The following is a 41,862-nucleotide window of genomic DNA, read 5'->3' as shown; positions in this document are numbered from 1 at the left end:
AACTGGTTATTCAATGGGAACGGAAAATTAAAAACAAAGGTAATGCTGTTTGTCTGGTTTAGCTGCGTAGCAGCTTAACTTTTAAAAACCCAACCATCCAATTAAAACCGGCCCCTATTTTTCCCTTATCAATAATCATTTCCCCCCTCTCCATCAACAAAGACAGAAAGGGGAGAGATTTAATTATCCAAAAACCCCAAACCCCTTAACTATCAATAGGAGCCTGGGGAGGCTGACGCTTAACCGGCTTTGGCACAGGAGCCTTTGGCGCACCTCCAGTAGCCTCCGGCGGTGCCGCTGGCTTACGCGGCGGGCCACCCGGTCTTTTATTAAACGGAGGACGACCACCACCACCACCGCCCACGCCAGGTTTACGAGGCTTAAACGACTTCCTCGGCTTCCCAGGAATCAAACCAATATCATCCCCCTCCTGAATCACCAGCGCCTCACCTTGCCGCTGTACCAGCAAATCCCAAAAATGGCCCACCGCCTTAGTCGGCACCTTACCGCTCAGTTTCAACTTAAAGTATTTTGGCTTATCCGTCGGTTTACGCGGCGCTTGGCGAATCTTCACCACCAAACACTCCTGCTCAACCGACTGAAAAATCACCTCACCTCGAATCGAAAAATAACCATCAATCACCCTCTCCTCTTCTTCAGGATTAGGAATAGCATCTTCAGGCGTTTTCGCTAAAGTTTTTGGCTCCCACACCCCAAGAATTTGAGTGTGCAAATTCCCATCATTTTGACGAGTGCGAGGATAAACCACCCACAAATGATCCTCCTCCAAATTCAAATGCTTTTTCACCAAACTCATAACTCTGCCCAACAGAACCGCATCAATAACAGTCCCATCTGTCGTTAACAAAATCCCCTGAGTAAACTGACTTGCCGAAGCAATATAACGACCCTTCACCAAACCAATCGCCCGATATTGCATTGGTTCACTTGGCGGCGGAATAGGCAAACCTCGACTTGTAGGCACATAAGTCGCGGCATCGCTACCCTCCTCAGACTCAACAGGGGCAGCGGCTACCTCATTTTGATTGCTTTCCGGCTCGGTTTTTTCCGACACAGAAGCCGAAACCGTTTCAGCCACAGTCTCCGGCGGCACCGTCACCGCCTCACTACTTGGGCTGTTAGACTCAACAGAAGCGCTCTCAGGCGGCGTAGTCATTGATGGCGTTGCCGATGGCGTTGTGGCCCGCTTTTTTTTCGGCTGTTTTGGCTCAGGTGCAGCAGAATCAGAAGATTGAGGGACAGAATCAGGAAACATACTCATAAAACCTCTGGCGGAGACACATTCCCGATATAAATTCAGTCGGGATCTGCACGTTTTCTTTCCCAGTAGCCAAAGCCAAAAAAGCTTGAAACTTTTTGTTATTACAAAAGCCAAAGAACATTTTCACTTTGACCACTGGGCTTATATCAAGTTCGTTAGAACACCTATATTATCTGCTTTTTGTGAATGATTTATAGTAATTTTTGGAATTAATAATAAATTTTTATAAATAATTCAAAAATCACAATGAATCACCCCAAAGCGGTCATTGACATGACACGATCAGCAGGATCATTTAAGTCTTCAACGCAACAAGATAGGCGATGCTTGCTGTTGACTTTTTTTGTTTGCGTAGCGTCCCATAGGGAAGTGATGAGCTAACGATGTCATCAAAAATCAAACAATAGCAGCCCATAGCAAACTCCAATTTTAAGACACACAGTTACAGAGCATCAGTCAGCTTATTTTACTCAATGCAAGGAACCCCAACCACTATCAGCACGGTTTGTTGCAAATCACCCTGCCGGTAGCCCCTGTTTTCGGCCCTACACTCGGAGAATCACATCCCCCATTATCTCCCTTAACAAGCGGGATCTGCCGCGTTATTAAAGGCGGCTGGGGAATCGTCGGGGTCTAAAAACACCCCCTAGCTGCAATGTGCATTTCCCTACGCCACCCTCCGCCAACAGCCCAGATCAACCTGGCCAAAATACGGCCAAATTCCCTACAACACCCTACGCCCATAGGCATCGCGGCTGAAAACATTAGCGTTTTCACTCTGACTTTAGCGGAACTGCAGGCTGTTTGGAAGCCAAATTGACTTACAAATCATTTTTAAACGGTTCCAAAAAGGTTTGAACCCTGCCATCGGGCCTCAACACTAGCCGAATTCGTGGCGGTTCACCTCCTGTTACCGGCGAGACAAACGGCTCATTTGCCAAAGGCATCCCTGTAATATCAATCATCCGCCCCGATGTTAGCCCTCTAGGCAAAACTTGCCGAATTGACCCATCTGCATTCAAAGCCAAAGTGTACTCTAAAGGCTGCGTCAAACTCGCCGGCGGCTTCCAGCGTTCTTGAAAATAATCTCTCGCCTGGTCTATTTGCACGTTAATATCCGACACAGCAGCGGTTTCTGGCTGACCGGCCTGATTGTTTTCAGGCGTTGGCGTGGCTGCTGGGGCGGGTGTGCTCGCCACCGCACCGTTTTCGGGCAAATCCACCATCGGCAGTTCTGGGGGCAATTCTCCGGTTTTCGCAGTTGTCGGTGCCGGTGTTGGCGTGGCGCCTGGTGCCGGTGAACTGGCTGCCGGCCCCGACGCTGGCCCACTCGCCGTTTTGGGTTGAGGTGTAGATTTGGCCTGCCCATTCCCACTCACCTCTGGCTGAGTTGTTCGAGAAGTCGCCACATCCCCAGTCTGTGGAACACCCGGCGCTGTATTGGTTGCCGGTGGCGGGATATCAGGAATAGTCACCACTGGCGGTGCCGATGGAATTGATGGCAGCGTGTTATTTGGCGGTGGGGGAATCTGCATCGCGGCACCCCCACCGGCAGCCTGTGAATTTTGAGCAACCAGCGGCGGTTGTCCGGGTAACGTTGTCGGTAAAGGCTGCATCGGGTTGCCGTTCATCGGTGGCAATTTTGGCAATTTTTCTGGCGGCGCTTGTACTGCTGGTGGCGGTGGTGGTGGCGGTGGCTGGGGTGCCGGTGCAATAACTATTTGTTGAGGTTGGCTATTGTTTCTCCCCCCCAGTGTCGGCTGGGGTGTGTTTACCGATTGCCTCGCCGCCGTTTGCACGCTGGGGTTGCGATTAAAATTTGCCGTCACTGCTGCCGTCACACCGGCAGTAATCACCACCACAGCAGCAGTTTTTGCCCATTCTGGCCACTTAAACACCCTCGCCGGTGTTTGCAGGTTCGGTAAGGCCATCACAGCCGCGCTGTATTCTTCCAGAGCACTTGCTAAATCAAACAGTTGCAACGTTCCCAAATTCACCACCGGCCCCGATTGCCCGTTTGCCAGCGACCCTAAAAATAAGTCGTGTGATAGAGCACCTTTGGGTTGTAAATAAATCCCCTCAGCCCCAAATTCTCTGGGCTTCTCCACTGTGTCAACCGCCCTCAGCGATAGCGGTGATTTCTCTGGGAAACTATCTTGTTGCCACATTAAAGCCGGCTCAGGGCTGGCCGGTCGCATCCGGGGTAAGGCTTCTACCGTCTCGTTGTCTGCTTGGTGTTCCGCAGTGTTTCCAGTACCATATTCTTTGTCATTTGTCAAGAAATAAAAAGACTCAGAGGGAGATTGTTGGAGAAAAGACTGAACATAATTAGTAACAGCCTCGTACAAAGCCTCTAATTGAATGCGATCTCCGTTAACAGAAACCCGCATATCTTCGGGAAGCTGAGGTGCATCAAAGTGCAATTCAAACTGCAAATTTTTTAAAAGAGGCTGCTGTGCCCACTGCGACAAAGGCGAAGTGTTTGCCGTAATTTCTAACGTACAAGTGGGAGGCGTAAATTTTTGCCGAATCATGGGATTTTAGATTTAAGGGTAGCCCGATTTAAGGGTAGCGAGAGGGTAACATTTCAGCCTAAAACATTGCCGGTAAGAATAAAGTGCCCTTAAGTGGTTGTGCTGCGGCTGCGGTCAAGCAAAGCCAGCCAAAGCCTGCGTTCGCCTCCCTGGCCAGTATAAAACAGCAAATCAATTAAAAGCTTAAGTGCCAAGTTCATCAGGAGTTGACTGGAGAGATTTTCGTCATCTTCCATCCGCTCTTGATAAGTATTACAAAATTTATCGATATAATCCCCAAGCAAACCGGAGTGATGAGGAGGCCGGTTCGCTTGAGTAAGTTGTTCCAAAAGTGCGACGGCGCGACGAATTAATTCTTGGTGTTGTTTGGCTAAATAACAGCTAATTAAAACTAAACCGCGAGCTTCTTCAACGTCGAGTTTTTTGCGTCCCCCACTGCCTTTACGGATGGGGTTAGATTGGCGCAGTCGCCAGAGGGAAACTCTATCGGCGACCATTGTTTCAATGTTTAATTCTACCGCAGCCCGGAGCATGGCTTCTGAACCAATGCCGGCCAGACTTTCGAGTGCAAGCAAAACTAAATCTAATTGCGTTTTTATATTATCCAGTTGGGCCGGTTGGGGGCCGGTTGGGGGAATTAAATTCTCCCATTCGGGTTTTGAGGCGGTCGTTTTAAGAGTTTGGTGCATGGCTTTTAGCAGAAGATCAGCGATCTAGGCAGGCGTGGGGGGGTAATCAAGCTTTTAAGAAGTGCTGGATGTTAACTAGGGGCCGGTTGGTTATGTAGAAGAACCAGCCCCTACTTTAGAATTACAAGCACGATTCCCCCATATTAAATACCAATTACAAAACTTCTTAGGGAATTTTCCGTAAGTTTTGCTGTCTACCCGTACAGACATTCCGGCGGAACGTCTCTACCATATCCCCCGAAAGACGTTCCAGCGGAACGTCTCTACCACCATCATTTGGGGATTTACTTCAAAAAAGCAACCGTGACACCGGCACCCCCCTCGGAGTTGGCAGCAAGTTCATAACGGCTGACTTGCGGGTGATGTTGTAAAAACTCATGGACTCCCTGACGTAGTTTGCCGGTTCCCTTGCCATGTACGATCCAGAGAGCGCCGCTGGTGGGGACGGCCTCAACAATGGCTCGTTCAAGTTGGCTTTCGGCATCGCTAACACGACTACCCCGGATATCGACGGTGTTTTTAGAAGTGCGAACGGTGGGCAACTGGACGGGTATTTTGTCTGGGGTTGGGCCGGTTTTTTCAGCAGATGGGTGCGGTTTGGTTTTGACCGGCATTTCTGCTTTCTCCCCATCGAGGGATTCAACATCGGCTAAAGAGACGCTCATTTTCATAATCCCAAAGCGGACGGTTAAATTTCCGCTCTCATCGGGGGCACTGAGGACTTCTGCGGTTTGTCCAAGGCGGGGAATGCGGAGCCGGTCGCCGACTTTTGGCATAAAGCCTGGTTTGGGGCGTGGCGGAGCCTTGCGAGAGGGCAAATACTGCTCGGCTACTTGATCAATGTTGGCGGTGGCTTGTTGAGCGTCTTGGCCGGTGGGGGTGCCTTGTTGTAGCCGGCGGATAACGCGGGCGATTTCGGCTTTAGCGGTAGAAATTGCTTCTGTGACAGCGATTTCTTGCGAGAGTTTAAGTTGTTGTTCGCGTTGTTGCAGTTCGGAGGATTTTTGAGATAGTTCTTTATGGAGCAGCTCGGTTTGTTTGAGAAGATCGGCGGCTTCTTTGGCTTTGGTTTCTTGGTTGCGGCGTGATTGTTCTAAACCGGCAATAACCGAATTGATTTCTTCGCCGCTGCTGGCTCCGACGCGACTTTGAGCGGTCTGGACAATATCTTCTTTTAAACCGAGCCGTCGAGCAATAGTTAAAGCATTGGAGCGGCCAGGAATGCCCCAGAGTAACCGATAGGTAGGAGAAAGGCTTATATCATCAAATTCGACGGAGGCGTTTTCAAAGCGTTCGTCTTGATATTTCAAGGCTTTGAGTTCACCAAAGTGGGTAGTGGCGATACTCAGGCCAATATGGGAGGCGAGATATTCGAGTAAGGCGATGGCGAGGGCGCTGCCTTCGGAGGGGTCTGTACCGGCGCCTACTTCGTCTAGTAAGACTAAGGAGTTTTCTGTGGCTGCATCGAGGATGCGGCTGATCCGGCGGATATGCCCTGAGAAGGTGGACAAACTTTGCTCGATTGATTGTTCGTCACCAATATCGGCTAAAACGTTGTCAAACCAAGGTAACTCTACGGGTTCGCTCGCGGGTATGAATAGGCCGACTTTGGCCATGAGGACGGCGAGGCCGAGGGTTTTGAGGGTGACGGTTTTGCCGCCGGTATTGGGGCCGGTGATGGCGACAACACGAATTTGCGGCTGAATGATGATATCCACCGGCACCACTGATGGCCCTTGTTCGTGTTGTTGTTGCCAGACAAGCAGCGGATGGCGTAGTTTTCGCAGCGTAATGCGCTCGTGAATTTTAGATTTAGGTTTTGAGTTTTCGGTTGGCGGATTAATTGTTGTGTCTGATTGTTTTGCCCATTCGATAAAGTGGGGTGGGTTGGCTTGTAACCAGAAACTATAGCGAGCTTTGGCGGTGGCGAGGTCGATGTCGGTGGCGATGCTGAGGAGTTTTTCGAGGTCGGGTTTGACTTCTCCTACGCTGTGGCTGAGGTTGCGGCGGACGGCTTCTTCTTCGGCTTGTTCTTGTTTTTCTAGTTGGCGCAGGTGGTTGTTTTGCTCAATAATGGCGTGGGGTTCAATGTAGAGGGTGGCGCCGGAGGCGGAGGTATCGTGTACGATGCCTCGGATGCTGTCTTTATGGCTGGCTTTTACGGGAATGACAAAGCGATCTCCCCGTTGGGTGATGAGTTGTTCTTGGACGGCGTTTGATTGCCTTTGCAAGATTCCTTGTAGGGTTTGATAAATTTTGTCGCGTGCAGAGCGGAGTTTGTTACGAATTTCTCCGAGTTTGGGGCTGGCTCGGTCGGTGACTTTGCCTCTTTCGTCGATGCAGCGGTGAATTTCTTGTTCGATTTCTGGATAGGTTCTGGCTTCTTGCACTATGCTGGCTAACACCGGCACGTCTGCTGAATAGTTGTCGATGGTGCGCCGCAACCGTCTTACTCCGGCTAGGGTTGTGGCTATTTCTAAGAGTTCTTCTCCCAATAGCACTCCTTGTATTTCTGCCCGTGCTATCGATTCTCCTATATCATAAATTCCATCAAATGTCAACCCTGATGGCAGCCGATTTTCCAGTTCGTAGGTTTCTTTGGTTTGAGCGAGCAGGTGCTGGGTTTGCTCTGGGGTGTTGGGGATGATAAGTTGAGTGGCTGCCTTTGCTCCGAGTTTTGTGGCGGCAAAGGTGGCTAGGTGTTGGCACAGGCGCGGCCATTCGAGGAGGTCTAGGGTTTCGGTTTGAATCAAAGCTTGAAAGCTGAATTTCGACTAAGGGTATATATTAAGCAATTTTAAGCTTTGATTGCCTCGGCGTGGGGTTTACTGAAAAGATTTTTGGGGATGCCGGTTTTTGTCGTTAAACAGTTGGCTTTTTATTTTTTGCGTTTGTTTTGCTATAACGGGACTTGCTCTTCGGTAAGATTTTTCTTTTTCCTAGCGGTTAAGAGCGTTTGCTTTTGTCTGGGTTGGTGTTTGGAGGTTTTTTTCTCTAAAAATAATAAATGCTTCTCTACAAGAATTTGCGACTGAGTTTTATTTCCCTCAGCCGCGTTGCTTGTTATTCTCGATTTTAAGCATTTGATGTTTGTACGGATTGAGGAGATTTTTTGGTATCGTTTAAAGTCAGCAAAAGTAGGGGAATGCTAATTAAGAAAAGGCCGATGGTTAAACTTACTGTTTTGATTGCTTCGATTTCGCTGCTGATATTTGTTGTGGTTTTCATAATGGCTCCTTTGTTTTTAACTGCAAGGTTTTTGCAGGTGATCAGACAGTTGCAAGCCCCAAAGATGTTGTACTTAATAGGTCCGTGAATAAAAAAGGGGATTTACCGATTTTTTCTGTTTCTCAGAAAAGGTTTTCTACTACCGACGGTTTTACAGTTTGGCCCCGCCTGTGCTTCAGTTAACTGGAGACGCTAGGCTGCCGGCTGAGGCGTTTTTTTCGATACTGCTTGAGCAAAAAGTTGATTTTTAGATTGGATGAAAGCTTTTTTTTAGCTCTCGCTTATCTTTCTTTACTCTACAATAAGTTTTGATGAGGTGGCATCCGAGAAATTACTGATTATTCGCCAATTCGTTTAATGCTACGTTTACGGGGTAAAAAATAAACAAGGCACAGAAAGATAGAGATGCTCTGATTATAAATAGGTGAGGGGCGTTTCTTGTGTTTCCCACTTGGCAGGCTTCTATCGAGAGAGCGCATTCATAAATCTAAGGTTTTCGGACAATTGCAAATAGTAATGCTGGAGAAATGTTGTATGAGTAAAAGTCGGGGAATGAAGAATTACCATACCCTGATAGCTGGGAAGTGTCAAAGTGGGAGTCTTTTTCTTTTTGGTTTGGGGGGGAATGAGCCAAAACTGCCGGCGATCCAGGCCGTTTCTTCGCCTGGATCGACTGCCGGCTCTAAATAGGTTTTAACGAGGGTTTCAAGCTGGCTAAGCCGGTCTAAATCAAAGTTTTTGAAAAAATCGTCTAAAGCTTGCTGGTCTTGCTTGGTTAGGGGCACCCGGTCGGATTCATCAATTGTCGTAAAGCTTAGCATAGCGCACCTGTCTGAATGGCAATGTTGGCTAATTACACTGTAGGCTTATGGGCATTGTTAACGCCTCAGTTGATTTACTCATTTTTAAAATATTAGTTTGGTAAAGTTGCTACGGATGACGGGGCCAATCTGGAAGCAGGCCGGTCGGTGTCGAGCGGCGCGAAAGTTAGGTGCCCCGCCATTAAAAAATAGGTTTTTGTGAATGTTTTTTAGTTTTTAGGGTATCTGAGCGGGCCAGCTTTGCTTGGGGATGGGATGGCCAGAAGCTCTATATTTAAAAATGCGTCGCCACTCACCGTTAAGGAGAATATAAAAACTTTAAAAAAGCGGTGAGGGTGACGCAGGTGGGAATTAGTTATAACGGTAATTGGTTTTTTTAAGGCTCAGGCTTTGACGGCGGTACTAGCCGGTTCATAAAGGTATTCAAACCAATTTCCATCGGGATCTCTTCCGTAAAAAGATGCGGTTCCGTCTCGGTGATCGTGTATGGGGCGGACATCTAAACCGGCTTCGACGGCTTGCTGATAGGCGGTTTCGATTTCTGTGCGGTTGTTAAAGACAAAGCCAAAATGGGGCCCGGCGTGTTTGTAACTGGGGCTCAGCAGTGCTAGTCCATCTTCGCCTGCTTTGAGATAAGCCCAGTCTGCATCTTTCCAGGCGACTTGCATTCCCAAGTTTTGATAAAATTCTACTGCTTTGTCGATGTCTTGTACGCTGATCGCTACATGACCGATGCGTTTTAGTTTCATAAGGCCGGTTGTGTTTTTTTAGGGGTTGTTCTTTGTTTATTTTATCGCAGTTATTTGTCGGCTTATCTGAGGTGGGGAAAGGTTTTTGTTGGGGTTTGTGGTGCTGGTGTTTTTTTGTTGGTTTTTTTTAGAGAGATTAATGTTTCTGGGCCTAAATGATGCTGGGCAAAGTTATGATTTGTTAGGGTTGAAAGGTGGTAGGGTAGGGCCGGTTGAATGGCTGGTTTTTTGGCAAGAGAATTTGAGATTTAAGGCGGATTTTGGCAAAGGTATCATGGGCTGGGGTTTGCTGGGGAAAAGGTATTTTAAGTGTGTGTGTTTTTGAGGGAGAGATTTTGAGGAGAAACCTGGAAACTTGATCACCCTATTAAGCAGGAGGGGGAGTAAGAAAGTGTAGCGGCTGTGTGTGCTGGGTTTAAGTGATGATGAGGAAGAGGTGGGATGGGGTTTTTATAAATAAGCTCAAACTACAGCAAAAAAGTCCAAAATATGATAGCCTAGCCAGAATATAGTTTTGGGAACGCTTACCAGAGTGGACATTTCAATTGGGCGGGGCAAAACGGCTCGCAGGGCATACGGAATTGACGAAATCGCGCTAGTCCCAGGGACTAGAACACTCGATCCGAGTTTAGCGGACACACGCTGGAGTATTGGCGGTATTGAGAGAGAAATCCCCATTATCGCTAGTGCTATGGATGGGGTGGTGGATGTTCAGATGGCAGTCAGACTGTCTGAGTTAGGGGCTATGGGGGTGCTGAATTTAGAAGGCATTCAAACCCGTTACGAAAATCCCGATCCGGTTTTAGATCGTATTGCTTCGGTGGGCAAAGATGAGTTTGTGACGCTGATGCAAGAACTGTACTCGGTGCCGGTGAAGCCGGAACTGATCGAACAGCGTATCAAGGAAATTAAGAGTAAAGGCGGAATCGCTGCGGTTAGTGCGACGCCGGCCGGTGCCAGTAGATACGGCGAGAGTGTGGCGAAAGCGGGCGCTGATTTGTTTTTTATCCAAGCGACTGTGGTTTCTACAGCACACTTGTCTCCAGAAACAATTACGCCCCTAGATTTAGCTGAATTTTGTGCACGGATGCCAATTCCGGTGATTTTAGGCAATTGCGTGACTTATGAAGTGGCGCTTAACCTGATTAAGGCTGGGGCGGCTGGGATTTTGGTGGGCATTGGCCCTGGTGCTGCTTGCACTTCACGCGGTGTGTTGGGTGTGGGTGTACCCCAAGCAACGGCTGTTGCTGATTGTGCGGCTGCACGGGATGATTATTTCCGTTCGTCGGGGATCTATGTTCCGATTATTGCGGATGGTGGGTTAATTACGGGCGGTGATATCTGTAAGTGTATTGCCTGTGGTGCAGATGGGGTGATGATTGGTTCGCCGTTTGCGCGGGCTAAAGAGGCTCCTGGTCGTGGTTATCACTGGGGGATGGCAACGCCTAGCCCGGTTTTGCCACGCGGAACTCGGATTCGGGTGGGTTCTACCGGCTCTCTGGAGCAGATTTTACGCGGGCCGGCTCAGCTTGATGATGGCACTCATAATTTGTTGGGTGCTTTGCAGACAAGTATGGGAACCCTTGGGGCTAAGAATATCAAAGAAATGCAGCAAGTTGAGGTGGTGATTGCTCCGTCGCTGCTGACTGAAGGTAAGGTGTACCAAAAAGCTCAACAGTTGGGGATGGGTAAGTAAATGCACTTACCATAAAAATAATTAAAAAATTCCCTGATTGTGACGGAATCGGCCAAATGAGCCGTTAGAATAGAATTGAAGCGGAGACAAATGTTTCCGTTCACTCCTCACACCACACTCCGCCCGGACTGCTGTTCGGGCGGTTCCTTAATTTAAATAGGCGATTTAACATTCTCGTCATCAGCCTGTACCCGTGTTGTGGCGCTGGATGATGGTAGAATGACAAACTTAAAGACACCATTGATAGGTAAGGATTCTTAGGAATGTCATCAGCAGCACCAGTTACAGATTCAACGTTTAAGCAAGAAGTCCTAGATAGCGAACTTCCTGTTTTAGTAGATTTTTGGGCTCCTTGGTGTGGGCCTTGCAGAATGGTCGCGCCGGTTGTGGATGAAATTGCCCAGCAATACGGCGGCCAGGTAAAAGTGGTTAAGGTGAATACAGATGAAAATCCGGGTGTTGCGAGCCAGTATGGCATCCGCAGTATCCCCACTTTGATGATTTTCAAGGGGGGTCAGCGGGTTGATATGGTGGTGGGTGCGGTTCCTAAAACTACTTTGGCACAGACTCTGGAAAAATATCTCTAAGGGTTTGAGCGCAAAAACACTCTGTTTATTTTCACAAATTTTTTTTGATTGCCTCGCTTTAGCACCGGCTTTGTGAGGCTTTTTCGTTTCTGATTTTTTTGGCGTTGGAATTGGGTTTGTGTGTTTGGTTGAACTCAGTGGTTTCTTTGGGCAAACTAAGGATAAGACCGCGATATAAGGCGAGTCTCGATACAATGAAATTACTGATCAAGATTCAAAATTTATGGCTATTTCTACTTCTCCTTATATTGATTCTGGCGATTCCCTCCATGCGAAAGTTCTAAATTTAATCGAACGGCTACCTAATGATCAGTACGCTAAGTGGATAGAGCGTTCTCTTAGTACGATTGTTCGTTTGGCTGGTAAGGAAGTTGACCGTTTAGACTGGAAAATTTTGTCGGCTTCTCTGCAAGATATGGAGCGAGCTTTTCAGATTTTTTATCCCTACCGCCACGTCCGTAAAGTTACAGTTTTTGGCTCGGCGCGGGTGTCGGAAGATTCGCCGGAATACAAAACCGCTGTAGAGTTTGCTCGCTATGTGACGCGCGAGGGATTTATGGTGATGACCGGCGGCGGTGGCGGGATCATGCAGGCGGGAAATGAGGGGGCCGGTGCTGACTGCTCGTTTGGTTTAAATATTTATTTGCCGTTTGAGCAAGGGGCGAATCCTTATATTACTGATGATTCTAAGTTGATTGAGTTTAAATATTTTTTTACTCGCAAGTTGTTTTTTTTGCGGGAAAGTGATGCGGTGGCTTTGTTTCCGGGGGGGTTTGGCACGCAGGATGAGGCGTTTGAGTGTATTACTTTGAGTCAAACAGGCCGGTTTGGGCCGGTGCCGGTGATTTTGATTGATCCTCCGGGGGGGGACTATTGGCAAGATTGGAATGCGTTTGTGAATAAGCAGCTTGTCCGTCGTGGGTTGGTTTCGCCGGCAGACACGAGTATATACACAATTACGGATAATTTAGATGTAGCTTGTGAGGCAATTAAAAATTTTTACAAAGTATATCATTCAAGTCGCTATGTGGAAGATAAGTTTGTAATTCGCCTTAAGTGCGAGTTATCGGATGAGGCGGTGGAGCAGTTGAATGAGAATTTTGGCGATATTTTGGTGAAGGGGAAGATAGAAAAAAGTGCGGCTTTGCCAAAGGAAACAGGGGATGAGACGTTGGATTTGCCCAGGTTGGTTTTATATTTTAATCAGCGGGATTTGGGCCGGCTTTATCAGTTGATTGCTACCATTAATCAGCTTGGGGCTACTTCGTTGATTTCTTGTCATCCTGAGCAGAAGTAAGGATAAGATTACTTTTTGGGACTAAGCCTAAAGGCGACGGATTAAAATCCGTCGCTACAAGAATCAAACAGACTCCCTGATAAATAGGGTTCGTTAGCGAGTAAAAAGGTTAAGAGTGACTGTAGTTTTTTGAGGGTAAATCAGCATTCCTTAAAATTAGTTTTTAGGGAGGAATTCACCCTTCAAAAGGCTCTTTTACTGCATTTGGAAGGCTGAATTTAACGTTTTTGTTAGCGGCTGTATGGTGTTAAAAAATTTCAATGCAGATAAGCTTTTTCTCCATAAAATAATTTTTACTGAGGTTGTTAACCGGCAAGGGAAAGAAGAATCAAAAGCCGTTAAAAATAGGGTTATTACTCAGTTTCTCTTCCCAATTTATTCAAAATCATCGGGGCAATTTCATTGACCGGCAACACCAAAGAAGCGGCATTTAGTGCAATGGCTTCTTTAGGCATTCCAAACACCACAGATGTTTTTTCATCTTGAGCAATGGTGAGTCCACCGGCCCGACTTATCGCTTGCATACCATCGGCGCCGTCTCTTCCCATGCCGGTGAGCAAAATTGCCATTGCTTTTGAGCCGTAAATTTTGGCGAGAGAGTTAAAAGTAACGGTGACAGAGGGCCGATGACCGCTACAGGGTGGAGCCGAAGAACAATTAAACCGGCCTTGGGAGTTGAGTTCTAAATGATAGCGTTCTGGCGGAAAATAAATCGTTCCTGGTTGAGGCCATTCACCCGGACTAGCAATTTTCACTGTCATTGCACATTCAGCATTTAACCAATCCACCAATCCCTGTAAAAACCCCTCACTTATGTGCTGCACACATATAAGGGGAACGGGAAAATTAGCCGGAAAACTTGTGAGAATTGTATAGAGGGCTTGGGGCCCGCCGGTGGATGCACCGACCCCGACAATTTTTATGGGAGTGCGGGTTGTAGGGGCTGGCGCGTCTACGCCCTTCTGGTCGGGGGGGAGGCGGGTGCCGGGTGTTGGCGAGACTACGGTTCGGGGGGGCTGAGAGACTTTGGCACGGACGGATAAACCGACGCCGGCACTTACTCCCGACCGAGCGTTCCCAGGTTTACTGCCCGTAGTGCTTTTAGGGGGGAGGGGTGTAGACTCGCTGGCGACTGGTCTGCGGCGGCGGGTAAAAACAGCGACACCACTGAGAATTCTAATTTTACTAATTAACTCAGCGCGAGTTGTTTCATAATTTTCGCCAATGGCACCGCGAGGCTTAGGAAATACTTCAACAGCACCGGCTTGAAGTAATTTAAAAACATTGTGGGTATTTTCTGGCTGAACCGAAGAACTGATCACTAAAATTGGACGGGGAAATTTTGCCATAACTTCTTGGGTAAATTCGAGCCCATCCATTTGCGGCATATGTAAATCGGTACAGATAACGTGGGGCTGCAAATGGGGAATCATGGCTAATCCTTCGGTGCCGGTGCGGGCACATCCCACGACGATAATATCAGGAGATGTGCTCAGCATTCGTTTAAAAATTGTCGTGGCAACAGGAGAGTCTTCTACTAATAAAACTCGGATGTCCTTTGTCATTGCTCATTTGTCCTTTGGCATTTGTGATGGGTGATTTGGCATTGGGTGGAGGGTTTAAATGAGCCTTTTTAAGGTTTCAATGAGTACCTCTTGGTTAAAAGCATTTTTTGTGATGTATGCAGATGCACCGGCAGAAGCGCCTCGTCGCTTATCTTCATCCGAAGCCAAAGATGTTACCAAAATAATTGGCAATTCTAAATATTCTTTGTGCTGACGGATTTTTTGAGTTAGTCCTAAGCCGTCAAGATTCGGCATTTGAATATCAGAAACTACGGCATCAAAACGGCGTTCTCTGAGTTTGGTGTAGCCATCTAAGCCATCGACTGCGGTGATGACTTCATAACCGGCACTTTCGAGGATGCGTTTTTCTTGAGTGCGGGTGGCGATAGAGTCTTCTACTAATAAAATAACTTGTTTTTGTTTCGCTGTGTCGGTTGGCAGTGTTGGGATGATAGTGCGGGATTGTCTTTGTACGGACTTAATTAAATCTTGGGGATTGAGAACCACACAAACTTCGCCGGTGCCGAGAATGGTTGTCCCAGAGACATTTCGCACCCGCTGCAATAATTTGCTTTGAGATTTCAAGACAACATCTTGCTCATCTAGCAAACCATCCACAATTACACCCAAACGCTCTTGCCCGATTTTAAGGATAATACAAGATAAATTTTGATTATTACTAAAAAGTGGGCTTTCTGCTGGTGTAGGTAATTCGAGTAAATCTGCAAGTCGGGCAATAGAGATTGCTTGATTATCTAAAATCATCGTGTCTCGCCCTTCAATGGTAAAAATGTCATCGACGGGTAAAAGTCGAGCCATTTCTACAAATTCCACAGGAATTGCATAAGGGATATTATTAACCGCTACTAGCAAAACATGAGCGGTTGCCAGAGTTGTGCAAAGTTTGAGGCGTAAAGTGCAACCTTTACCGGGGCTAGATTCTACTTGAATTGTGCCTTTTAGACGTTCTACGTTTGTGCGTACTACATCTAAACCGACACCTCTGCCGGAAACTTCGGTTACAAAAGTGCGGGTTGAAAAGCCGGGAGAGAAAATCAGAGAATGAATTTGATGGTCGCTTAGGCTGGCAAGTTCTTCTTCTCGACAAACTCCACGTTTAAGGGCAGTGCGTTTAATGGCTTCGATATCTAAACCGCGTCCGTCATCAGAAATTTCTAGGATGATATGGTTGGCGGTTTGGTATCCGTGCAAACGGATGGTAGCGATTGGAGATTTCCCCGCAGCAATGCGATCTGCCGGTAATTCAATTCCGTGATCTATCGCATTTCGGAGAATATGAGTCAGGGGGTCTTTCATTTCTTCTAAAATGCGTTTATCAGCCCTGGTTTCGCCGCCTTCAATGATTAATTCAACTTGTTTTTCTTGCTGTCTGGCCAAATCCCGAACTAGGCGGGGAAATAAGTTAAATATTGTTGATAAAGGTAATAGGCGTAGGGTGCGGATTCCTTCTTCGAGTTCGGAGGAAATAACATCAAGTCGGGTGCTGTCTTCGTAAAGTGAACTTTTGAGGCTTTCGACGAGTAATCCTAGTTGTTCGAGGTGTTGTTCATAGGATTGGTGGAAGTTTTGAACTTGTTTAAGTGCGTTGGTGTTGGTGGTTCGCTGAATTTCATCGAGGGTGAAGCGGTTGATAAAAACATTCCGACTCCATTCTTCCCATAAATTTACAATATTTTCGAGGTCGCTGAGCCGGTGGGCGACGCGAATTTTGGTAACGGTTAGTTCTCCTCCAAGTGTCATTAAGGCGTCAAGATTTCGCGTTTCAACTCGAATGCTTTCGATGCGATAGTTGTCTGTGTTTGGATGATGGGGAGTGTTTTTTTCAGGTTGGATGGGGGGGGGAGCTAGTGTTATGGTTTCTTCGGTTCTAGGGGGTGCCGGTGGGGAGGCTTGATGATGAATTGCGGCGATGTTTATATTACTAGGAATGCCGGTAACGGCTTCGCTAACGAGTTGACGTATGGTGTCTAATACCTCTGACATTTGATCGCAAATGTTAGGGGTAATGGAAATTTCACCTTTGGTGACGCTGTTAAGAATATTCTCTAGTTGGTGGGCAAGGGTGCTGATGTCTGGGAGTCCTAGCATCCCTGCATCACCTTTTATGCTGTGGGCTTCCCGCAACATTGCTTCTATTTGTCTGGGATCGTTGGGATTTTTTTCTAGGTAAAGTAATCCTGCATCTAGTTTTTGTAAGTGTTCTTCACAGGCTATTTTAAATGTGGTTCGCAGTTCTTCATCTTGGATATATTGGCTGCTTTTTGTGAGGGCTGGTGCTGGGTTAATTTGGGCCGGTTGTTGGGGGAAATTAGCTATTTCCGCCGGTCGTTCTTTGGTTTTTTTTGTTTTGGGTTTGGGTGAGGGTTCCGAGAGTTTTAAATGTGCTTCTTCTTGGGGGGGTTGCTCGTAATTTGTTGAGGTAATTTTTGGTAAATCTTGGGTTGGAGTTGGCGCTGAGTTTTGGGATAAGATTTCAGGGGTCTTTTGTGGCGGTTCTTTGGGCTTTTCGGGGGCTACTTCCTGGGAAGCTGTGGGGTTAACATGAGCTCCCATTAGGTGAGCAAGGGCATAAAAGGTGTTGACTCCTGGGGGGGTGCCGGTGACGGCTTCAACAAGTAGTTCCCGAATGGCTGCGATGCCTGCAAACATTCGATCACACAGCGCGGGGGTGAGGTGGCTGTCTCCGTTTTTGATGCTGGTTAATAGGTGTTCAAGTTGATGGGCAAGGGTGCCAATGTCTTTGATGCCTAACATATTGGCATCGCCTTTGAGGGAGTGGGCTTCTCTCATCATTTCCGCTAACAAGGTTGGATTGTTAGGCGTTTTTTCGAGAAGTAATAAGCCTTCGTCAAGTTTTTGTAAATGTTCTTCACTGGCAACTTTAAAGGTAATCCTGAGCTCTTCGTCTTCTATCATCATTGTTTATGTCCTTTGGTTAGCTTTGAAGATGGAATTGCCGACTTTATTCTAGTTTAGATTTTTTACCTTGTCTGGCCTGATTATTATTTTTTTGTCGGCTTGGCGCTCTCGCTTTAATGGTTGATGCTCCCTTGGCTCTGTTGGTTGGGTGACGAGGGGGGGATTGGGTGGCTGAGTAAATTCTGCCGGAAATTTGCCCTGAAAATAACTGTTTTATTGGGGTTGGCAACGGCCTTGTATTAAAAATTCCCAAAATATTTAGGGAAATTTCTAAACTTGTCATTTTGCCAAAAAAAAGTTTTTTGCATTTTAAATGCACGGCAATAATTTAGCTTCTTTTTTGCCTTTGGAGGTTAGGCTACATATTTATTTTATCTTTTTTGCAAAATGACGGTTAGCTGTTGGCAAATGGCTGTGCTGGCTGTTGATGGTGGCTTGAGATTTAGGTCTGGCCGGTGAGGCGGGATCAGCCGGTGAGAGGCTTCGTAAAACTTAACAATGATCTTGCTATAGGTCTGAAAGCCTTTACTCTAAGGGATTTTTAAAATTTAAAATCTCCAGGCTAAAATCTAAAATGGTAGAATTTGATCGGGGTAAGGCACAGATATTTTATGTTTTTATGTCTTGGGAAGTATCGACAATTGTGGGTGATAAATTAAAAAATAAAAATAGAATGGGCCGGCTTGTATTAAATAAAAGCCTTTTTGAATTGGCCTTAGTTAAAAATTGCTCTTTATTTGATAGTTTACTTTTTATGAATACAACACTGTTAGGCAATCGTTATCGTATTCTTGGCTCGTTGGGATCTGGGGGTTTTGGGGAAACGTTTTTAGCTGAAGATACTCACACCCCCTCGGCGCGTCGCTGTGTGATTAAACAGTTAAAGCCGGTAGCCGGCAATCCTGATCTTTATCGGATGGCGCGGGAACGTTTTGGCCGGGAGGCGGCGATTTTGGAGCAATTAGGCGAGGCTAATCATCAAATCCCGCGTTTATATGCTTATTTTGAGGAATCGGGTAAATTTTTTTTGGTACAAGAATTTATTGAGGGCCAAACTTTAACGCAAAAGTTGCAATCTCAAGGCATCCAAAGTGAAAGTACGGTGCGCTCAATTTTGCTTTCTATTTTGCCTGTTTTGGCTTATGTTCACAGCCAGCAAATTGTTCACCGCGATATTAAACCGGATAATATTATTCTCCGTCAGCGGGATGGATTGCCGGTTTTGATTGATTTTGGTTCGGTGAAAGAGTCGATTAATACAGCGTTGAATTATGGTAATTCTGGGCCTTCGATTGTGGTGGGAACTCCGGGTTTTATGCCGGCAGAACAAACTTCGGGCCGGCCTATTTATTCCACTGATTTATATGCTCTGGGTTTAACTGCTATTTATCTGCTTACCGGCAGAATTCCTCAACAATTAAACAGTGATCCCCGCACGGGTGAGATCATTTGGCGGGAATTTTCGCCAAACCTCAGTTCGTCTTTTGCTGCTGTGCTAGATCGCGCTATTCGTTATCATCCTCAAGATCGTTACCATTCCGCTCAAGAGATGCTGGCTGCTTTACAATCACCGGCTGCCGGTGTTGCGGTTGCGCCTCCTCCGGTGGGGATACCTGTTTCGGAACGGGAAACGCTGGCTGTTTCTCCAGGGGTGGGGATTCCTCAGCCGGTTGCTCCTGTGCCTCAGCAGGTAGCGGTGTCTAATAACAATAATTGGCTCAAAGCTTTGCTGATTGGCGGTTCTTTTGGTTTGGTGGCGGCGTTGGCAATCGCGGGAATTCGTGCGGCTTTACAATCTCCGACACCGGCACCGAGTCAACCGACGGCGGTAGTTACGCAGACACCGCCACCGAGTCAACCGACGGCGGTGGTTACGCAGACACCGGCACCGACTCCACCGGCTGCTGTGGATTCTCCCCCACCGATATCAACTCCACCGGCTGCTGTAGTTACACCTACACCGGCACCGACTCAACCGGCACCGACTCCACCGGCTGCGGTAAGTTCTCCTATACCACAAAATGCTGATATTGTCAACCCTCGAAATGGAAATTCACCGGCAAAAGCAGAGAGTGGGGTGAGAGAAGCGAGGGTGCCGGGTTTACCGCCGGGGACAGCAGAGACGGTAATTACAGAGACTTTTGGCTCGCCGAGTAAAGTTTCTGATGGGGTGTGGGAAAATACGGAGGCGATGCTTTACCGGGTAGTGCCAAATCAAATAGATTTAGGGTTTATTGTTGACCGAGATACGCGCCGGTTGAGACAAACAGAAGTTTCTTTTGGGCGGTCGGTGAGTGTGGAAGAAATGCAAAAAACTTTAGATGGGATGGCCGGTGGGCAAGCAAGCGATGAAGTGAAACGGCAACTGAAGCTTGTACAAGAAGGTAAGGAGAATCAATACAGTTTTTCAACCGGCAACTGGGATGGAATCATCGAGCGCAATGAACAAGATCGCATTTATATAGCGCTTTGGGAAGCTGATTTACATTATTAAAAAATAGACATAGCCCACCAATCAAAATGATATCGGTGGGCTGTGCATCGTCAACAGATTAAGAGGGCTTAGGCAAAGAAACCGAGTTTCAAGTGAAAAATCAAAAATTCTAAATTAGAGATCCACTTGATTTACTTGTTCTAACCTCAAAGGTAAATCCTGACTAAATTACTTGATGCTTACTTTAGCGCCAGATTCTTCAAGCTGCTTCTTGGCATCTTCGGCTGCGTCTTTGGCAATAGCTTCTTTGACCGGCTTGGGAGTTGATTCTACCAAGTCTTTTGCTTCTTTCAAACCAAGGCCGGTGAGAGTCCGCACAACTTTGAGAACTGCAATTTTCTTGTCGGCGGGGACTTCTTCGAGGATAACGTCGAATTCGGTTTTTTCTTCAACCGGCTCAGCAGCAGCAGCAGTAGGAGCAGCCATCATCATCATACCGCCGGCGGGAGCAGCAGCGCTGACGCCAAAAGCTTCTTCAATTTGCTTAACCAAGTCGGCAGCTTCCAACAAGGTCAAAGACTTAAGCTTCTCTAAAATTTCATCGGTGGTTGCAGACATTGAAATGGCTCCTTTTTGGATTTACAAACAAACGGAATATTCGAGAGATTTCAAGAAACAGCCAATAAAATTAGGCAGCTTCTTTGTCTTTTTCGGAGACAGCTTGAATCGCACGAGCCAGCGAGGCTGGAACTTCGTTGATTGCGACTGCGAGCTTGGTTGCAACGCCATTGATAGCGCCGGCAATTTGAGCAATAAGCTGTTCTTTGGAGGGCAAGTCTCCGATGGCTTTGATGTCGGCTTCACTTAAGAGCCGGCCTTCCATTACACCACCGCGCAATTCTGTTTTCTTGCTGACTTTTTGGAATTCTTGATAGGCTTTAATAGCGCCACCAATATCTTCTTTAACCACCAAGAAGGCGGAAGAACCATTTAAGATGCCTTCCATTGCTTCCCATTTAGAGTCGCCTTGGATGGCGATGCTCATTAGGGTGTTTTTGGTGACTTTGCAAACGGTGCCGGTGGGGCGGAGTCGTCTGCGGAGGTCGGTAATTTCTCCGACTGTCAGCCCTTTGTAATCGATAACGACGACGATTTGCGCCTCACTTAAAGTGTGTTTGAGGTCGGCGATAATTTCGCCTTTACCTGCGCGCGTTCTACCCACTTTTTTTCACCTCCTGTTATAGGTTGGTAGCAGCTAAGGGGTTTTGTGATGCCCGGAGGTTAGATTTTGGATTGTCAAAGACGTTATGAGCGGTTTTTTGACAATTTCATCTAAGGGCATCGATCCAAAATGGGTTTAGCCAATGGGTTTTGAATCCAATCAAAAACCCCGGTCATCTTGCCGGGGTTACGCGCTCCTGCAATGCCGTGCCGGTTTTTATTTAAACTCAGCATGGGATTGCAGTGTGCGGGCGTTAACCTCGGCAGGAAATTAAGCATTTGGCTCCTGCTGTCTTTGGCTTGGCCGTTTCCAGTTTTGGATTTTTGATTGCCAACCTTAGAGATTAGATTAGTTTGGATGTTTTGTCAAGGGGGGGTGGGGAATTGGGGAGATGTTTTTGAGCAAATTCCTAATTCCCTATTCCCTATGCGGAGCTTTTAGGCTGCTTCGTTGAGTTTGAGGTCACGAAGGGCGCTGATATCGACTTGGATGGCTGGCCCTTGGGTGGCGCTGATGTAGAAGGTGCGCCAGTAGCGACCTTTTGCTCCAGAGGGCCGGTTGCGGTCGATAGTTTCTTGTAAGGCTTTGAGGTTCACGAGGAGGTCTTCAGCGGTGAAGTTTGCTTTGCCGAAGAGGACGTGAACGATGCCGGTACGGTCTGCACGGAATTCGAGTTTACCGGCTTTAAATTCGGAAATGGCGCTTGCCAAGTCAAAGGTAACTGTACCGCCTTTGGGGGATGGCATTAAACCACGAGGGCCAAGCAGTTTACCAAGTTTTGCAACTTGGGGCATGACATCGGGGGTAGCTATAAGTTTGTCAAAGTCCATGCGGCCTTTTTGAATTTCGTCGATCAGTTCTTCTGAACCGACGATATCTGCACCACCGCGTTCTGCTTCTTGGACTTTTTCACCGCGTGCGATGACGGCGACTCGGACGGTTTGGCCGGTGCCTTTTGGTAGGGCGACGGTTGTCCGCAGTTGTTGGTCTGTATATTTGGGGTCGATGCCTAAGCGAATATGAGCTTCTGCTGTTTCAACAAATTTAGCTGTTGCGGTTTCCTTGAGCAAGTTAATTGCTTCGAGGGGTGCGTAGGGTCGTTCTTCTACTTTTCGGAGAAGTTCTTTTAAACGTCTGGATACTTTTTTTGCCATTTATGTCTCCTGGGGTTGGTGGCGAGGTTTTTCCTCTCCCCCGTGATGGGTGATTAGGGATTGGTGATTGGGGACTGGAAAAAGGTCAAAGTCTAAGGTTTAAACTTTTTTAAATTTTTCAGTCTGCCTTCACTTTTCACGTTTCACTTTAAGCTTCAACGACGGTTACGCCCATGTTGCGAGCGGTGCCGGCCACAATTTTCATGGCGGCGTCGATGTCGTTGGCGTTCAAGTCGGGAAGTTTGGTTTGGGCAATTTCCCGCAGTTGGGCTGTGGTGATGGAGCCTACTTTTTTCCGGTTGGGTTCGCCTGATCCGCGTTCAATTTTGGCGGCTTTGGCGATTAATACGGAGGCCGGTGGGGTTTTGAGAATGAAGGTGAAGCTTCTGTCTTCAAAGACGGAAATTTCTACCGGCACGACTAAGCCTGCTTGGTCTGCGGTTCTGGCGTTGTATTCTTTGCAGAACATCATAATGTTAACGCCGTGCTGACCGAGGGCCGGCCCGATTGGGGGGGCTGGGTTGGCTTTGCCTGCCGTGATGGCCAATTTAATGACCGCGACTATTTTTTTTGCCATTGCTCGACTCAGTTCTGTTTCTGAACTTGGTTAAATTCCAATTCTACGGGGGTTTCTCGTCCAAAAATGGAGAGTAACACTTTTAGTTTGCTGCGTTCGGGGCTTACTTCTATGACTTCGCCTTCAAAGTCTTTAAAGGGCCCTGATAGCACTATTACTTTGTCGCCCACTACCATGTTGATTTTGACAACTGGCTCTTGTTCGCGGGCTTGCCGGAATATTCGTTCTACTTCTGAGTTGGATAGGGGTACGGGGGTAACGTGACCTCTTCCTCTTCCGTAGCGGCGTTTTTGTTCGGCTCCGACAAAGTTAATGACGTTTGGGGTGTTTTTGACTACTTGCCAGCTATTGTCATCCATCGCCATTTTCACTAACACATAGCCCGGAAATACTTTTTCGTCGGACTGTGAGCGTGAGCCGTCTTTTCGGATTTTAATCGCCGGTGTCTGCGGGATTTCTACTTGGATGATTTTGTCTGCGACATCGAGGGTTTCGATGCGCTGTTCCAAGTTTGCTTTTACCCTTTTTTCACACCCAGAGGCAACTTGCACAGCGTACCAACGTGGCTCTTTTGTCACGTTGAGTTCTGGCATATCTTGCGTCTGATTTTGTTCGCTTGTTTCGTCCGATGCAAACATCATCCAAATACCTGCGTTGAGGCCCAGCTAAAGAAGTTATCCACCAAATAAATGAAGGTTGCAACGAGCGTTACCATTAGCAATACTGCTACGGATTCGCTGATTACTTGCTGTCGGGAAGGCCATACGACTTTTCCCAGTTCTTCTTTGGTTTCATCAAAAAATTTTACGAGGCTAAACCCTGTTGGGGTTTCTTGTTGTATTTCGGCTTCGTTTTTTTTGGCCACAATGACTAACCTCTCTCTGTGTGCGGCGACCGGCTTTTTTCCGAAAGTTCCCTTGGGGCGATGTTATTTTTTAACTTCCAGCCGGACAAGAGGAGCTTTGCCTTTTTGAACCGTTCTCATAATAATCCTACCCGAAGGTTGACGATGCTGGTGCTTTCGCACTAAGCCCGTGTTTCCTTTCGGGTAGGATTTTTTGATCGGTGGTTCAGCGCGCCCTGGAAGACTCGAACTCCCGACATCAGGTTTTGGAGACCTGCGTTCTACCAACTGAACTAAGAGCGCACAGGCGTTTTGCTTGGCATTTTGCCTTTGCCTTATCTAGTATAAACCGGTTTTTAAATTTTTACTAGACTGCCAAGCGATTTTTTTTGATTTTTTTTTAGGTGAGGGGCCGGTCAAAGCGTTGTTTGAGTCTGGTGGCTTTACCAACGCGGTCACGCAGGAAGTAAAGTTTGGCGCGGCGGACTTTGCTGCGGCGCAAGATTTGGATGCTGTCGATGCGGGGGGAGTGGATGAGGAAGACTCGTTCGACTCCGACTCCTTGGAAGATGCGGCGGACGGTGATGGTTTTGGTGAGGCCGCTGCTGCCTTTGGCGATGACTGTGCCTTCGTAGGGTTGGATGCGTTCTTTGCCGCCTTCTACGATTTTGACTGCGACTTTTACGGTGTCTCCGATTTGGATGTCGGGGAGGTTGGTTTTGAGTTGTTCCGCTTCTATGGAGCGAATTATTTCTTGGGCTTTCATAGGTTTTCAAATTCTGACAGCCTCTTATTATATACCGGCTGGGGGGGTGTAGTGGTTGTTTTTTGAGAATTTGGCTGTTAGGGGTTAAGAAGGGAATTTTTTACAATACTAATAATAAGTGTTGGGTGTTTTGTTGTTTATTGATTGGGTGGTGTGACGATGACTGATAAAAAGGATGGGGATTCTAAGCAGGTAGGTGGGCAGGTGGATATGTGGAAAAACCGGCTGGGTTCGTTGTGGGGTGATGCGGCGACCCAGATTCGGAAACGGTTGCCGGTGGATCAGGCGAATCAGTTGGTTACGCAATGGTTTAGTGTGAGTGATGAGCGTTTGGCTGAGATTTTGGATAGGGTGAGGTCGGAGTTGCCAACAACGGAGGCGTTGTTGATTGGGAAGCCGCAGGCGGGTAAGAGTTCGATTGTGCGGGGGTTGACGGGGGTTTCGGCGGAGATTATTGGCCAAGGGTTTCGTCCGCATACGCAACATACGGAACGTTATGCTTATCCGTCTGAGGATCTGCCGTTGTTGATTTTTACGGATACGGTGGGTTTGGGGGATGTGAGTTTGGAGACGGAGGGGGTGATTGGGGAGTTGGTGGGGGAGTTGAGGTTGCCTAGTAAACGGGCTAGGGTTTTGATTTTGACGGTAAGGTGTACGGATTTTGCGACGGATAGTTTAAGGGAGATTGCTGCGGGTTTAAGGAAGCAGTTTCCTGAGATTCCTTGTTTGTTGGCGGTGACTTGTTTGCATGATTTGTATCCGGCGGATGTGGTGGATCATCCAATTTATCCGCCGCAGTTTGAGGAGGTTGTGCGGGCGTTTGAGGCGATTAAGGGGGGGTTTGCGGGTTTGTATGATGGGGCGGTGATGGTTGATTTTACTTTGGAGGAGGATGGTTATAGGCCGGTTTTTTATGGCTTGGAGGCTTTTCGGGATGCGTTGGCGGAGTTGTTGCCTTCTGCGGAGGCGGGGGCGATTTATCAGTTGTTAGATGAGAAGGCAGGCCGGGATTTGGGGAATGTATATCGGGAGGCGGGGCGGCGTTATATTTTGCCGTTTGCGATTATGGCCGGTGGTTTGGCGGCGGTGCCTTTGCCTTTTACGACGATGCCGGTGTTGACTGCGGTTCAGGTTTCGATGGTGGGTTTGTTGGGTAAGTTATATGGTCAAACGTTGAATCCTTCTCAAGCTGGGGGGGTTGTGAGTGCGATTGCGGGTGGGTTTTTAGCACAGGCTATAGGTAGGGAGTTGGTGAAGTTTATTCCGGGGTTGGGAAGTGCGATTGCTGCTTCTTGGGCGTTTGCTTATACTTGGGCTTTGGGTGAGGGGGCTTGTGTTTATTTTGGGGATTTGTTGGGGGGGAAGGTGCCTGATCCTGAACGGATTCAGGCGGTGATGCGTGAGGCTTTTGAGGGGGCTAAGGTGCGTTTTAAGGGGGTTAAGGGGTGAGGGAATTTGTTGGAGATTTTTTGATATTAAGATAGAGAAAGTAAAGGTCTAGGAATGGAGGTTTGGATGGATGCTTTGGTGGAAAAGTTAGAGGCAAAGTTGCGTGAGTGGAGGCCAGATGTTGCTGAACAAGTGCGGCAATATGTGGCGGAAATTATGGATATGGCGGATAGGGATACGCTAGATATTCTGCGTTCACGAGTTGTTGAGCAAGAGGTGTTAGATTTACTTGATGAATCCGAATCCGGGTGAGGTTTGGTTGGTTGATTTAGGTTTGGCTGCTAAGATGCGTCCTGTTGTGATTGTGTCTCGCTATGATGCTAATCCTCCGCGTGCTTTGGTTGTGTATGTTCCTTTGACTACTCAAAATCGAGGAAGTGAGTATGAGGTGGCTATTCCAAATGTGTCTTTTCTTGATAAAAATTCGGTGGCAAATGTGCAGGGTTTGGGTTCGGTGGCAACTGTTCGGCTTGAGCGTAAGTTAGGAGTTTTGCCAGGAGATGTGATGCTGAAAATTAAGGAAGCTCTTGTATTTGCTTTGGATTTGGTAATGGAAAGTGAAGATGATAATTTCTCATAAGGGGATGTTTTTTCTGGGGATTGGGTGTATTTATTAATGGTGATAAAGGTGGTGATGGGGATGGCTTGGGGGTTTTTATTTGGTTTGGAAGGGGTTAAGGGGTGAGGGTTTTTTAGGCGGCAAAGTTGTAGACGGGGGTTTCTACAAACCGGCTTGGTTGTTCTTGGTTGAGGATAATTTGTTGCAAGCGTTCTACGGTAGATGGGGAGAAATATTGCTCTCCTGTTTCTGTATTGATGCGGGCGGGTACGTTTTCAATTAAGAAAATTTTGCCGTCGATTTCTAGGGTGTAGGTGATGTTTTGTTCGATTAAGTTTTCATTGTTGTTCATGGTTGGTTTTCCTTTGTGTGAAATTATCGTTCCATTGATTGGGATCGGGTTGATAAAGGGTGATTATTTTGATTAGGGGGCGAGAGGGATAGGAGTGATAGCATTGGTTTCTTATTGCAGCCAAAGTTTATTTGGTTTGGAAGTTGTTTTGTATCATTTTTTTGGGGACACCGGCTGCGATTTTGTCGAGTTCTTCGATTTCGTTTTGGTCTAGTTTCCAGCCGAGTGATCCGATGTTTTCTTGGGCTTGTTTGAGGTTTTTGGCGCCGGGGATGGGGATGGTGTTTTTGCTGATGCACCAGTTGATTGCGATTTGTGAGAGGGTTTTGTTTCGGTGGTTGGCGATTTCTTGCATGGTGTTGAGTAGGGGTTGTATTCCTGGTAGCATTTGGGAAAATGCTAGGCTGCGGATTCCTTTGGGGAGGGGGGTATTTGGGGTGTATTTGCCGGTGAGTAGTCCGAGGGCTAGGGGGCTGTAGGCGATGATTTTTATTCCTAGTTCGTCGCAGGTTTCTTTGAGGTTTAGTTGGGTGATTGGGTAGGTGGAAAGGAGGGAGTATTGTACTTGTAATGTGGTGATGGGGATGTTTCTTTGGCTGAAGAGTTTATGGATTTGTTTTAGGCGTTTTGGGCCGTAGTTTGAGAGGCCAATGGCTTTGACTTTTTGTTGTTCGTAGAGGTCACAAAGTGCGTTTAAAAGGGGGATTTCTTGCCAGGGTGCGTAGTTGGCTGTTGACCAGTGCATTTGTACTAGGTCGATGTTTTTGTGGATGCGTTTTGATGAGTTTTCTGCGGCTTTTATGAAGGAGTTTCGGGTTAGTCTCCAGGGGTAGGGTGCGAGTTTTGTGGCGATGCAGATGTTGTTTTGGTTGGGGCCGTGATATTGTTTGGTGAATTGTCCGAGTAGTTGTTCGCTACGTCCGCTGAGTTTGCCGGTGCCGTAGGAGTCGCCGGTGTCGAATAGGGTGATGTTGTTTTGGACGCAGAGGTTAAAGACTTGTTGGAGTTGTTCGTCCATGTTTTGATTGTATCCCCAGAGGAGCCGGTTGCCCCATGCCCAGGTGCCACATCCCATTGTTGGTAGGTTTAGGTTTTGTTGGTTTTGCATTTTTGGTGTTTGGTGGCGGGTTTATGGTTAGTAACTAAGTCCTAACTTTATAAAAAATAATATTTTACGTCCAATGTGATTTAATCCAATCTTCAATTTCTTGGCATTTTGTAACATTTTTGAAAAGATTGGCAATGTATGAGTCGGGGTAAAGTTCATTAATAGCAGAAATTGTTAATTCAACTACACGATGAGTTACTTCGGGAACTTCACTAATCAGGGGTTCTACAGACTTTTTTGGATCATTAAAATTGATAGCGGTCAGTTGATTGAATACTTGTCTAGCTAAAAATCGATTTCCATGCACAGGTAACTTTGCTTCTTTGCCTTGTAAATTATTTTTTTCTAATTCTAGGCTCTTTTCAATTTCACGATGTACCTGAACTAGACGCCAGAGTTTAAGACTGGAAAGGCTTGGATTAAACAAAGCTTTATAAGGTTCTTTCGTGACATCCTCCCAAAGCGCGCCTATGCCGCTTTTTGCTTGTACCGCATAGGAAAGCTTAGAGTAACAGGCAAGAGCGACTGTTGCTTCAGTTAAATTAAAACCTTTGTTTGTATCTGGGAGACCATATCCTGCTTTGTAAACATAGTCAATTCCGTCTATCTTCAATTCATTTTGTAACCGTTCTTGTTCTGGATCTAGTGAAACAAAGTCTCGGTTTTCAATACGATTTTGAGTATTTGTTGTTCGCGTTACACGACGGGCAAAATCTTCCGGGCAATTTTCAAGAGATATAAATTTAATCATCACAGTTGCCCGCTCCACGTTCTCAGGTGATTTCGCATTTGCGGCGGCAATTGCTCCTACTGTTTGAGCACCATTGACAATAGTGACATCTTCACATACAAATGTACTACTATCATTTGAAGAACCACCTATAGGCTTTTTCTTAATTGTCTTGCATAAGGCCGTTATACCGTTGTTTAAATACCAAAAGTTTTCTGGTTCCGATGACAAAGATTCAATAATTCCTTGGTTAATTTCTGTTTTCAAAAATGAGCGAATATTTTTGTCAAATAGCCTTGGATGATAATCATTCCACCACTTAGCAACGTCACTGGATGCTACACGACCATAGTATGCAAGAAATGGTTCTTTTATTTGTCCCCATTCTTTTAATACAACTTCTAGGTTGATTGGTTTGCCTAAACCATCCTTAATCACGCTATATAAGTCTTTTTGCTGAAGAACTTGTAATTCAATAACATCTGAGGAGTCATTAATTTCCTTCATAAAGTCATTGAATATTATTTCAATTTCTGGACTTAATTTCGCTGCACCTGTATGAGCAAGTAACATAACAAAACGAGTCTCTGTGTTATTCATAGCTTTGTCAATCTCTGACCAACGATTTTTTATTTTTTTATTAAAGCGATCAAATCTTACATCAAGAATATCTTTTATCCCTTGAATAAATTTATGGCTATCTCCGCTGTCAATACTGCCTTTACCATCCTTATGCCACTTGGCTTGTACTAAAAATAGAGTTTTTTCAAGCTCATCAAAGTAAATTGCATCAAGGCCGTTATCTTGATATCCATCGGTTATACAAGCTGCTGCTTGCTCTGGAGTGATATCAGTCATGGCCAAAATTGCAAATGCAGCAAGTGCGCGAGTAAGGAAAAGAGATTCTTGATCTGATGGTGGTTTATTGGAAAAATCACTAATATCTATCAAGTTTTCAAAAAGAGATTTGAGCTTGGCCTCTATTTGACTAATGTGTATGATGCTCATAATTCAGCTAAAAGTATTGTAAGTGTGTAAAGCAATAAGAGTAGAAATTTTAGAAATGGGATACTGTCGCTCTGACTGGGATTATCCCATTGAGGTAAGTTTAACATAGATGATATCATTGATGTTGTAAAGAAAGATATATGGTTATAATCAACTAAATCCAATACTTTCAAGGAGATGCACTTTGTCTTGTCCTTTCCTTGAAGTAGTGAGATTCTTACCCTTAATGCTAATATCATGTTGGTATTGGGTATGTTACAGGCGTTTGCTATAGGAACTTGCCACCTTGCTAGTTAAAACATAGATCAGACAATGACTCCCAAAGAAAAACTCATTGAAGAAATTAACAATTCTCCTGATTTTCTTGTAGAAGAAGTATTAGACTTTCTCTTATTTGCAAAAGCTCGCAGAAACCAACCGGCCCCGTTAGAAGAACCGAAAGAGCCCCGTCCTTTTGGACTTGCAGCGGGAGAGTTTACAGTACCCCCTGACTTTAACGATCCATTACCTGAAGAGGTTTTGCAAGACTTTGAAGGAAACTCATAAGCGATGCAATTATTATTAGATACTCACATATTCCTCTGGTTGATTAGCGGGAATAATCAGCTATCAGCCAAGTTTAGAGAGAACATTCAAGAGTCTAACAACACTGTGTATTTAAGCGTAGTTTCATTGTGGGAGTGTATCATTAAATATCAATTGGGAAAACTACCTTTACCAGAATCTCCAGAAATTTATTTACCAAAACAACGCGAACTCCACAAAATAAAAAGCTTACGAATTGATGAAGCAAGTGTGGCTCAATTAATTAAATTACCCCCACTCCACCGCGATCCATTTGACCGTTTGCTAATTTGTCAATCGCTACAGCATAAGTTGATAATTTTAACGGCGGATTCGGCAGTGCTGGCTTATCAAATCGCTCAATTTTTACAGTAAAGTAGCCGGTGTCACAAATACAGTAAAATTATAAACCAACCGGCCCCTAACCTTTTAACCTATGTATTGCGATTACCTGGTTCAAATTCTCACTGCTCGCGTTTACGATGTTGCTCAGGAAACTCCCCTGGAAGTGGCACCAAACCTGTCAACACGGCTCAACAATAAACTGCTGCTCAAACGTGAAGATATGCAGTCTGTGTTTTCTTTTAAACTGCGCGGTGCCTATAACAAAATGGCACAATTACCACCTGATCTGCTGGCACAAGGTGTGATTGCAGCCTCCGCCGGCAATCACGCTCAAGGTGTGGCTTTGGGTGCAAAACGTCTTGGTACTCGTGCGATAATTGTGATGCCTGTAACTACGCCTCAAGTTAAAATTAATGCGGTGAAAGCTCGCGGCGGAGAAGTGGTTTTGCATGGGGATACTTATGATGATGCTTATGCTTTTGCTCGCCAGTTAGAAGCGGAAAAGAATTTAACTTTTATTCACCCGTTTGATGACCCGGATGTGATTGCCGGCCAGGGTACAATTGGGATGGAAATTTTACGGCAATATCAAAAACCAATTCATGCTATTTTTGTTGCTATTGGTGGCGGTGGTTTGATTTCTGGAATTGCTGCTTATGTGAAAAGATTGCGTCCTGAAATTAAAATTATTGGTGTCGAGCCGGTGGATTCTGATGCAATGAATCAATCTTTAAAGGCCGGTCATCGGGTGCGTTTATCGCAAGTTGGTTTATTTGCAGATGGCGTCGCTGTTCGGGAAGTTGGAGAAGAGACTTTTCGGCTTTGTCAGCAATATGTGGATGAGATTATTTTAGTGGATACGGATGACACTTGTGCGGCGATTAAGGATGTTTTTGAAGATACAAGATCAATTTTGGAACCGGCTGGTGCTTTGGCTGTTGCGGGGGCAAAAGCTTATGTAGAACGCGAGCAAATTGAGGGGCAAAGTTTAGTGGCGGTTGCTTGCGGTGCAAATATGAATTTTGACCGGCTTCGTTTTGTGGCAGAACGTGCGGAATTAGGGGAACGGCGGGAGGCTATTTTTGCGGTGACGATTCCTGAAAAACGGGGGAGTTTGCGTAAGTTTTGTGATTGTTTAGGACGCCGAAATTTAACGGAGTTTAATTACCGTATTGCTGAGGAAAAAGAAGCACATATTTTTGTGGGGGTGCAAATTCAAAATCGTGCGGATGCAGTGAAGATTGTGGAGAGTTTTGAGGCGCAAGGTTTAAGGACGATTGATTTAACGGATGATGAGTTGACGAAGTTACATTTACGGCACATGGTAGGGGGAAGATCGCCGCTTGCTCACCATGAATTATTGTATCGTTTTGAGTTTCCAGAACGTCCGGGTGCTTTGATGAAGTTTGTGGCTTCTATGAGTCCAAATTGGAATATTAGTATGTTCCATTATCGCAATAATGGTGCTGATTATGGGCGTATTGCTGTGGGTATGCAAGTTCCGCCGGAGGAAATGCAGGAATGGCAGGCTTTTCTTGATTCGCTTGGTTATCAGTATTGGGATGAAAGTGAGAATCCGGCTTATAAGTTGTTTTTAGGGTAGGTTTTTTGGGCCGGTTTCAGGCCGGCCTTATGTTGAAAGTTTGGGTTTTTTAAACCGCAGATGAACGCAGATAAGTTGATTTTTTTGTCGGGGGGTTATATTTTTTCTTTGGATGCGGGCACGATTCCTGATTTACTCAAGCCTTGATCAATTGCTCTCAACAATTTAAACTCAATTTCTGGCAAAGGATAAGTATCAGTTGCAAACAAGCCGGCACTAATGGCAGGGTGTTTTTCTAGGAAAGAAAAGGCTTGTCTAAACTGTTGTGGTGTTGCGTTAATGGGGGCATCAAAATGACAGGGAATAATTCTCTCAAAATTCCAACCGGCCACTAAATTTGCCCAGTCTATTGTTTCTTTGGGTGCACGATTTAATATCAGCGTTTGCAGAATCGGTGCAACAAATAACCGGCCATCGCCTCTCAACGCATCAAAGGCGCGTTTCCAGTCTGGCTGCCATTTAAAGGGAAATAAACCAAAATAACCTTGTCTGGAACGATCCTTTGCTTTGCCAGCATCTTGCCATGCTTCTTTCCAGGTGGGAACGTCTAAAACGCTGGGGTTAAAATACATAGCAAATAAACAAATTCTCTGCCATCCTTTACGCCGGCTTTCTTGTGTGTCTTCGATAATATCTGCTGCATTTTCCTTTGCATGATAAAGCAAAGCATAGGGGTTAATTTGCACAATAGGAGGCGGATTTTCGGGAATCGAAACTATCGAATCTGCGACTAATAATGTGCTGGTTCGCTTATCAAAAAAAGCTACTTCTGCAAACCGGCCTGGGCCTAAATAAACGGGCCCTAATATTGCATAATTAAATTGATTAGCAAACGGAGTTTCGCTGCAATCTTCTGGCAAAATATGCGTGCGTTGGCGGGGAAAACCAAGCCAAGTTAAAGGTAAATTTAATGGAAAACTCCACTGAGAAGGTGCAACATAAACTTGTGCTTTTTTAAAAAATCGCGCAAAGGGGCCCACAAAAACTTTATGTTCTAAACCAGAAATTGTGGGCAAAATAATATACTTAACTTCACCATGTTTCGCTTCTAACTCTCGCATCAGTCGCAGACATTCGCCGGTGGGTGCTACTGGAGCATACACTAGCAAACCGCCTTCTTCCAGCTTTACCACCGTCATGCGAATGGGGACTACAACGTAGAATATACCTTGTATCTGGTCAAATGTCCAAATCGCATCTTTGACGACTTCTTGACAAATTGTGCGCCGCTCACGGTAGGGATAAATTGGAAGTACCGGCCAAAAAGACCATGAAAAATCGTTTTTTTGTGCAGTTTGAGCCACTTTGCCACCAGGGGCGCAATTCCCCATTAAACTCTCTGAAATTGGAGTTTAGCAAATTGTGGGGACAGCGCTCAATTTTTCTTGCATTATTGTACGGCGTGCAACACGGGTACTTTTTAAGCAAATTGTTGCTTGAAAAAAGCGAGTAATCGGCGGTTGTTGGGTTTTTTACTATGCTTAACCCAACTTAGGGAATAAAGCTTTTATAGACAATATTCTTTCCCCAGACGGAGGCATAAATTTGGCCGGCGCTGTAAAATTCAACATAAGTGCAGCCACCCAAAAAACCTATGCAAACTCAACAAGAAACCTACTCCATCAGTCCAACTAAACAAAGAATTATCAGCGCATTTCGTGCCCTTGGTTGGCTTGCTTTTTGGGTGGAGTTAGCTTTTACTCTTGGGTCAGGATTAGTGTTAATTTTTGCGAGTTCTGGGCGAAATTTTAGCACGGAATTAAACCCCGGAATTAGTATCGGTATTTTTTGGGCTTGTTGTGCTGTTTTTGCGCTTTTTGCGAATATCTTTTTTGCCTATCGCTACACTCGAATCGCCAAAGGTTTAGCAAAACCTAATATTGAAGATCATCCCAGTAAAAGCGATACCCTTAAAATGCTACGTTTGGCAGTAATTGTGAGTTTAGTGGGAATTTTATTAGGTATTTTAGGTGCCGGTTCAACGGTGGGGGTTTTGGTGGCAAAATCTGTGTCCCAACCCCCCGGAGTTGCTATCACCGATGCTAACCGAATTATTCGGGCTTTAGATGTTTTTGTAGTTGTGGCAAATCTTAATGGAATTGCGGCTCATTTTGTGGGTGTAGTTACTTCTTTGGGGCTGTTAAGTTGGCTTCAGCATGATTAATTAAAGCCAGCATTTTTGCTTAAATAGCTATCAGTAAAGTGGCATAAATCGCCGCACCCAAAGCAAACGCCCAGAACCGGCTTTCCCTATTTTCGGGTAATTCTTCTTTAAGCGCATTCAAAACCACACCGCCGGCTAAAAAAGCAAAAAGTAATGCCAGAGAATTCTTATCAATTTCTGTGCCTATTCCAATCGCCCAACCGGCAATAATCGCTGCGGCCAAAATCCACCGGCCTACATGATCATAAATGTGTTTATGATTTTCCCGCAAGCCATAATCATTGACAACAAAATGTAAAGCCATTGCCAAGAAGAACAACAACAGACTCAGCAAACCTGGTTCTTCTCGGTGAACTAACAAATAACCAATCAAGGCATTATAAACAGCAAAAAAAGCAATATGTAGCCAAAAAATCTCTGGTTCTGTTACATCTCCGTTTCCCGCTTTTTGATTGCGGTTTCGTGACCTTAATGCGGCTTTTTCTAAACCATAAAATGAACTCATTCCTAACAAGGCAACAAGGTAAACATGGTGCTCCAAAAACCCCAAAACTTGCTCAGTCGCCTGATTAACCGTCTCCTGCGCTTCGCTGAGTTCGGGTAAAATATGGACAAAAATATAGGCAACTGAGACGCCGCTTCCAATCGAAAGCCATGCGTTGCGAGGAATTCCTTTTAAAAAAAGCAATTTTCCTGAAAAAATGTGAATAATGGCAAGAATTAAGGCCATTATTCCTGACAAAAACGGAAGGTAAATCAAACTCGAAGATTCTGCAACAAGTAACATAATTTTAGATTCCTCCAAGCGTTAAAATCGAACAAACTTTCTTTAAGCATCCGATTTTTGCTGCAAAAGCACTTGAATTTCTGCTCTCATGGCTGTAATTTCTTGATGTAATGCTGCAAGAGCCTTTGCACCGGCCACTTCTGCTTGCTCATCTTCTGCATCTCGCCCCACAAAAAACGTCGCCAACGCCGCCGTTACATACCCAAAAACAGCGAATCCATAAAGCGATAAAACCAGGCAAAGTACCCGTCCTTCTGCTGTTTTTGGCCAAGATTCTGACCCCATTGTTGTCATCACCATCGCCGTCCACCAAAGCGCCGTTCCGTAATCTTTAAAACCCTCTGTCGTGTCTTTTTCAAAGGCATACATTCCCGCCGATCCGATTAGTGTCACTACCAATGTTAGCGCGATTACATAACCGAAACCTCGGCGGCTCATACTTGCTCTCAGCGTTCGCATTCCCCGGTTAAGAGAACTAATCACGCGCACTAAACGCAGTCCTCGCGCTGCTCTTAAAATTTGAAAAACTCGCACGGCTCTAAATAAACGCAATGCCGGTAATAATAAGGAAAATGCTGTTAGCCAATTGGCTCTCAAATAACTTAATTTATTTGGAGCTAAAGTGAATTTGACAATAAAATCTACAATAAACAAAATCCATATCAAATTACTAATTGTTTCCAAAAAAGGATTTAACCCAAAAATTAAATCAATTCCCAAAAGCGCCAGCCAGGCAAAACCCAACAAAAACATGGGCGTTTCTAGCCAGTCCTCAAGTTGTTCGAGAACTTCCCAGCGTTCTTGTTTTAATGTACTTTTTTCTGAGGTAGTTTGATGGCTCATAATATTTGGAGTCTGATAATTACCTAATTTAAAAGCTATTTTTGACTGTGTTCAATGGCTCGTAATGCTGCTGGATAGCGCTCTTCAATATCTTGCCGATCTAACTGTTCATAAATTTGCCGTCTTGCTCGCTCAATTGCAGTGGCATAGTGCAATAAACAAATGCTGTTTTTTTTGGTTGCTTGTGCGTTCTGCAATGGTGGCAATTGCCTCTAAAAAATGAATCATTACCGCTACACTTGTGCTTCCATATTGGCGAATTTGATTAAAAGCAGCATCAATAACCCCACTAAATGTTACCGGCTCAACAATCACCCGCACAAAGTTATTTTTGTCATAGCGATAAGCCGAGGGAAATTGTTTGACAGCGAGAAGAAATCCCAAAGCTTAAAAAGCTTAACTTTCATTCGTGATTTTGGTTTTCAATGCTACTGTTACCGTTTGTTTGGGATCGCATTTCCGCTAGTTTTCTCAGAGAACCGCCAATGCTGCGTGGTTTTGGCACATTTCCCTGGCCGGCGGGCCATCCTTCGCGTTGCCGGCTGCGATCTCCATCGGTTTCTTCGGTTTGATCATGAAATAATATTTGTTGGGTTGGAAATGGCAAATCAATTCCATTTTTCATCAGTTTGTTTTTAATGGCTGTTAATACTTTGTCGCGGGAATCTAAGGTGCTGGCGCGGTTGGGTGGATTCACCCACCAACGAGCACGAATATCGACCGTACTACCTGCAAGTTCCATCACCAAAGCATCGGGAGCGGGATTTTTTAATACTTCGTCTACGCTGGCAATTGCTTCTAAAATTAATTGCTTGGCTTTGTGAATATCATCACCGTAACCAATGCCAATATCATACTCGACTCTGCGGTGTTCAAAGGCGGTATTAACCATCACGGCATTGGTAAAAAGTTCTGAGTTGGGAATGACAATTCGGCGTCCGTCATAGGTTTTAATGGTGGTGGCGCGAGTTTGAATATTCTCGACGGTTCCCTCAAAACCTTTATAGACAATTTGGTCGTCAATTTGAAACGGTTCGGTTAATAAAATTAAAATGCCGGCGAGGAAGTTTTGCAAAATGTCGCGGAAGGCAAAACCAATAGCAACTCCACTGATTCCCAGCAGTTGAATTAAATCTCCGGCTTTGAAGGAAGGTATGACGATGGAAAGGGCAACAAATAGACCTATTAAAATCGTGATGCCTTGCGACAAACGACCGAGAACTAATCCTAAATTTCTGGCTTGCCGGTGCCGGCGTGTCAGGCGTTTAACGCTGTATTTCAACACCCTTGCTATGAAAAAAAAGATGAAGAAAACGATGGTGGCTAAAATCAAATTTGGCAACAACACAATTAAGCTATTGCCCATGTTTTGCACTTTTTGCCACGCTGTTGCAACGGATGTTTGGAAAGTCATAAATGCTGGCTACACAAACTTTCTTGTTTATCGTATTTAAAGATTAAAAGTTTTGCCTCTATCTCTTGACTTAGTTTGCCAGCCGGTTACAAAAAATAAAGGCTACAAAATACTCCGACAATGGTTGTATTTGTCGGAGTTTGGCGAATGCAAAGATGAGGAGCGCATTGTATTTTATTGGGGATTTTTAGGAATAAACGCGAGGTTTGCGAGCGCCCACGGAAGCACCAATCATTGAGGAAATTAAACCAAGTAAGGAACCAAATAAAAATGACCATGCACCTTTAGCAGTATTTGCTGCGGCGTTGCGAGCATCGTTTATGCTTACATTAGGGGCTTGGTTGGGAATATTAACGCCTCCTGGTTGTTGCACTTGATTTGCAATTTCGCCGGCATTAGAAGCCACTGCTCCAAAAAGACCAGAAATGCCGCTGACTAATAACCAAGAACTCAAAGCTAACGTGGTTCCCCACAAAATAGCTGCATTTAAAAGGGCTGTTTTTTTGTTCATTGGGCCGCAAGAAAGCGCCATTACCCAACTACCTAAAAACAGGGAAATCAGTAAGCTAATAATTGACCAAATTCCTACTCCTAAACCGACGTTTCCTGCATTAGCACCACTCGCACCGGCACTGAGTCCAATCGCGGCTCCCAATGCGCTTAAGATTAGCTGGGTGCTAATAGCAATAACAATTCCGCCGATAATTGGGCCCCAGCGAACTCGATCATGGTAATCAACAACGGGATTAATAATTGCGGGATCAGAAAGTTGATTGCCTGTTCGTTCTGAATAAGAAGTCATAAGGGTTTTTTTTGTTGGGTAAATTCTGTATTTGAAATTTATTGTATCGAAAATTTTTATTAATTATATCTATCGTTGGTTATAAGAGTTGAGATCGCTCTCACCACCCCTAGCTTATTCTCAAAGATACAGATCAACAAACGTAAATTCAATGTTTACAGAGGTTTGTGGCTGGGCTAGAAAAATAATTTAGGGATTCATCTATCAAAAGGGGTAATTATTTAAAGGCTAAATTGCTAGGGTTTTTCTAGTGGCTAAATCTTTCAGAAGGATGAAGTCGGAAAATTAAATTTTTTTTACAATACAAGGAATAATGGCAGAAAAATTATAGGATAAGACCATCATGTTACTTTACAAAATAGATGATTTTCATCCCCAATATCGTCAAGATGTGTTTGAGGGGGAAGATATTAAAGGGTTAGATGTCTATGCCGGCACCGGCGATGATAAAATTGGCACAATCGATACAATTTTAGTGGATGAAACGGGGAGTTTTCGCTATTTTGTTGTTGACACCGGCTTCTGGATTTTTGGCAAAAAAATATTAATTCCTATTGATTTTTGTCGCGTAGACTGGAATGAGCGACGTGTTCAAGCCACCGGCTTGAGAAGTAAAGATCAAGCAGAACAACTGCCCCGATATGAAGATGGCATCGCCGTTGATGATGATTATCAAGAGCAAGTGCAAGGAATTTATCGCACCGCAACGGTGGAAGGCTCGGTGCCGGTGGAAGCTTCTTTGCCATTAGAAACTACGCCCATTGTAGATCGTCATAGGCCGCTTAGTATTCCTTTAGAAGTAGCACCAACGGTAGAGAAAAAAGAGCCGGTTGTGCCACCATCGGCAGTCTCGCCAAGTCAACCGAATAACAGTTATGAACCAGAGCCGGCATTGGATAAAACGAAAAACTACGATCAACAAATTAAATTATTTGAAGAGCGATTAATTGCCAACAAAAAGCGAGAGAAAGCCGGTGAAGTTGAAGTTAATAAGCGTGTCGAAACTGAAACAGGACGAGTATCTGTTCCTGTCGAAAAAGAGCGGGTAGTAATTGAGTCTGTGCCAATAACTCCTAGCCCTGAGCCGGTGTTGGCAGATAACGCTTTTAAAGAAAAAGAAATCGTGCGGATGGAAGTTTACGAAGAAACAGCGAATATTCAAAAGCAGGCTGTTGTGCGTGAGGAAGTTAAGATCCGCAAAGAAGTTGATCGCGATACTGTGGAAAAATCAGCCACCCTGCGCCGCGAAGAATTAGAGGTAAAAACCGAAGGAAATCCTGAGTTAAATCAGTTGAATTCCCAAACCAAAGACCGTTAAAAGATGAAAAAGCCGACTTCTTTTTATCTCGGCTTTTTTGACATTTGTTAACTAGCTCAATAACGGAGAATAACTATGATGTTTAAACACTGTAATGTAAATTGGCTCAACCTGGGCATTTGCTCATTATTCCTGGGGGTAGGTGCGGCTTATGTTGTCTTAGAAACGGAGCCGGTGGTGGCTCAAAAAAATCAACAGATGTTTCCCGATGTCAAGCAGAATTATTGGGCAAGACCTTTTATTGAAAACTTAGCAGAAAAAAGAGTCATCAAAGGTTATCGAGACGGAACATTTAGACCCAATCAAATTGTAGATCGTGACGAATTTGCGGCGATGATTCGGCAAGCCTTTGAGGAGAGAAAAATTACGGAAATTCCCAGCGGAAGTTACTTTAAAGATGTGCCAAAAGGCTATTGGGCTGCTCCACCAATCGAAGAAGCCTACGAAACAGGATTTATGAAAGAATACCAGGGAAATTTGTTTAAACCAGAGCAAGGAATTACCCGCACGCAGGCGATAATTGATTTAACAAAAGGCTTGAATTTAGATTATAAGGGGAAAACCAATCAAGCCGCTGTTGTTCCTCAAAAAGCAACGCCGCCAAAACAGTCTAAAATTGCTAAAAATCGGTTATTATTTCCCCTTGCTTCAACGGCTTTGATGCAGCCGTTAATGCCGGTGATTGCCTCGCTACCACAGCAACAGAAACCGGTAAATGCTGCTCCGCAACAAGCTGCAACAACCGCAACGTCATCGAGTGATAATGCGGCTTTAGATTTGCTTAAATCTTATTACCAAGATGCTGATAAAATCCCCAAAAGTGCGGTTAATAATGTAGCGGCTGCAACGCAGGCAGATATTGTGGTGAATTATCCAGATCGGAGATTTTTCAAGCCTAATGAGATGCTTACAAGGGGCTCAGCGGCGGCGTTAATTCATCAAGCATTAGTTTATCGTGGCGAGTTACAACCTCTTCCCAAAAATTCCGAGGCTGCGAAATATATTCCTACTGCTGCGGCAAAAAGAGACAGCACGGCTCAAGCTAAATAAGGTGTTTTAAAAGTGGTTTTGATGGCGGCTGCGTTTTTTTGTGGTCGCTTTTTTTATGGGTTTTAGTGAGGGAATTTTGGGGTGAAGGGTTGTGTTATTGCTTCGGTTAACCTAGCGTCTTTTCCGTTAAAAAGCCTCTCGCCATCAAGCTTGAATTAACTATAATCTTTAGGTTAATGCTGAGTCTTATTTTTTTTAAGAGCGCCGTTTAACCCAGCTTTGAGAGCGTTTTTATTTTTCTGCATATACTCAATCGCAATCTGCTGGTGTTGATAGGTATTCAATCTGATCTCATTACCCAAATACTTCACAAAACCACTATTGATGTAATCAAGATTACCTTTGTACGAAACCTCATCAATGGTCAATTTTACATTGAGTAAAATAACTATCAACCTCGAAAAACTCAGCAACTGTATGAACCCGGAAGAAACGCATATCTGCACCCCATTATAAAAAGTGGTGACTAACTTTTTATCACACCGGCCCGCCTCGAAAACTTTTATCCTCCTCTGATACCACACCCACACCCTCCACCATCTCCGCACAAAAACGCCAAAATAAAAATATACCTCAATTCACAACCTAAAACCATGACCCGACTACAACCCTGGCAATGGATTATTTTAGCCCTACCCATCACCGGCATTATCGGCTTCATTTTAATAGCCGCCGGCCAGCAAATTCACGAATGGGGAATTAACTGGATCTGGGCAATATTTACCCTCATATTTCTTGCCTGGCGATGGCTGCTCGTTAAATGGACACAACCGGCCCGCCAACAAATAGAAGCCATCATCGCAGACATCAACCAAGAAATAGAAACCACCCCCAATAACACCAACACCCAGCCCCAAACAGCCCTCGAAGAAATTATCCTAAAATCACAAAATGATCCCCCCATTTGGGAAGACTTACAAACCTTCTGGCAAAGATGTCAAGAACTCGTAACCGCCATCGCCCATATCTACCATCCCGAAGTCAAATATCCCCTCCTTTCCATTTACATTCCCCAAGCTTATAGCCTGATACGAGGCACAATTGATGACATGGATCGATGGATGCAAAAACTTTCCCCCGCCCTCAATCAAATCACCGTCGGACAAGCCTATGAATCTTACAAAATCTATCGCAAACTAGAACCTTCCGCCCGCAAATTACTACAAGTTTGGAACTGGGCACAATGGCTCTTAAACCCCGCATCCGCCGCCGCAAGAATTGCCACGAAAGGCGCCAACAATAAAGCCACCGAACAACTGCTTGGAAACCTCAACCAAATGTTACGAGAAGCCGCCCTCAAAAACTTGTGCCGGCAAGCAGTCGCCCTTTATAGTGGTGGCACACTCCCCCTCGAATTTACCACAACCCAACCGGCCCTCCC

Annotated in this window: 39 protein-coding genes, 1 tRNA gene, 1 pseudogene and 1 other annotated feature (1 of these 42 running past the window's edge); of the genes and pseudogenes, 14 read left to right on the top strand and 27 right to left on the bottom strand. The window is 45.3% G+C overall.

What is annotated here, in order from left to right; all coding sequences use genetic code 11:
• Window positions 1-205: 205 nt before the first annotated feature.
• The 7 genes from NG798_RS17810 to NG798_RS17780 form a co-directional block, all read right to left on the bottom strand.
• On the bottom strand, window positions 206-1,282 hold the full coding sequence (locus NG798_RS17810; RefSeq protein WP_261225036.1) for a hypothetical protein: 1,077 nt from the start codon (window positions 1,280-1,282) through the stop codon (window positions 206-208).
• Window positions 1,283-2,103: 821 nt separating this feature from the next.
• Window positions 2,104-3,816 (bottom strand): DUF4335 domain-containing protein, encoded by a 1,713-nt coding sequence (locus NG798_RS17805; RefSeq protein WP_261225035.1) that lies wholly within the window; start codon window positions 3,814-3,816, stop codon window positions 2,104-2,106.
• A gap of 89 nt (window positions 3,817-3,905) precedes the next feature.
• A complete protein-coding gene (locus NG798_RS17800) occupies window positions 3,906-4,505 on the bottom strand; it encodes a DUF3038 domain-containing protein (RefSeq protein ID WP_261225034.1) in 600 nt (199 codons plus the stop codon).
• A gap of 284 nt (window positions 4,506-4,789) precedes the next feature.
• Window positions 4,790-7,258 carry an endonuclease MutS2 gene (locus NG798_RS17795; RefSeq protein ID WP_261225033.1) on the bottom strand — a complete coding sequence of 823 codons (2,469 nt, stop codon included), beginning with the start codon at window positions 7,256-7,258 and terminating at the stop codon, window positions 4,790-4,792.
• Between the two features lie 322 nt (window positions 7,259-7,580).
• Window positions 7,581-7,733 carry a hypothetical protein gene (locus tag NG798_RS17790; protein WP_261225032.1) on the bottom strand — a complete coding sequence of 51 codons (153 nt, stop codon included), beginning with the start codon at window positions 7,731-7,733 and terminating at the stop codon, window positions 7,581-7,583.
• Window positions 7,734-8,320: 587 nt separating this feature from the next.
• Entirely contained in the window at window positions 8,321-8,554 is a 234-nt protein-coding gene (locus NG798_RS17785) for a hypothetical protein (RefSeq protein ID WP_261225031.1), read from the bottom strand.
• 383 nt (window positions 8,555-8,937) lie between these two features.
• Window positions 8,938-9,303, bottom strand: coding sequence for a VOC family protein (locus tag NG798_RS17780; protein ID WP_261225030.1), 366 nt, complete (start codon window positions 9,301-9,303; stop codon window positions 8,938-8,940).
• A 532-nt stretch (window positions 9,304-9,835) separates the two neighbouring features.
• Between NG798_RS17780 and NG798_RS17775 the strand changes: the two genes are divergently transcribed.
• The 3 genes from NG798_RS17775 to NG798_RS17765 all read left to right on the top strand — a co-directional run bounded on the left by NG798_RS17775 (window position 9,836) and on the right by NG798_RS17765 (window position 12,883).
• Window positions 9,836-10,999: a GuaB3 family IMP dehydrogenase-related protein gene (locus NG798_RS17775; protein ID WP_261225029.1), complete on the top strand. Its 1,164-nt coding sequence runs from the start codon at window positions 9,836-9,838 to the stop codon at window positions 10,997-10,999.
• 263 nt (window positions 11,000-11,262) lie between these two features.
• Window positions 11,263-11,586, top strand: a complete 324-nt coding sequence (gene trxA / locus NG798_RS17770; RefSeq protein WP_261225028.1) for a thioredoxin — start codon at window positions 11,263-11,265, stop codon at window positions 11,584-11,586.
• A gap of 223 nt (window positions 11,587-11,809) precedes the next feature.
• Window positions 11,810-12,883, top strand: coding sequence for an LOG family protein (locus NG798_RS17765; RefSeq protein ID WP_261225027.1), 1,074 nt, complete (start codon window positions 11,810-11,812; stop codon window positions 12,881-12,883).
• Window positions 12,884-13,236: 353 nt separating this feature from the next.
• Here NG798_RS17765 and cheB read toward each other — a convergent pair whose 3' ends face one another.
• From cheB to NG798_RS17750, 3 genes and pseudogenes are all read right to left on the bottom strand, one after another.
• Entirely contained in the window at window positions 13,237-14,448 is a 1,212-nt protein-coding gene (gene cheB / locus NG798_RS17760) for a chemotaxis-specific protein-glutamate methyltransferase CheB (RefSeq protein WP_261225026.1), read from the bottom strand.
• Window positions 14,449-14,502: 54 nt separating this feature from the next.
• The gene (locus tag NG798_RS17755; RefSeq protein WP_375338978.1) at window positions 14,503-16,755 is read right to left on the bottom strand and encodes a response regulator; all 2,253 of its coding nucleotides are present in this window, start codon (window positions 16,753-16,755) and stop codon (window positions 14,503-14,505) included.
• A gap of 348 nt (window positions 16,756-17,103) precedes the next feature.
• Window positions 17,104-17,385: pseudogene (locus NG798_RS17750) on the bottom strand (Hpt domain-containing protein); the annotation flags it as partial.
• Between the two features lie 577 nt (window positions 17,386-17,962).
• Here NG798_RS17750 and NG798_RS17745 point away from each other — a divergent pair.
• Window positions 17,963-19,882, top strand: a complete 1,920-nt coding sequence (locus NG798_RS17745; RefSeq protein WP_261225025.1) for a serine/threonine-protein kinase — start codon at window positions 17,963-17,965, stop codon at window positions 19,880-19,882.
• A 168-nt stretch (window positions 19,883-20,050) separates the two neighbouring features.
• Here the strand turns inward: NG798_RS17745 and rplL are convergent, their stop codons facing one another.
• From rplL to rplS, 8 genes are all read right to left on the bottom strand, one after another.
• A complete protein-coding gene (gene rplL, locus NG798_RS17740; protein WP_261225024.1) occupies window positions 20,051-20,440 on the bottom strand; it encodes a 50S ribosomal protein L7/L12 in 390 nt (129 codons plus the stop codon).
• A gap of 70 nt (window positions 20,441-20,510) precedes the next feature.
• On the bottom strand, window positions 20,511-21,044 hold the full coding sequence (gene rplJ, locus NG798_RS17735) for a 50S ribosomal protein L10 (RefSeq protein WP_261225023.1): 534 nt from the start codon (window positions 21,042-21,044) through the stop codon (window positions 20,511-20,513).
• Between the two features lie 151 nt (window positions 21,045-21,195).
• Window positions 21,196-21,360: a sequence feature (ribosomal protein L10 leader region), on the bottom strand.
• 121 nt (window positions 21,361-21,481) lie between these two features.
• Window positions 21,482-22,198, bottom strand: a complete 717-nt coding sequence (rplA, locus tag NG798_RS17730; protein WP_261225022.1) for a 50S ribosomal protein L1 — start codon at window positions 22,196-22,198, stop codon at window positions 21,482-21,484.
• Window positions 22,199-22,346: 148 nt separating this feature from the next.
• Window positions 22,347-22,775, bottom strand: a complete 429-nt coding sequence (gene rplK, locus NG798_RS17725; protein ID WP_261225021.1) for a 50S ribosomal protein L11 — start codon at window positions 22,773-22,775, stop codon at window positions 22,347-22,349.
• A gap of 8 nt (window positions 22,776-22,783) precedes the next feature.
• Window positions 22,784-23,416 (bottom strand): transcription termination/antitermination protein NusG, encoded by a 633-nt coding sequence (gene nusG / locus NG798_RS17720; RefSeq protein WP_261225020.1) that lies wholly within the window; start codon window positions 23,414-23,416, stop codon window positions 22,784-22,786.
• Window positions 23,413-23,640, bottom strand: a complete 228-nt coding sequence (gene secE, locus NG798_RS17715; RefSeq protein WP_261225019.1) for a preprotein translocase subunit SecE — start codon at window positions 23,638-23,640, stop codon at window positions 23,413-23,415. The genes nusG and secE overlap by 4 nt, the downstream gene beginning before the upstream one ends.
• Window positions 23,641-23,849: 209 nt before the next feature.
• A tRNA-Trp gene (locus NG798_RS17710) sits at window positions 23,850-23,922 on the bottom strand.
• A 97-nt stretch (window positions 23,923-24,019) separates the two neighbouring features.
• Window positions 24,020-24,385 carry a 50S ribosomal protein L19 gene (gene rplS / locus NG798_RS17705; RefSeq protein ID WP_261225018.1) on the bottom strand — a complete coding sequence of 122 codons (366 nt, stop codon included), beginning with the start codon at window positions 24,383-24,385 and terminating at the stop codon, window positions 24,020-24,022.
• A gap of 210 nt (window positions 24,386-24,595) precedes the next feature.
• On the opposite strand from rplS, the gene NG798_RS17700 reads away from it, so the two are divergent.
• Genes NG798_RS17700 through NG798_RS17690 form a run of 3 tightly spaced genes read left to right on the top strand, consistent with a single transcriptional unit; the run spans window position 24,596 to window position 26,414 of the window.
• A complete protein-coding gene (locus tag NG798_RS17700) occupies window positions 24,596-25,834 on the top strand; it encodes a YcjF family protein (RefSeq protein WP_375338977.1) in 1,239 nt (412 codons plus the stop codon).
• Between the two features lie 54 nt (window positions 25,835-25,888).
• The gene (locus NG798_RS17695) at window positions 25,889-26,086 is read left to right on the top strand and encodes a hypothetical protein (RefSeq protein ID WP_261225016.1); all 198 of its coding nucleotides are present in this window, start codon (window positions 25,889-25,891) and stop codon (window positions 26,084-26,086) included.
• Window positions 26,067-26,414, top strand: coding sequence for a type II toxin-antitoxin system PemK/MazF family toxin (locus NG798_RS17690; protein WP_261225015.1), 348 nt, complete (start codon window positions 26,067-26,069; stop codon window positions 26,412-26,414). Before NG798_RS17695 ends, NG798_RS17690 begins: the two co-directional genes overlap by 20 nt.
• 112 nt (window positions 26,415-26,526) lie before the next feature.
• On the opposite strand, the gene NG798_RS17685 is transcribed toward NG798_RS17690, so the two are convergent.
• From NG798_RS17685 to NG798_RS17675, 3 genes are all read right to left on the bottom strand, one after another.
• Window positions 26,527-26,745, bottom strand: coding sequence for a YgiT-type zinc finger protein (locus NG798_RS17685; protein ID WP_261225014.1), 219 nt, complete (start codon window positions 26,743-26,745; stop codon window positions 26,527-26,529).
• A gap of 127 nt (window positions 26,746-26,872) precedes the next feature.
• Window positions 26,873-27,853: an aldo/keto reductase gene (locus tag NG798_RS17680; protein ID WP_261225013.1), complete on the bottom strand. Its 981-nt coding sequence runs from the start codon at window positions 27,851-27,853 to the stop codon at window positions 26,873-26,875.
• A gap of 64 nt (window positions 27,854-27,917) precedes the next feature.
• Window positions 27,918-29,591, bottom strand: coding sequence for an AIPR family protein (locus tag NG798_RS17675; protein ID WP_261225012.1), 1,674 nt, complete (start codon window positions 29,589-29,591; stop codon window positions 27,918-27,920).
• 312 nt (window positions 29,592-29,903) lie between these two features.
• On the opposite strand from NG798_RS17675, the gene NG798_RS17670 reads away from it, so the two are divergent.
• From NG798_RS17670 to ilvA, 3 genes are all read left to right on the top strand, one after another.
• Window positions 29,904-30,137, top strand: coding sequence for a DUF2281 domain-containing protein (locus NG798_RS17670; protein ID WP_261225011.1), 234 nt, complete (start codon window positions 29,904-29,906; stop codon window positions 30,135-30,137).
• Window positions 30,138-30,140: 3 nt separating this feature from the next.
• A complete protein-coding gene (locus NG798_RS17665) occupies window positions 30,141-30,530 on the top strand; it encodes a type II toxin-antitoxin system VapC family toxin (protein ID WP_261225010.1) in 390 nt (129 codons plus the stop codon).
• A gap of 61 nt (window positions 30,531-30,591) precedes the next feature.
• A complete protein-coding gene (gene ilvA, locus NG798_RS17660; protein ID WP_261225009.1) occupies window positions 30,592-32,103 on the top strand; it encodes a threonine ammonia-lyase, biosynthetic in 1,512 nt (503 codons plus the stop codon).
• A 95-nt stretch (window positions 32,104-32,198) separates the two neighbouring features.
• Here the strand turns inward: ilvA and NG798_RS17655 are convergent, their stop codons facing one another.
• Complete coding sequence (locus NG798_RS17655) at window positions 32,199-33,434, bottom strand: DUF4336 domain-containing protein (protein ID WP_261225008.1); 1,236 nt, start codon at window positions 33,432-33,434, stop codon at window positions 32,199-32,201.
• 263 nt (window positions 33,435-33,697) lie between these two features.
• Here NG798_RS17655 and NG798_RS17650 point away from each other — a divergent pair, with 263 nt between their 5' ends.
• Complete coding sequence (locus tag NG798_RS17650; RefSeq protein WP_261225007.1) at window positions 33,698-34,267, top strand: DUF3611 family protein; 570 nt, start codon at window positions 33,698-33,700, stop codon at window positions 34,265-34,267.
• Between the two features lie 19 nt (window positions 34,268-34,286).
• Here NG798_RS17650 and NG798_RS17645 read toward each other — a convergent pair whose 3' ends face one another.
• The 5 genes from NG798_RS17645 to NG798_RS17625 all read right to left on the bottom strand — a co-directional run bounded on the left by NG798_RS17645 (window position 34,287) and on the right by NG798_RS17625 (window position 38,113).
• A complete protein-coding gene (locus NG798_RS17645; RefSeq protein ID WP_261225006.1) occupies window positions 34,287-35,054 on the bottom strand; it encodes a hypothetical protein in 768 nt (255 codons plus the stop codon).
• Between the two features lie 42 nt (window positions 35,055-35,096).
• Entirely contained in the window at window positions 35,097-35,897 is an 801-nt protein-coding gene (locus tag NG798_RS17640) for an ion transporter (protein WP_261225005.1), read from the bottom strand.
• A 132-nt stretch (window positions 35,898-36,029) separates the two neighbouring features.
• Window positions 36,030-36,281, bottom strand: coding sequence for a DUF2254 domain-containing protein (locus NG798_RS17635; protein ID WP_261225004.1), 252 nt, complete (start codon window positions 36,279-36,281; stop codon window positions 36,030-36,032).
• Window positions 36,282-36,300: 19 nt separating this feature from the next.
• Window positions 36,301-37,311: a mechanosensitive ion channel family protein gene (locus NG798_RS17630; protein ID WP_261225003.1), complete on the bottom strand. Its 1,011-nt coding sequence runs from the start codon at window positions 37,309-37,311 to the stop codon at window positions 36,301-36,303.
• Between the two features lie 187 nt (window positions 37,312-37,498).
• Entirely contained in the window at window positions 37,499-38,113 is a 615-nt protein-coding gene (locus NG798_RS17625; protein WP_261225002.1) for a hypothetical protein, read from the bottom strand.
• Between the two features lie 343 nt (window positions 38,114-38,456).
• Between NG798_RS17625 and NG798_RS17620 the strand changes: the two genes are divergently transcribed.
• The 3 genes from NG798_RS17620 to NG798_RS17610 form a co-directional block, all read left to right on the top strand.
• Complete coding sequence (locus NG798_RS17620) at window positions 38,457-39,431, top strand: DUF2382 domain-containing protein (RefSeq protein ID WP_261225001.1); 975 nt, start codon at window positions 38,457-38,459, stop codon at window positions 39,429-39,431.
• A gap of 75 nt (window positions 39,432-39,506) precedes the next feature.
• The gene (locus NG798_RS17615) at window positions 39,507-40,481 is read left to right on the top strand and encodes an S-layer homology domain-containing protein (RefSeq protein WP_261225000.1); all 975 of its coding nucleotides are present in this window, start codon (window positions 39,507-39,509) and stop codon (window positions 40,479-40,481) included.
• Between the two features lie 593 nt (window positions 40,482-41,074).
• Window positions 41,075-41,862, top strand: the 5' end (the start) of a protein-coding gene (locus NG798_RS17610; RefSeq protein WP_261224999.1) for a GTPase family protein. Its footprint extends 1,096 nt past the window's final position; only the first 788 of its 1,884 coding nucleotides appear in the window; its start codon is at window positions 41,075-41,077; its stop codon lies off the right edge, out of view.

Origin of the sequence: Ancylothrix sp. D3o, assembly GCF_025370775.1 — a bacterium.
Lineage (GTDB): Bacteria > Cyanobacteriota > Cyanobacteriia > Cyanobacteriales > Oscillatoriaceae > Ancylothrix.
Note: the sequence above shows the minus strand (reverse complement) of the source record. Positions and strands in the feature narration are given on the sequence as shown.

Coding starts and splice junctions, on each gene's coding strand:
- NG798_RS17810 (WP_261225036.1), bottom strand. CDS start 1,282: ATGAGTATGTTTCCTGATTCTGTCCCTCAATCTTCTGATTCTGCTGCA.
- NG798_RS17805 (WP_261225035.1), bottom strand. CDS start 3,816: ATGATTCGGCAAAAATTTACGCCTCCCACTTGTACGTTAGAAATTACG.
- NG798_RS17800 (WP_261225034.1), bottom strand. CDS start 4,505: ATGCACCAAACTCTTAAAACGACCGCCTCAAAACCCGAATGGGAGAAT.
- NG798_RS17790 (WP_261225032.1), bottom strand. CDS start 7,733: ATGAAAACCACAACAAATATCAGCAGCGAAATCGAAGCAATCAAAACA.
- NG798_RS17785 (WP_261225031.1), bottom strand. CDS start 8,554: ATGCTAAGCTTTACGACAATTGATGAATCCGACCGGGTGCCCCTAACC.
- NG798_RS17780 (WP_261225030.1), bottom strand. CDS start 9,303: ATGAAACTAAAACGCATCGGTCATGTAGCGATCAGCGTACAAGACATC.
- trxA (WP_261225028.1), top strand. CDS start 11,263: ATGTCATCAGCAGCACCAGTTACAGATTCAACGTTTAAGCAAGAAGTC.
- NG798_RS17765 (WP_261225027.1), top strand. CDS start 11,810: ATGGCTATTTCTACTTCTCCTTATATTGATTCTGGCGATTCCCTCCAT.
- cheB (WP_261225026.1), bottom strand. CDS start 14,448: ATGACAAAGGACATCCGAGTTTTATTAGTAGAAGACTCTCCTGTTGCC.
- NG798_RS17745 (WP_261225025.1), top strand. CDS start 17,963: ATGGTAGAATTTGATCGGGGTAAGGCACAGATATTTTATGTTTTTATG.
- rplL (WP_261225024.1), bottom strand. CDS start 20,440: ATGTCTGCAACCACCGATGAAATTTTAGAGAAGCTTAAGTCTTTGACC.
- rplA (WP_261225022.1), bottom strand. CDS start 22,198: ATGGCAAAAAAAGTATCCAGACGTTTAAAAGAACTTCTCCGAAAAGTA.
- rplK (WP_261225021.1), bottom strand. CDS start 22,775: ATGGCAAAAAAAATAGTCGCGGTCATTAAATTGGCCATCACGGCAGGC.
- nusG (WP_261225020.1), bottom strand. CDS start 23,416: ATGATGTTTGCATCGGACGAAACAAGCGAACAAAATCAGACGCAAGAT.
- rplS (WP_261225018.1), bottom strand. CDS start 24,385: ATGAAAGCCCAAGAAATAATTCGCTCCATAGAAGCGGAACAACTCAAA.
- NG798_RS17700 (WP_375338977.1), top strand. CDS start 24,596: ATGTGGAAAAACCGGCTGGGTTCGTTGTGGGGTGATGCGGCGACCCAG.
- NG798_RS17695 (WP_261225016.1), top strand. CDS start 25,889: ATGGAGGTTTGGATGGATGCTTTGGTGGAAAAGTTAGAGGCAAAGTTG.
- NG798_RS17690 (WP_261225015.1), top strand. CDS start 26,067: ATGAATCCGAATCCGGGTGAGGTTTGGTTGGTTGATTTAGGTTTGGCT.
- NG798_RS17685 (WP_261225014.1), bottom strand. CDS start 26,745: ATGAACAACAATGAAAACTTAATCGAACAAAACATCACCTACACCCTA.
- NG798_RS17680 (WP_261225013.1), bottom strand. CDS start 27,853: ATGCAAAACCAACAAAACCTAAACCTACCAACAATGGGATGTGGCACC.
- NG798_RS17675 (WP_261225012.1), bottom strand. CDS start 29,591: ATGAGCATCATACACATTAGTCAAATAGAGGCCAAGCTCAAATCTCTT.
- NG798_RS17670 (WP_261225011.1), top strand. CDS start 29,904: ATGACTCCCAAAGAAAAACTCATTGAAGAAATTAACAATTCTCCTGAT.
- NG798_RS17665 (WP_261225010.1), top strand. CDS start 30,141: ATGCAATTATTATTAGATACTCACATATTCCTCTGGTTGATTAGCGGG.
- ilvA (WP_261225009.1), top strand. CDS start 30,592: ATGTATTGCGATTACCTGGTTCAAATTCTCACTGCTCGCGTTTACGAT.
- NG798_RS17655 (WP_261225008.1), bottom strand. CDS start 33,434: ATGGGGAATTGCGCCCCTGGTGGCAAAGTGGCTCAAACTGCACAAAAA.
- NG798_RS17650 (WP_261225007.1), top strand. CDS start 33,698: ATGCAAACTCAACAAGAAACCTACTCCATCAGTCCAACTAAACAAAGA.
- NG798_RS17645 (WP_261225006.1), bottom strand. CDS start 35,054: ATGTTACTTGTTGCAGAATCTTCGAGTTTGATTTACCTTCCGTTTTTG.
- NG798_RS17640 (WP_261225005.1), bottom strand. CDS start 35,897: ATGAGCCATCAAACTACCTCAGAAAAAAGTACATTAAAACAAGAACGC.
- NG798_RS17630 (WP_261225003.1), bottom strand. CDS start 37,311: ATGACTTTCCAAACATCCGTTGCAACAGCGTGGCAAAAAGTGCAAAAC.
- NG798_RS17625 (WP_261225002.1), bottom strand. CDS start 38,113: ATGACTTCTTATTCAGAACGAACAGGCAATCAACTTTCTGATCCCGCA.
- NG798_RS17620 (WP_261225001.1), top strand. CDS start 38,457: ATGTTACTTTACAAAATAGATGATTTTCATCCCCAATATCGTCAAGAT.
- NG798_RS17615 (WP_261225000.1), top strand. CDS start 39,507: ATGATGTTTAAACACTGTAATGTAAATTGGCTCAACCTGGGCATTTGC.